Origin of the sequence: Paenibacillus sp. LBL (assembly GCF_029893715.1) — a bacterium.
Lineage (GTDB): Bacteria > Bacillota > Bacilli > Paenibacillales > Paenibacillaceae > Paenibacillus_AQ > Paenibacillus_AQ glucanolyticus.
Window position 1 is genome coordinate 57,672 of sequence record NZ_JARXYU010000014.1, and the last position, 57,671, is coordinate 115,342.

At 50.4% G+C, this 57,671-nt stretch carries 47 protein-coding genes (2 of these 47 cut by a window edge); 10 read left to right on the forward strand and 37 right to left on the reverse strand.

The window, feature by feature from the left end; translation table 11 throughout:
- Positions 1–117 carry the 3' portion of a DUF6979 family protein gene (locus tag M2277_RS23495; RefSeq protein ID WP_006208335.1) on the forward strand. The gene continues 291 nt to the left of window position 1, outside the view, so 117 of the gene's 408 nt are visible here — the last part of the coding sequence; its start codon lies off the left edge, out of view; the stop codon is at positions 115–117.
- A gap of 263 nt (positions 118–380) precedes the next feature.
- Here M2277_RS23495 and rlmD read toward each other — a convergent pair whose 3' ends face one another.
- From rlmD to M2277_RS23515, 4 genes are all read right to left on the reverse strand, one after another.
- Complete coding sequence (rlmD, locus tag M2277_RS23500) at positions 381–1,889, reverse strand: 23S rRNA (uracil(1939)-C(5))-methyltransferase RlmD (protein ID WP_006208334.1); 1,509 nt, start codon at positions 1,887–1,889, stop codon at positions 381–383.
- A 520-nt stretch (positions 1,890–2,409) separates the two neighbouring features.
- Complete coding sequence (locus M2277_RS23505; protein WP_006208333.1) at positions 2,410–3,291, reverse strand: diacylglycerol kinase; 882 nt, start codon at positions 3,289–3,291, stop codon at positions 2,410–2,412.
- Positions 3,292–3,309: 18 nt separating this feature from the next.
- Positions 3,310–4,074: a sirohydrochlorin chelatase gene (locus M2277_RS23510; protein WP_280755617.1), complete on the reverse strand. Its 765-nt coding sequence runs from the start codon at positions 4,072–4,074 to the stop codon at positions 3,310–3,312.
- Positions 4,075–4,078: 4 nt separating this feature from the next.
- Positions 4,079–4,369 (reverse strand): YerC/YecD family TrpR-related protein, encoded by a 291-nt coding sequence (locus tag M2277_RS23515; RefSeq protein ID WP_006208331.1) that lies wholly within the window; start codon positions 4,367–4,369, stop codon positions 4,079–4,081.
- 290 nt (positions 4,370–4,659) lie between these two features.
- Here M2277_RS23515 and M2277_RS23520 point away from each other — a divergent pair, with 290 nt between their 5' ends.
- Positions 4,660–5,280: a hypothetical protein gene (locus M2277_RS23520; RefSeq protein ID WP_006208330.1), complete on the forward strand. Its 621-nt coding sequence runs from the start codon at positions 4,660–4,662 to the stop codon at positions 5,278–5,280.
- Positions 5,281–5,494: 214 nt separating this feature from the next.
- On the opposite strand, the gene M2277_RS23525 is transcribed toward M2277_RS23520, so the two are convergent.
- The 7 genes from M2277_RS23525 to M2277_RS23555 form a co-directional block, all read right to left on the reverse strand.
- Positions 5,495–5,860, reverse strand: a complete 366-nt coding sequence (locus M2277_RS23525; RefSeq protein WP_036640922.1) for a YrhK family protein — start codon at positions 5,858–5,860, stop codon at positions 5,495–5,497.
- A 198-nt stretch (positions 5,861–6,058) separates the two neighbouring features.
- Positions 6,059–7,015, reverse strand: a complete 957-nt coding sequence (gene corA / locus M2277_RS23530; protein WP_006208328.1) for a magnesium/cobalt transporter CorA — start codon at positions 7,013–7,015, stop codon at positions 6,059–6,061.
- A gap of 115 nt (positions 7,016–7,130) precedes the next feature.
- The gene (locus M2277_RS23535; protein WP_006208327.1) at positions 7,131–8,120 is read right to left on the reverse strand and encodes an inorganic phosphate transporter; all 990 of its coding nucleotides are present in this window, start codon (positions 8,118–8,120) and stop codon (positions 7,131–7,133) included.
- A 14-nt stretch (positions 8,121–8,134) separates the two neighbouring features.
- A complete protein-coding gene (locus M2277_RS23540; RefSeq protein WP_006208326.1) occupies positions 8,135–8,749 on the reverse strand; it encodes a DUF47 domain-containing protein in 615 nt (204 codons plus the stop codon).
- A gap of 230 nt (positions 8,750–8,979) precedes the next feature.
- A complete protein-coding gene (locus M2277_RS23545) occupies positions 8,980–10,110 on the reverse strand; it encodes a DUF3048 domain-containing protein (RefSeq protein ID WP_280755618.1) in 1,131 nt (376 codons plus the stop codon).
- Between the two features lie 495 nt (positions 10,111–10,605).
- The gene (locus M2277_RS23550; protein WP_036640835.1) at positions 10,606–11,055 is read right to left on the reverse strand and encodes a hypothetical protein; all 450 of its coding nucleotides are present in this window, start codon (positions 11,053–11,055) and stop codon (positions 10,606–10,608) included.
- Positions 11,056–11,333: 278 nt separating this feature from the next.
- Positions 11,334–12,284, reverse strand: coding sequence for a hypothetical protein (locus M2277_RS23555; RefSeq protein ID WP_280755619.1), 951 nt, complete (start codon positions 12,282–12,284; stop codon positions 11,334–11,336).
- A gap of 725 nt (positions 12,285–13,009) precedes the next feature.
- Here M2277_RS23555 and M2277_RS23560 point away from each other — a divergent pair.
- The 3 genes from M2277_RS23560 to M2277_RS23570 all read left to right on the forward strand — a co-directional run bounded on the left by M2277_RS23560 (position 13,010) and on the right by M2277_RS23570 (position 16,209).
- Complete coding sequence (locus M2277_RS23560) at positions 13,010–13,546, forward strand: DoxX family protein (RefSeq protein ID WP_063478613.1); 537 nt, start codon at positions 13,010–13,012, stop codon at positions 13,544–13,546.
- A gap of 260 nt (positions 13,547–13,806) precedes the next feature.
- Positions 13,807–14,331 (forward strand): DoxX family protein, encoded by a 525-nt coding sequence (locus tag M2277_RS23565; RefSeq protein ID WP_280755620.1) that lies wholly within the window; start codon positions 13,807–13,809, stop codon positions 14,329–14,331.
- Positions 14,332–15,669: 1,338 nt separating this feature from the next.
- The gene (locus M2277_RS23570) at positions 15,670–16,209 is read left to right on the forward strand and encodes a DoxX family protein (RefSeq protein ID WP_006208320.1); all 540 of its coding nucleotides are present in this window, start codon (positions 15,670–15,672) and stop codon (positions 16,207–16,209) included.
- A gap of 980 nt (positions 16,210–17,189) precedes the next feature.
- Here the strand turns inward: M2277_RS23570 and M2277_RS23575 are convergent.
- The 3 genes from M2277_RS23575 to M2277_RS23585 form a co-directional block, all read right to left on the reverse strand.
- Positions 17,190–17,966, reverse strand: coding sequence for a DODA-type extradiol aromatic ring-opening family dioxygenase (locus M2277_RS23575; protein WP_280755621.1), 777 nt, complete (start codon positions 17,964–17,966; stop codon positions 17,190–17,192).
- Between the two features lie 77 nt (positions 17,967–18,043).
- Positions 18,044–18,871, reverse strand: a complete 828-nt coding sequence (locus M2277_RS23580; protein WP_280755622.1) for an alpha/beta hydrolase — start codon at positions 18,869–18,871, stop codon at positions 18,044–18,046.
- Positions 18,872–19,099: 228 nt separating this feature from the next.
- Positions 19,100–19,351 (reverse strand): hypothetical protein, encoded by a 252-nt coding sequence (locus M2277_RS23585; RefSeq protein WP_280755623.1) that lies wholly within the window; start codon positions 19,349–19,351, stop codon positions 19,100–19,102.
- A gap of 303 nt (positions 19,352–19,654) precedes the next feature.
- Here M2277_RS23585 and M2277_RS23590 point away from each other — a divergent pair, with 303 nt between their 5' ends.
- The 3 genes from M2277_RS23590 (at position 19,655) to M2277_RS23600 (ending at position 21,723) form a co-directional block, all read left to right on the forward strand.
- Positions 19,655–19,990, forward strand: a complete 336-nt coding sequence (locus M2277_RS23590) for a PadR family transcriptional regulator (RefSeq protein WP_280755624.1) — start codon at positions 19,655–19,657, stop codon at positions 19,988–19,990.
- Between the two features lie 2 nt (positions 19,991–19,992).
- On the forward strand, positions 19,993–20,655 hold the full coding sequence (locus M2277_RS23595; protein ID WP_280755625.1) for a DUF2269 family protein: 663 nt from the start codon (positions 19,993–19,995) through the stop codon (positions 20,653–20,655).
- Between the two features lie 126 nt (positions 20,656–20,781).
- A complete protein-coding gene (locus M2277_RS23600; RefSeq protein ID WP_280755626.1) occupies positions 20,782–21,723 on the forward strand; it encodes a hypothetical protein in 942 nt (313 codons plus the stop codon).
- A 154-nt stretch (positions 21,724–21,877) separates the two neighbouring features.
- Here M2277_RS23600 and ilvA read toward each other — a convergent pair whose 3' ends face one another.
- Positions 21,878–23,146 (reverse strand): threonine ammonia-lyase IlvA, encoded by a 1,269-nt coding sequence (gene ilvA / locus M2277_RS23605; protein ID WP_006208312.1) that lies wholly within the window; start codon positions 23,144–23,146, stop codon positions 21,878–21,880.
- A gap of 286 nt (positions 23,147–23,432) precedes the next feature.
- On the opposite strand from ilvA, the gene M2277_RS23610 reads away from it, so the two are divergent.
- A complete protein-coding gene (locus M2277_RS23610) occupies positions 23,433–24,140 on the forward strand; it encodes a hypothetical protein (protein WP_148248144.1) in 708 nt (235 codons plus the stop codon).
- Positions 24,141–24,286: 146 nt separating this feature from the next.
- Here the strand turns inward: M2277_RS23610 and M2277_RS23615 are convergent, their stop codons facing one another.
- The 12 genes from M2277_RS23615 to M2277_RS23670 form a co-directional block, all read right to left on the reverse strand.
- On the reverse strand, positions 24,287–26,215 hold the full coding sequence (locus tag M2277_RS23615) for a DUF2264 domain-containing protein (protein WP_280755627.1): 1,929 nt from the start codon (positions 26,213–26,215) through the stop codon (positions 24,287–24,289).
- Between the two features lie 272 nt (positions 26,216–26,487).
- Positions 26,488–27,624, reverse strand: a complete 1,137-nt coding sequence (locus tag M2277_RS23620; RefSeq protein ID WP_280755628.1) for a glycoside hydrolase family 88 protein — start codon at positions 27,622–27,624, stop codon at positions 26,488–26,490.
- Positions 27,625–27,642: 18 nt separating this feature from the next.
- Complete coding sequence (locus tag M2277_RS23625) at positions 27,643–29,613, reverse strand: heparinase II/III family protein (protein WP_280755629.1); 1,971 nt, start codon at positions 29,611–29,613, stop codon at positions 27,643–27,645.
- Between the two features lie 78 nt (positions 29,614–29,691).
- A complete protein-coding gene (locus tag M2277_RS23630) occupies positions 29,692–31,314 on the reverse strand; it encodes a response regulator transcription factor (protein WP_280755630.1) in 1,623 nt (540 codons plus the stop codon).
- On the reverse strand, positions 31,307–33,118 hold the full coding sequence (locus M2277_RS23635; RefSeq protein WP_280755631.1) for a sensor histidine kinase: 1,812 nt from the start codon (positions 33,116–33,118) through the stop codon (positions 31,307–31,309). Before M2277_RS23635 ends, M2277_RS23630 begins: the two co-directional genes overlap by 8 nt.
- 102 nt (positions 33,119–33,220) lie before the next feature.
- Positions 33,221–34,600, reverse strand: a complete 1,380-nt coding sequence (locus M2277_RS23640; protein ID WP_280755632.1) for an ABC transporter substrate-binding protein — start codon at positions 34,598–34,600, stop codon at positions 33,221–33,223.
- 66 nt (positions 34,601–34,666) lie between these two features.
- A complete protein-coding gene (locus M2277_RS23645; RefSeq protein WP_280755633.1) occupies positions 34,667–35,506 on the reverse strand; it encodes a carbohydrate ABC transporter permease in 840 nt (279 codons plus the stop codon).
- 14 nt (positions 35,507–35,520) lie between these two features.
- The gene (locus M2277_RS23650) at positions 35,521–36,468 is read right to left on the reverse strand and encodes a carbohydrate ABC transporter permease (RefSeq protein WP_006208303.1); all 948 of its coding nucleotides are present in this window, start codon (positions 36,466–36,468) and stop codon (positions 35,521–35,523) included.
- A 146-nt stretch (positions 36,469–36,614) separates the two neighbouring features.
- Positions 36,615–37,229: an alpha/beta hydrolase gene (locus M2277_RS23655; protein ID WP_036640861.1), complete on the reverse strand. Its 615-nt coding sequence runs from the start codon at positions 37,227–37,229 to the stop codon at positions 36,615–36,617.
- 385 nt (positions 37,230–37,614) lie between these two features.
- Positions 37,615–38,322: a PIG-L deacetylase family protein gene (locus M2277_RS23660; RefSeq protein ID WP_006208301.1), complete on the reverse strand. Its 708-nt coding sequence runs from the start codon at positions 38,320–38,322 to the stop codon at positions 37,615–37,617.
- Between the two features lie 39 nt (positions 38,323–38,361).
- The gene (locus M2277_RS23665) at positions 38,362–39,318 is read right to left on the reverse strand and encodes a GNAT family N-acetyltransferase (protein ID WP_280755634.1); all 957 of its coding nucleotides are present in this window, start codon (positions 39,316–39,318) and stop codon (positions 38,362–38,364) included.
- A gap of 174 nt (positions 39,319–39,492) precedes the next feature.
- Positions 39,493–40,635 (reverse strand): serine hydrolase domain-containing protein, encoded by a 1,143-nt coding sequence (locus M2277_RS23670; protein WP_280755635.1) that lies wholly within the window; start codon positions 40,633–40,635, stop codon positions 39,493–39,495.
- 477 nt (positions 40,636–41,112) lie between these two features.
- On the opposite strand from M2277_RS23670, the gene M2277_RS23675 reads away from it, so the two are divergent.
- On the forward strand, positions 41,113–43,254 hold the full coding sequence (locus tag M2277_RS23675) for an alpha-amylase family glycosyl hydrolase (RefSeq protein WP_152826760.1): 2,142 nt from the start codon (positions 41,113–41,115) through the stop codon (positions 43,252–43,254).
- A 415-nt stretch (positions 43,255–43,669) separates the two neighbouring features.
- Here the strand turns inward: M2277_RS23675 and M2277_RS23680 are convergent, their stop codons facing one another.
- The 10 genes from M2277_RS23680 to purL all read right to left on the reverse strand — a co-directional run.
- Entirely contained in the window at positions 43,670–45,706 is a 2,037-nt protein-coding gene (locus M2277_RS23680) for a methyl-accepting chemotaxis protein (RefSeq protein ID WP_280755636.1), read from the reverse strand.
- A gap of 117 nt (positions 45,707–45,823) precedes the next feature.
- Positions 45,824–46,666 carry a sugar ABC transporter permease gene (locus M2277_RS23685; protein ID WP_006208296.1) on the reverse strand — a complete coding sequence of 281 codons (843 nt, stop codon included), beginning with the start codon at positions 46,664–46,666 and terminating at the stop codon, positions 45,824–45,826.
- Positions 46,666–47,979 carry a sugar ABC transporter permease gene (locus M2277_RS23690; protein ID WP_006208295.1) on the reverse strand — a complete coding sequence of 438 codons (1,314 nt, stop codon included), beginning with the start codon at positions 47,977–47,979 and terminating at the stop codon, positions 46,666–46,668. The genes M2277_RS23685 and M2277_RS23690 overlap by 1 nt, the downstream gene beginning before the upstream one ends.
- A 97-nt stretch (positions 47,980–48,076) precedes the next feature.
- A complete protein-coding gene (locus M2277_RS23695; protein ID WP_006208294.1) occupies positions 48,077–49,387 on the reverse strand; it encodes a sugar ABC transporter substrate-binding protein in 1,311 nt (436 codons plus the stop codon).
- A 644-nt stretch (positions 49,388–50,031) separates the two neighbouring features.
- The gene (gene purD, locus M2277_RS23700) at positions 50,032–51,300 is read right to left on the reverse strand and encodes a phosphoribosylamine--glycine ligase (RefSeq protein ID WP_280755637.1); all 1,269 of its coding nucleotides are present in this window, start codon (positions 51,298–51,300) and stop codon (positions 50,032–50,034) included.
- Between the two features lie 290 nt (positions 51,301–51,590).
- Entirely contained in the window at positions 51,591–53,138 is a 1,548-nt protein-coding gene (gene purH / locus M2277_RS23705; RefSeq protein WP_148248157.1) for a bifunctional phosphoribosylaminoimidazolecarboxamide formyltransferase/IMP cyclohydrolase, read from the reverse strand.
- Between the two features lie 148 nt (positions 53,139–53,286).
- Positions 53,287–53,898 carry a phosphoribosylglycinamide formyltransferase gene (gene purN, locus M2277_RS23710; protein ID WP_280755638.1) on the reverse strand — a complete coding sequence of 204 codons (612 nt, stop codon included), beginning with the start codon at positions 53,896–53,898 and terminating at the stop codon, positions 53,287–53,289.
- Positions 53,898–54,938, reverse strand: coding sequence for a phosphoribosylformylglycinamidine cyclo-ligase (gene purM, locus M2277_RS23715; RefSeq protein WP_006208289.1), 1,041 nt, complete (start codon positions 54,936–54,938; stop codon positions 53,898–53,900). Before purM ends, purN begins: the two co-directional genes overlap by 1 nt.
- A 115-nt stretch (positions 54,939–55,053) precedes the next feature.
- On the reverse strand, positions 55,054–56,532 hold the full coding sequence (gene purF / locus M2277_RS23720) for an amidophosphoribosyltransferase (RefSeq protein WP_006208288.1): 1,479 nt from the start codon (positions 56,530–56,532) through the stop codon (positions 55,054–55,056).
- Positions 56,517–57,671 carry the 3' portion of a phosphoribosylformylglycinamidine synthase subunit PurL gene (purL, locus tag M2277_RS23725; protein ID WP_280755639.1) on the reverse strand. The gene runs 1,089 nt beyond the window's last position, so 1,155 of the gene's 2,244 nt are visible here — the last part of the coding sequence; the start codon falls outside the window, past its right edge — the gene reads right to left on this strand; it ends in the stop codon at positions 56,517–56,519. The genes purF and purL overlap by 16 nt, the downstream gene beginning before the upstream one ends.

Below are 57,671 nucleotides of genomic sequence, written 5' to 3' on the forward strand. Positions count from 1 at the left end.
TTGTGGCGAACTCTTATGAATGGAAATCCTAAGTCTCATAATTTTCAAATGGATGTTGTTTTGGCATTATGGAAAAATGATTTGATTGTTCCTTATAAATCTCTTGTCGCACTTTAGAATTTCAAAGTTGGCAATCAGAATTATTACCAATTGTTTCGTTTCTTCCTAACTGACTATCAATTAGAACATTATGCATATTGACGGTAATACTATCGAATACTAATTCTACCCTTATTTTTCATTTCATCACGCCCCTTGGGAATAGCCACGCCTGTAAAGGAGCCAAGACGAGTTCACGTCAACCTTTACAGGCCATCGTGATGAATTGCTAACTTGTTCGAGCATCGCATACCACTCATGTGAGGTGATAAAATCCTGCGTCAATCCCTCATCAACACCGCCACACTCTCCACATGCACTGTATGCGGAAACATATCCACCGGCGTAACCTCTACCGTGCGATATCCGCCATCCTTCAGCACCCGCAGATCCCTTGCCAACGTAGACGGATTACAGCTCACGTACACCACGCGCTCCGGCTTCATCTCAAGAATCGTCTCCAGCAAGCGAGGGTCGCACCCTTTACGCGGAGGATCAACCACGATGACATCGGCCTCGATGCCCTGCTCTTTCCAGCGCGGAATCACGTCTTCGGACGCGCCGACTTCAAACTCTACATGCTTCATACCGTTCAGTTCCGCATTCGCACGCGCATCCTCGATCGCTTCCTTCACGATTTCGACCCCATACACCTTCTTGGCATGTTGGGCCAAAAACAGGGATATCGTCCCAATGCCACAATAGGCGTCAATCACGGTCTCCGCTCCGGTTAATCCTGCATACTCCACCGTTTTACCGTACAGTACTTCTGTCTGGGCAGGGTTCACCTGATAGAAGGAACGCGCGGAAATGGCGAACTTCACATCGCCTATATAGTCATGGATGACCTCACGACCCCACAGGACGCGGGTCACATCCCCGAAAATAACGTTCGTTTTGCGTGTGTTAACATTTTGGCAAACACTCACAACAGCCGGGAGCTCCTCACGAATAGCAGAGATCCACTCGTTAACACATGGAATCCGCTCGCCATTGGTCACGAGTACAATCATCATCTCCCGGGTAGCAAAACCGATCTTCACCACGACATGGCGAAGCAAGCCCTGACCTGTCTCTTCATTGTAGGCGGTGATGCCTAGCTTCCGCCCAATGGCTTTGACGCGGCTGACGACCTCGTCGTTCTGTTCATGTTGGATTAGGCACGTTTCCATGTCGACGATCCGGTGGCTGCCGCGGGCGTAAAAGCCGCCGACCAAGCCACCTTCCGTTACACCGATAGGTACCTGGGACTTGTTGCGGTAGCGCCAAGGCTCGCTCATGCCGAGTGTCGGACGCACGAGGATTCCCTCTCGATCTGAATTGCCAGTATCTTGTCCATCTTCCACACGCGTCTCTCCAGCACCTGCCGCCTCACGCACCACCCGCAGCTTCCCGATCCGCTCCAGGTTGTCCACCACCAACTGGCGCTTCCACTCCAGCTGTCCGGCGTAACTCATATGCTGCAGCTGGCAGCCGCCGCATTGGTCGTAGATCGGGCACGGTGCCGCGATGCGGTTCGGGCTCTGCTCGACCAGTTCCAGCAGCTTGGCGTAGCCATACTGCTTCTTGGTCTTGAGCACCTTCACCCGGGCCTTCTCGCCCGGCAGGGCGCCCTGAACGAACAGGGTGTAGCCGTCGGCACGGCCGACCCCTTCCCCGTCATGGTTCATTCCTATAATATCGATCACGACCTCGTCGTTCTTGGCCACCGGCAGGTCGAGGAGGGCGGCCGAAGACACCGCCGGCTTGCCGCTGCGGCGCGTGTCGCTTCCCTTGCGGTTCTTCTTCATGATGTGCTGTTCACTTCTTTCCGTTCAACTTGTCTCTTGCTACTCTATATTCCCCATCGGATCATCATCCATTATAAAAGCGGATGCTCTCCGTTACTGTTCCTTCACTTAAACAACAAAAAGCTCCCCCAAGGGAGCTTATCGCACAAGCTCTCGTCCATCATTATACGGGAGCTTCCTATGTTATTCAATCCAAGAACCTGCAAATCCAATCATTTACTTACAACAGCCTGGAGTCTTAACGGCGACTCGCAGCCTGTTCCATCTCTTCCAATGGCCCATTGCCTCAATCGCCTGCCTATCCCTGATATCCTGGCTATTACACTGACTCAGACAAAACAACCATGGGTCATATACGCACTCGGCGCTATCTCTAGCCTTGGGTTATTGCTTAGTTAGCATTTCGGATCTGACTCCCAACTATCGGCCAGACCACCGTGTCTTATGCACTCGATGCTATCGCCCAACAGTCAGCTATCGCTCCCTACGCACACCAACGCCATTTCTCACAACCGCCATCTCACCCAAAAATCCTTAAATGCTGCGGCAGGACACGGAACGTGCCCGGCAGGACGCCACCGAACTCGCCGTCCAGGTTCAGCTGAACCGGTCCGGGAGAGACGACCTCCATATAGTCGGTGCGGAAATGCACGACCTTCTTGTCGTTGATATGCTCGCCGCGCAGGGCGAGGGTAGCGACGCGTACGAACTCCGCCAGATTGCACTTGCGCAGCGCAATGACGTCGAACAGACCGTCGTCAATGCTCGCGCCCGGCGCGATTTTGTCGAAGCCGCCGACCGAGTTGCTGTTGGCAATGAGGAATACCATGAATTCGTCATGGATCGCCTCATGACCGCTGGCGTTGATGATGAGCTCCTGCGGCGTAAGGCTGACCATTTTCTCGATCCCCTTCAAATAATACGCCAGCTGCCCGATCATCGTCTTCAGCTTGCTCGGCACCTCGTAGGTGAGCTCGGTCAGCGTACCACCGCCCGCTATATTAATGAAGTAGCGATCATTGGCTTTGCCCACGTCAATCGGACGTGTCTCGCCTCGAATCACCAGATCGCAGTACTCCTCCCAGTTCTTCGAGATGCCGAGTGCCCGTGCAAAATCATTCGTGGTCCCCATAGGGAATATGCCGAGCGGCGGAAGGTTATCCCTGCCAGCCATCCCGTTGATGACTTCATTGATCGTTCCGTCGCCTCCGGCGGCAATCACAAGATCGTACCCCCGCTCTACAGCATCTGCAGCTTCACGGGTAGCATCTCCCTCCCCCTTGGTAGCATGACTGGAGGTTTCAATGCCAGCACTGTCCAGACGGTCCAAAATATCAGCAAGCCGACGCTTCATCTCCTCCCGGCCGGAGGTTGGATTATAGATTAACCTTGCACTTCTCATTAACGATACGCCACCTACTTATGATTTCAAGGATTGAAGAAGAAGTTTGGCCTGCGACTCCATCCACTGCGGAAGCAGCGGGTGTGGAAGCAAAGTCCTGCCGGAATACCGGCACTCAAGCCCCTCGAGCCGATCGGGTATAACCTTCTCCGTAAAATACCCCTCACTCAAAAAAAGCGGAGCTACGATCACATCGCAGCCGCGCTCCATCCATGCTGTCACTTTGTCCCGCACATCGCCGGGACTGAGTAAGGCATAATCCGCGCTTGTACCGCTTACTTCGCTAACTCGCCGTGCCAATGAGTTAATACCCTTTTCCCAGCGGCGGCGAAACAGATCATGCCTGCTGCCGTGTCCGACAAGAAGAATGACCTCCTTCGCCGGATTCACGGACAGCTCTCTTACTTTATCCCATACCATTGCGGCAATCTCGGGGTCGTCATCCATCGGCGCACCGAAGTGAATCCGGGATCGTACCCTGAACGGCGCAAGGTTGGTTTCCATGTCCGGAACAGCCTTCGCTCCTATAGCATAAGCTATTTCGTCAACATGTGTGCTGCCGGACGAGACAAATAACGGAATGACCACGATGTCAGTGACACCCTGATCCTCCAAGGCCGTAATGCCGTCCTGAATCAGACGGCCTTCTACCAATTCCAGATAGGAAGATACGACCGGTATATCCATGCGGGACGCCAATTCGTGGACAGCTTCGTCCACCAGCGATACCCAGTTCTGTTCACGCGAACCATGACTAATAACCAGCACACCCGGCTTCGTCATGATTTTAACGCCCTAAACGCTCCAGCGTCATTTTATAACCGTCATTGCCGTAATTCAGGCAACGCTTCACACGCGAGATGGTTGCGGTGCTTGCTCCCGTTTCTGCTTCAATCTGGTTGTATGTGCAACCCTTGCCAAGCATACGCGCTACTTCGAGCCGTTGTGACAAGGACTGGATTTCGTTCACGGTGCAGAGATCATCGAAGAATACATAGCATTCTTCCACACTGCTCAGGGTTAATACAGCTTCGAATAATTGATCGATGCTTTTATCATTTAACTTCTTTAATTGCACTGGATGATCATCCCCTATTGTTACTGTGTATAACACTCGCACTCCCATTGTACCCGAGCGGATATAGTCTTTTCAAGCATTAACGATTTCACGCACTGCAGGACAACCATTACGAGAGGTCATTCACCCTGATGTACTCTCTTATTTTAACCTAACGAAGGACACGCCAAAACCTTCCTGGGCCATCGCCCGATTCCGCTCCTATCCCGAAAATAGGGGTATTCGCCTAAACCCATCGCCCGCCCGTATCATACAGTATAGTATCTTAACTCACAAAGGAAAGTGATATCATGACTGGTCATTCTCACTATTATCATCGCCGACCTTCCTCTTCTAAGCGCTCGCTAAGCGAATATGATTCACTGCCGCAGGAGCCAACGTCATACCCCGGTATTTCTCCATACAGCGATTTTCCAGAAGTCGGCGAATCCAATCTGTATCCATACGCTGACGCTCTTTCAAACGATACGCTGCCTGTACCGGGCATGGAGGCTTCGGCTTCGGCTCTAACACCATCCAGCAACTCTGGCGGCGGGGGTCTGGCAAGTCTCCTCGGCGGAGGCGGCAGCGGGAGTGGAGGCGGAATAAGCAAACTCCTTGGCGGCCTCGGGGTCAACAATCTGAGTGACGTCAAGGGCCTCATCGATCGGATGGGGGGCATCGACGGGCTGGTTAACAACATCGGCAAGGTACAGAAGGTCATGCAGGGCTTCCAGCAGCTTGCGCCCATGGTTTCCCTGCTTGCAGGCGCGTTCACGAAGAAGAAGGGCGGCCGCGGATCATCCACGGCATACACGGACCAGAACGACGACTACGAATACAGACCGCGGAAACGCCGGTCCTCGGGGGGCAGACGACATTCCGGCTCGCGCAAAAGCTCAGGATCACGCAAAGGCAGACGTCGTCGTTAATCTGAAGTGAAATCTCGGCATCAGCACCAGCACCGCGCATTTCAGCAAGACCACAGCCTCTGAACAGCTGAGACGATCTGCTCTGACCAACAGCGCAGCTGCGCCTTAGCGAACAACAGGCGGGATAAATAGTAAGCTCATACATGACGAAGTAGGCTCCGGTCTGTCAATTCCAGACTGGAGCCCTATCTTTTTTCCTAAAATATGATCCTATTCAGCGCGTCCAGTCCCCTTCGGGACCGGCTTCTTGCTGCTCGTCGCTCTCGAGTGACTTCAGGCGGAACCAATAAGAGCCGCGCAGACCGGAACGCAGCAGCATCGTAATGCTGCCCAGCAGATACAGCACCGTCGCAATCCGCTTCATCTGCGGATAGAACATCAGAATGCTGCCCGCAATGAACAGCAGCCCTGTCATAATTTCGCTGATGACCATGCCAACCTCGTAACGGTTCGTAACGGCCAGCTTACGCTTTCGTTTCCAGGCCGAGCGGAACATCCGGCGCAGGAGCCGGTTACGAACAGGCTCATCTTGGTGACGCGATGTACGCTTCTTGGGATGTGGTTTGAGCCCAGGCTTCATATGCAGTCCCCCCTCAGCAAGCTTATACCCCTTACGGAAGAACAAGAACCACAGCGATTCAGCATTGGCCTTTTTTATGTAGGACAACCCTTCCCGATAATCCGATCAACATTTACCTAACACTTGGAACGGCAGAGACACTGGAAGGAAGTCCGTCTGATTCAGAAGAGCTTAACGACTTCACGTCCACGAACCCTCTTATTTAAACCAGCCTCGCCGAATAAACCACGTCACCATGCCTCCGCCGAGCACAAACATCAGCAGAAGCACAAGGAAATATCCATAATGCCACCCAAGCTCCGGCATATTCTCAAAATTCATCCCGTAAATCCCGGCGATCAGGGTGAGCGGCATGAATATGGTCGTGATGACCGTGAGTGTTTTCATAATCGTGTTCATCCGGTTCGAATTCACCGATATGTAGCTGTCCCGAAGATCCGCCGTCATCTCGCGGTCCGCCTCAATCATGTCCGCCAGCTTCAGCAGGTGATCATAGATATCGGAAAAATAGGCATGGTGCGCGTGATGCTCCATATGCTGCGAATTCACGATCCGGTACAGCAGATCCCGCATCGGCACGACCGTCCGCCGCAGGCGCAGCAGTCTGGAACGAAGCGCAAACACCTGATTCATCAGGTCCTCAACGGAATCCTTCTCCCCTTGGCTTTCCAGCTCGGCCAGCTCATCCTCTATGGCAAACAGGCTTGGGAAATACTGATCCACCAGCTTATCCATAATGGTATACGCCGTAAAGCTTGGACCATCCTGACCGAGCGGTCCCTTGCCGGCGACTGAGGTCACCCGTTCCCAGGCATCATCCATTTCGGACAGCTCCTGCTGGTGGAAGGAGACCACAAACGCAGGGCCCAGAAACAGATCCACCTCCACCGCCTGCAGCGTATCCGGCTGAAGCGCATGCAGGACAAAAAACTTCGTTTGTTCGTAATAATCCAGCTTGGGCCGCTGCAGAATGTGCAGACAGTCCTCCACCGCCAGCGGATGAAAATGAAAATAACTCTCCAGCATCCGCGCTTCCTCCGGCGTGGGATTGCTGAAATCCGCCCAGATCCAGGCGTAGTCCTCCATCCGGATCTCTTCGAGTGAAAGCCCGGTGACCGTTTCATAGCTTGGCGTAATGCCTAATGTGCGAATCATGATAGCATTCTCCCCTTCCCTGCACCTGCTGTTTTCTTTAAACAAAAAAAGCCAATCGATTCCTGATTGGCCCCACAACTATCCATAATCTATGTGTAATGTAGCGTTAATTGGTTTAGAAAAGAATTTTAAATATGATGCCTGCCAGCACGGCCGTAATCGGAATGGTAATAAACCAGGTTACAATAATACGTCCTGCCAGCGACCATTTTACAGCGGAGAAGCGTTTTGCTGAACCTACCCCGAGTATGGCCGATGTGATCGCATGCGTCGTACTGATTGGCAAGTGAAGCAGCGTAGCTGAAAAGATAACGGAAGCTCCCGTGAAATCAGCAGCGAATCCGTTGATCGGCTCGATTTTGAAAATCTTCGTGCCCATGGTTTTGATGATCTTCCAGCCACCTACCGAGGTCCCAAGGGCCATCGCCGTAGCTGCAGAGAGTTTAACCCAGAATGGAACTTCCATCTCGGACAGCTGACCTGACGTAACCAGGGCAAAGGTGATAATCCCCATCGCCTTCTGTGCATCGTTGGTACCGTGCGTGAAGGATTGCAGTGCCGCGGTAAAAATCTGCATAGTACGGAAGCCTTTGTTCACCGTATGCGGACTGCGCTTCGCAAAGATGACTTTTAGCAGCTGCATCACCAGATAACCGATAACAAACGCGATAATGGGTGACAGGATGAGCGCAAGCACAATATCGGTAAATCCGCCATAATTCAGCTTATCACTACCCGCTCCAACGAATACCGCCCCTGCCAAAGCTCCGATCAGAGCATGGGAAGAAGATGACGGCAAACCAAACCACCAGGTGACCAGGTTCCAGATAATCGCTGACAGCAGGGTTGCAATCACAACCTGCAGACCGTTATCCAGTGCTGCGGGATCCGCCACGCTGCCCCCTATCGTCTTGGCAACGCCGGTAAACATCATCGCACCGACAAAGTTCATGCCGGCTGCAAGTAAAATTGCCGCACGCGGCTTCAAGGCCCGGGTTGATACCGATGTTGCTATGGCGTTCGCCGTATCGTGGAACCCGTTAATGAAGTCAAATGCAAGCGCCAAAAAAACAACAATTACTAGTACTACCATCGTTGTATCCATAGTTCAGGACTCCCTTACGAGTTGCGCATAATGATGGATTCCAGCATATTAGCCACGTCTTCGCAGGTGTCCGTGGTTGTCTCAAGTCGTTCGTAAATCTCTTTTTTCTTGATCAGCAGAATCGGGTCAGATACCGTAGCGAACAGATCCTTGATGCTGATACGCAGCAGTTCGTCGCCTTGGTTCTCCAGATCGTTCAGGCGAATCGTGTACTCACGAATAGCCAGAAGTTTTTTCTGGGAGAGCAAATGAATGGCTTTCTGGATTTCATAAGCCGATTGACGCAGAATTTCCGCAAACTGCACCATGTATTCATCAGGTTTACCCAACTGATACATATAGAATCGGGATGCCGTAGCCTCCAGTCCGTCCATCACATCGTCCAAGCTGGTTGTCAGGTCCATAATATCGTCGCGTTCGATTGGCGTGATAAACGTTTTGTTGAGCTCGGTGATAATTGTATGTGTATAGGTATCACACTGCGACTCATATCTCTTCATTTCGTTGGCGAATTCAAGCACATCCTGAAGATTGGAAACGTGCTGCGAAAAATAATCTGCGGCTTGTACCACCGTATCGGCCATATTCTCCAGCGTTTGGAAGAATATATCCTTCTTCTTCAATTTCATACTCTTAACCCCTTTTTTCGATAAATTGCCGCGAACGTCCTTAAAGATAAGACAACCTTGAATATCTTATCACATCCATGGCAGGGTGTGTATAGAAAAGTAACACTCAAAAATGTGAGAAAACAACAGCTGAGTTAATGTATGGATATCATTCCATTTCCCTTGCCTATTAACATCTCCGTAAGCGTGCAAATTATCCCAGAACCGTGTCGATTATCCGAACTTAGAACCTAAGGATTCGAGATCGTGACATGGCTTTCAAAAGAAGGCGCATTCGGCACAATGTTGAAATAAGTCGTTCCCGGAACCAGCGGCACTTCCTTGCCGTCCTTCACAAAACGGATCGCATCACCCGCAGCTCTTGCCCACTGGCCCGTAATGACCTCTCCACGCTGGAACAGCATCGCTTCACCGCCGGCTTCCACGTTCACGGCAAGTCTGCCCACATCATCCAGCACCTTATGGTCTGCCCCGAGGACAATTACATTCGCAGCCTCAAGCTGAACGTTATCGTTGAGATCCACGTGCGGAGATCCATTGACCGCCCGTTTGTACGTATTCGAGGAGCCGTCATACTGATAATCCACCACATAGCTGTCCAGTAAAAATTTGATTTCGACCTTCTCTGCGGGTTCGCCGGAAACCCCCTCCACGGGTTCAGTGCCCTCTGCCCCGTCGCCGCTTGCAGCGATTGTCTCCGGATAGAACGTATACTGCGGCACCTGCACATCGTTGCCGTAATTGAGCTTGGCCGCTCCTTCGCGGAGCTTCTCGTCGCTGGAATACAAATTATGCGGAGCTTTGCGGTCGTTGGCCCTCCAGAAATAGGCCCCTGCATTTCCGATCTCATCCATGTCCTGCTTGCGCTGCTGTTGAATGATCGTATAAGCTTCAGGGCTGCCTCCTGCATGCACAAGAACGCCGCCATAGCTCTCGCCCAGATTAATCAGATATGGGCGGATACTGCGAATCGGTCCGATCTTCTCGATCCCGGACTGGCTTTGAAAGATGCCGATCAGTCTCGTGATTCCTCCCTCCGCCAGAACTTCATATACCATATCCGCTTGTCCCAGACCCGACTGCGGCCTTGCGGCTGGTGCGTTATTGATCATAACGGCCAGCGGCCTCTGCGTCAGTGACGCTTCTAACGGCAATCCCGTCAGAGGTGCGTGATAAGGAGAAGACGTATTCTCCTGCGTTTCTTCTGCCGGCTGCTCCATTGGAGCCTCCACCTCCGGTGTCGGAGCAGGCTCCGCCTTCTTATCCCCATTGCATGCTGACAGCAGCAGTACAGCCGCAATCGACAACAAGCTTGTCCTCCATGCAAACCTCTTGAAAGACAAAGACCCTTTGCTAAACATATTGTTTCCCCCTATGAACGCTCCCGTTACTTATTACCCTAATATTCCAACCCTTTTACCCGAAATTTCCAACCGACGTTTCAACTTTAATTTACATTTAATCACAAAATCCGTGCTTTGTCTGTATAAAGAAGGGATACCATCGGCTCATGAATCTCCTTCACGGAGTTGGCTATTATTTTCGGATTACGAGGAATGGATTATCTAGCAAACAAGTATAAGTTCTTGACGTGAGCTATAAAAAAAGCCGCGGTATCCGCGACTTCTGATGCGTGCATTTATCCTCCCACGTATTAGCATTTTTTCATACTTAGTAAGGTGTTAGCTTCTTTTTTCAGTAATTTCTAAAATGACTTACTTCTCATTCATGCTGCACCTCAATGAGATAGTGAGAATATTAAACATGCCAGTATTAGACTGCAAGATGGTACAAACAGAATATGAAGCTTTAGACATTTAAGTGTACTTTAAGCCAATACTAATATAGAGAGAAAACTATTTAGTCATTAGCATATCGTCTATTAATTTTATCAGTGTGTCGCTTCTTGAACTTAAGATCTTATATTTTTTCTCATTATTACTAACTTCAACAACTACATAGCCTCTATCATTAATCACAATTGAATAATTGTTTGACTTATTAACTATTACGATATCATATGCATTTGTTTGACTTTGAATATTCGTCCCACCTAAAACTCTTCGGTACTTGGAGAGTTCTAATAAATGGATAAAATAATCTGCATCTTCTCCACTAATTTCAGTATTTAAAAACTTACTATCTTTAATTTCATCAAATCTTACATTAAAATTTATTTTCTCCACGTTTTTCAATTCAAACACGTCGTTCGCACTTTGTGGGCGAAAATAATAAATTGTCCCAATAATCAATATTATAAAGAGAAAAAATAGAAAGACCTTTATGTACTTTTTTTTAATAGTCATTATTCATTCTCCCTCCTTATAAAATAAACTAACTACATGAACATGTAGTTAGTTTATTTTATTGTTACTGTCTTGACAACTTTAGATATAGAACGTGCTATTACAACCTCTTGTATTTGATGTTAGCTAGCACTTTTAAACACTAGACCGTAATAATTCCACGTCAAGAGCCATTCTCTATATTGGGAAGTACTATCTCTAAACAGATAACAATAATGTGCTAAATTATTAAATTCAGGAGTCTTTTTATAAATCACATTTGATTGTGTCATCGTACTTTAACCATTGACAATCGTTATCCCTACCAATCTGTGCCAAGATTCTTCACCAATTGCCTTAGTCGTATAATCAGCTTGTGGATATTGGATGGAATAATAATTAATATTTTTATCTTCTGTTATATATGCTCTTATTCTATCTCCAGTTGTTCCGCCAATTTGGCTCGGAAAAGGGATAATACCACTGATTTGGGCTGGGATGTCAGTAACTTCCCAGAGTCCCGTTACGTTGTTAACAAGTGTTTTTACAGTATTGCTAAATACTTTGTTCCAAAAATCTCGTGCCTCTAGTTTCGAATTAAAATATTTATCACCTGTATTTGAAACATAGTTTCTGATCATTAACGTCTCAAGTTTGTATCTGTGTCCACCTTCTCCCCACCAATAAGTTGGTGATGTCCAACTATGACCTGGTGCCATTACAGAAACCTCATCTGCTGATGTATCAGAAACTAGCAAATTAGGAGAGTATAAGGTAACTGAAACATCCTTCAGGTTCCTCTCCTTAATCTCCTGCAAAAGTTTATCTAAATCACTCTTAATTTCTGTAGAAAGCCGGTTATCATTTTTCACTTCGTCAATATTATTAGAATTTATTGCAATTTCACCTACTGCTTGAAAAACACTTTGATCACCATGAACATCTAACACCATATTGTAAGGAAGATCCCCCCCATCCACAACTTCATATAATGTGTGCTCTTGTTGTTTACCCATTTGTTTAATTGTGTAGCTTTTTTCATTATTTTCTTTTTCTTTATTCAACGCCTGGTAAGAACTACCATGAGAAACTAATATCCCTTGGTGTTCTTCAAATACGGTTAATTCTATTGGGGGATCCTTGCTCAACGTCTGTTGATCATTGCTCCCATCATCCGCAAATGCTGATGAATTATTTAAAAAATTTATGCTTAATACAATAAGTAAAAAAAGAGTTATAAATTTTCGCATTGAATACATACCTCCAAGATTTTATTATTTTTGAAAGTAATATCCGATCTAGTAACGAAGTACTTCTCGACTCCATTCCATGGCCAAAATCATCCCGCTGTGTAATTGTGCATTCTGTTAAATTAGGGATCGCCTGAACTGCTCCCAACGATTCTTCTTACAATAATTATTAGTTGCAGCTTATTATTGTTAACAGAAATAATACTGTTACAATCGAGAAATAATTAATACCGGATTGTTCTTGAAATTTTTTAAAATCTTGGTGCTTTAAACTTACTCATTATATAAAACACCCAAAAACACAATAAGTTATGAATTATTTTTTATTTTTCTCAATTATTGGATGTTTCTATTTCAAACTTGACCGTAACTCATCATTTAATCTATACCACACTGTTCCACAAAACATTTATAAAGTACTCTCTCATGATCTCTAAATTCAGAAATCTTTAATTAGTTATGAATTATTTATTTTGTCGTCTACAGCTTGGCATGATTTATACTTTCCACACAGACTGTTATTTCATGTTTGTCATATTCTTACCCAGTGCTTATTCTGGAACGTTCACAACATTGTGATATTTATCACATATATTGTGAATATTTTCACTTATAATAAAGACATAGAGAAGGTGATCACTTCTAGACAACAAGAACCCACAACATCGACATCGGAAACACAGCAATCAACCAAAAATCAAAAACTCACTTAAGGAGTGGTTTATATGTTTAACAACTGGCTGAGAACAAACAAATTTGCAATGTGGCTGCTGACCATCATTCGGGTCTACCTCGGATACGAGTGGATGACGGCAGGCTGGGGTAAACTAACCGGCGGCTTTGATGCCGGAGGTTTCCTGCAAGGCGCGATTGCCAACGCAAGCGGCGATCACCCGGCAGTACAAGGCTGGTGGGCAGCGTTCCTCGAACATGCGGCACTGCCGGGCGTGAACCTGTTTAACTTCATCATCCCACTCGGTGAATTCCTGGTCGGTCTCGGACTGATCCTCGGTACCTTCACCACCTTCGCCGCACTGATGGGACTGGTCATGAACGCCGCGTTCCTCTTCTCGGGTACGGTAAGCACCAACGCCCAGATGCTGCTGCTTGAAGTACTGGTCATCGTAGCCGCTGCTAATGCCGGTAAAATCGGGTTTGACCGTTGGGTACTCCCTTACCTCCGTGGTGTGTGGGGCCGGATTACGCACCGCGCCAGCGAGCCTGAAACAACGACAACAAATTTTAAAAAGCGCACAGCTTAACATAGTCTGATTCAACAGAAAAGATGATGGGAACTTCGGTTCCCGTCATCTTTTTTTCATGCCAAGAGCCCAGGCCAAATCGCACCTTACGCGAATACTGTATTTAAATACAGTTTTTTGCAAATATGAATAATTTGTTTAGAGACGACATTAAATAGATCGTTGCTGTTTTTTTCGGTGATCATCGCTTCAACGAATTTCAAATTTGCAAAAATCTGAAAACAAAAAAGAGAATGATTATTCATGGAGGAGTGGTGCTGGTGTTTATTCAATGGTTGCAATCAAACAAAATCGCAATGTGGCTGCTAACGGTTATCCGTGTGTATGTCGGGTATAAGTGGTTGACGGCAGGCTGGGGCAAGTTAACGGGAGGTTTTGATGCAAGCGGATTTATGCAAGGGGCGATTGCCAAATCTACAGGAGAACAACCCGCGGTTCAAGATTGGTGGGCCGTATTCCTGAAGCATGCCGCACTGCCGGGCGTCAAATGGTTCAACATTATCGTTCCCCTTGGTGAATTTCTCGTTGGGCTCGGTCTGATCCTCGGCACGTTTACCGCGTTCGCGGCACTTATGGGACTTGTGATGAACTCAGCGTTCCTGTTCTCGGGCTCCATCAGTATCAATGGTCAGCTCCTGCTGCTGGAATTCCTCATTATTCTCGCTGCTGCCAACGGCGGCAAGATCGGTATTGACCGCTGGCTTATGCCATATCTCCAGGAGAAATTCACACGCCGGGTCAAAATCAGCAGCGATCCCTCCACTCTTCAGAAGCAAACAGTCTGAGTAGAAGGAGTCCCTATGGTGCACCAATGGCATTCAGCAGAACAGAATCAATAGATTACGTAATACCAGCTTAACTCCAGTTTTAATGTGGTTATCTTTTTCCTCGATCAGGTGGCGTTTGGCTTCCTCTGCTGTCTGAGTCGACTCATTCGATTAACTTTAAGTATATTGTCCGGGCTTTTCCCCTCTGTCGCTTACAGCAGTGAACCACTCTTTGCCAGCTTAAAACATGAATGTACTGCTCCTGCTAGGCTGGAAAATGCAGTCGTTCTGATCATTACGCCTACTCCTTAGCTTAAGTACCCGCTCTTTCTCTTACTTGGAGCCTGAGAGCTTGCTCCTGCTGTGTTGATACCCAATTATTCTGCTCATTAGTTTCAGGCACAGTACGGAACAGCTTTGTGCTCCACTCACACCAACGGGTGACTGCGGCATTCCATCCCGGTCATCCGTATCTTATTAGGCAATCCTTGCTCTCCGTACGACCCTTGATCTATATTTATACCGCATTCACATGTTAGACTATTTCTGCACATATGCACCCACAACTTACGACTTCCTGCTTACTCCTGCTAATGAGCGCACTCCTGCCACTGCCTAGCACACCAACTTCAAGCACCTTCACTTACGTTTGCTACATCTACACTTCATCCTATGTACGGTTGTCCCTAATCCTATTCCTCTACACTACCGCCTTACTCATCCGCACTCTTGCCACTGTCCTTTGCACACCAATTTCCTGCTCCCTTACCTTGCACATCACCTTCAAGTACTTTCTACATCTAACTTCATCCAACATACAACTCCCCTAATCATCTTCCTGTACACCGCTGCCCTATTCGCTCATGTACAATTCCTGACACTTCCCTAAGCACATCAACTCCCTGCTCCTTCGACTAGTTCCTACATTTGAACTTCATTCTGCTTACTGACCTCTACTCTACTCCTTCTATTCCACCACACTTCTGCACCGGCTCATGCTCCCTCCGACTACTGCCCTTTGCACACCAACATGCTGCATCTTCACTTACTTTCTACATCTGCTCTCCATCCTGGCATACTGCTGCTCTCCACTCCTACTCCTCTATCCTACTGCTCTTGAGTTCTCATACTCATACTCCTGCACATGCTTCCATTTCCCCAAGATGATTATTTTTTATGATATTAATCACAAATGTGATTTTTATCACATATATTGTGATTTATTTCACTTATAATAAAGACATGAAAGAGATGATCATCTTCCTAAATCAACACCAGTGCACAACTTCAACACATCCGAGAACCAGCAAGGAAGCTTTCATAAAAAAGAAATCATACTTTTAAGGAGTGGTTTATATGTTTAACAACTGGCTGAGAACAAACAAAATTGCAATGTGGCTGCTGACCTTCATTCGGGTCTACATCGGTTATGAGTGGATGGTCGCAGGCTGGGGGAAATTGACGGGCGGTTTTGAAGCAGGCGGGTTCCTGCAAGGCGCGATTGCCAAGGCAACCGGAGATCATCCAGCCGTGCAAGGCTGGTGGGCAGCATTCCTGGAACATGCAGCACTGCCAGGCGTGAAAATCTTCAACTTCATCATACCGATGGGCGAGTTCCTCGTAGGGGTCGGGCTGATCCTTGGTACCTTCACTACCTTCGCCGCACTGATGGGACTTGTCATGAATGCCGCGTTCCTCTTCTCGGGCACGGTGAGCACCAACGCCCAAATGTTACTGCTAGAGGTACTGATCATCGTCGCAGCAGCCAATGCCGGTAAAATCGGTCTCGACCGTTGGGTACTCCCTTACCTTCGCGGCCTGTGGAACAAAGTAACGCACAAAACAACCAAAGGCGACGGCAACAACCCTACACCGCTAAAAAAACAAACGGCTTAATATAGTAACCAACTAAAACTTAAAGGATCTAACCTATTGATTAACAGCCCGACTTGAGCAATCAAGCCGGGCTGTTTTTGTTCTGGCATGCGTTGGGGCATACATTTGAGCATTTGCATACGTTCGAGGTTTAGCATACGTTCGAGGTCTAGCATACGTTCGAGGTTTAGCATACGTTCGAGGTCTAGCATACATTCGAGGTTTAGCATACGTTCGAGTTTTGCATACGTTCAAGGTTTAGCATACGAGCTTGTACTTTCTTTCGAGCGTTACTTTATAAGGCACTGACTAGTTACTTCAATTTTAGCGGACTCAGCGGACCTTATTTTGACCAAAACCACCTTTTCTTTAACACTAACGGACCAGAGATCCGTTATTCATCGAATTAGCCCCTCATTTTACGTGATATCCGCAATTTAACGGATCGTGTGTCCGATAGATCACCCAATTGCGAGCAAAAAGCGATAATAACGGATCTGAGGTTCGATACAGCCCGGCCCGATCCTATCGTGTGTCCGATAGATCCCCCAATTGCGAGCAAAAAGCAATAATAGCGGATCTGAGGTCCGATACAGCCCGGCCCGATCCTATCGTGTGTCCGATAGATCCCCCAATTGCGAGCAAAAAGCAATAATAGCGGATCTGAGGTCTGATACAGCCCGACCCTATCGTGTGTCCGATAGATCCCCAATTGCGAGCAAAAAGCAATAATAGCGGATCTGAGGTCCGATACAGCCCGGCCCGATCCTATCGTGTGTCTGATAGATCCCCCAATTGCGAGCAAAAAGTAAAAATAGCGGATCTGAGGTCCGATACAGCCCGGCCCTGCCCGGCCGACCCTACCGAACGCTGCGTCCGGTGCAACATGAGAGGTTCTCCCCACGACATCTACCCGACTCGCACACATAGACATCTCCCAGCTCAGGCATCCCGCCAATACACAACAAAAGCCGAGCCTGTCATCCAGGCCCGGCTTCTCATTATTCGAATGACCAGCAGTTCAGACTCAAACTGCCATATTGGTAAGATTGAAACAATCGCTTCGCCTTGCGGCCATTATCCGCAGCCCCCATCGCATAGAACAGAGGAACAAAATGCTCCCGTCCATAGGAGGGTACCGCGTCGCTCGCGTGAGGCGCTTTTTTGTCGTACGCAAACAGATTGTGCAGATTCCATTCCGACAGCTGCTCTGCGATCCATTCATCGAACGCAGCCGCCCATGCATCCGGCTCATCACTCTTGTGCACCATCCGCAGATTATGCACCAAGCCGCCGCTGCCGATAATCAGTATGCCTTCCTCCCGCAGATCGGACAACATCCTACCGATGGAATATTGTTCGCGTGGCGAGCGCTTGGAGTCCACGGACAAGGCCACCACAGGAATATTCGCATCGGGATACATTTTGCGCAGAATGACCCATATGCCATGGTCCAGTCCACGGCCGGTTACGGCTTTGGCATGCAGATTGTTTGCCGAAAACCGTTCACGGATTTGAGCCGCCAGCTCCGCGCTTCCTTTGGCAGGATACGTGATCTGGTACATCTCCTCCGGAAATCCATAAAAATCATGCATCGTGCCATGCTCGGCGTCTTCAGTCAGCCGTTGATCCGGATCATCCCAATGAGCAGAAAATACCGCTATGCCTCTAGGTGTCGGCAGCTCCCGTCCCAATTGCTCCAGGAAGCGGGTGTACTCGTTGTCCTCCAGGGCCATCATCGGCGAACCGTGGGCAATAAATAAAGCAGGTAACGTCATCGATGCCACCTCCAGCTTCAAAATCAAGGGACAACTCTATTGTAACGTTAAACCGCCCAATATGCCAAATAACTCCCTTAAATACTCCAGTTCTGCCATTCTTGCTGAATATGCTCCTGCTCGTTCAGCCAATCCCGTGTCCGCTGGAGAAGCAGCTCCCGCTGTGGTCCCGCAGAGTAGGTGTGATCCGCCTGGAACACGATTTCCTTATCGCAGCGCCCTTCCGGACGCATCCAGAACACCTTCTGATACAGGAAAGCATAATCCACCGGGATGACTTCGTCCGAGGTGCCATGCACCACCAGCACATTGCCCGTAAACTTGATCGCTTCCTGGAATGGCTGCCCTTGAGCCAAGGAATCGAAAAATACCGGTGTAAACGAGTATCCCAAATAATCAGCGGAACCTGTCTTAACGGAGGTATCATAGACGTCGCGCCCGGTGATTTTGACGATGTCATTGAATGGATAACCTACCGCCGACCACAGAATCAAATTCTTCACCCGCCGGTCCCGAACGGCGGTTTGCAAGGCCACCGCGCCGCCCAAGCTGTGTCCGATGAGCGTGATGCGCGTAGGATCGACATCGGCACAGCTGAGGCCATAATCCAGAACGGAACGCGTCTGGGCAATCATTGAATCGAGGCCCTCGCTGCCATAATTCCCAGAGCTTTCACCGCATCCGATATAATCAAACCGGATCACCATATATCCGTCCTCGGCAAACTCGCGTGCCGTTTTGACAAACAACCGATCCACGCCGATCCGGCTTCCGACAAAGCCATGGCAGATAACGACGAGCGGAACCCGCTGGCATCTGCCACCTTCTGCCGCTTCTTTTAACGGATAATGTATCGCAGCTGTAAGCTCCTCTTGATTATGACGAATTGTAATTTGCCGCTCCATGCCGACTCCTCCTTGCGATAACGCGCCTTTATCATTAATATTAATAATTCCGATAAGATTAATATGAATTAATTAAACTTATCTTAGCATCGTGATCAGGGATTTGTCAACGCAATGGGAACGAGGCCGTTTACATCTATTGGATATGGAGCTTTAGCTAAGGAACATGGATTCAGCGATTCCGTTACCTGCTTGACTAAAGCCTACGCCAGAAGACGTAAATCCGCACTACTCATAGCTCTGACGAAACATGGCATGCGTCTCCTCACGTCCGCTCCAACCATTCATCCAGGTTTCCTCACTCGGTTCATTCCCCCATAAGGTGGAAGCCGAAGAATCCTGCTCATCGCTGCCGGAAGTGTATCCTTCTTCTAACTCACCTACCGTCTTTTCAGCTGAACTGTCGTCGACAACCCATTGCCCGTTAGCCGGTATAGATTCTCCCCCGCTTAATTCATCATCATATAAGTTAGCGCTCATCTGTGATTTCCTCCTTCTTGTCCCTGCACCTGCAGGGAGTCGTGTATAGATTCAGAATGCTTATTATTGTGAAATAGGAGGCGCGGAATTATACCCGTTTCATGAATACGACATGGATTGTTCATGCTACCTTGCATTGCAAGCATGCTGCTGATATGATATATTGCATAACAAGGTAGTTGGCAGATAGCACTTCTTATACAGGGTGCATAGGGTTTTGAGGTCTATCACATTCAGAATAATAATCTTATTTCGACCCAGTACCTTGCATAACAACATACCCAGAGGAGGATCATCGGATTCATGACCACCCAAAGTCAAATGCTCAAAGGCATTCTCGAAGGCTGCATTCTCTCGCTTATGGAGCATCGGGAGGTGTATGGATATGAGCTTGGCGCATTGCTGGAAGACAGCGGGCTTACATTTGTAAGCGAAGGCAGCATCTATCCTTTGCTCCTTCGCATGCAGAAAGAACAGCTTATTGAAGGAACCATCCGACCTGCGCCCGGAGCCGGCGGGCCACCCCGCAAATATTACAAACTCACCGACAAAGGCCGGAACATTCTACAACAATTCAAGGAACATTGGGGAACGCTTAAAGATAGCGTGGACCATATTTTAACCCGTGGAGGACAATAAAGATGAATACCAAACAGATGATCAAGGAAAACAACAGGCTCCAGGATGCCATGAAACCAGACAATCTGAGTTATTATCAGGACATGGTTGTATATATTCGCAGCAGCTCCGTCGAGGAATCAAAAGGCGAGGAATTGCTGCTTGAGATCGCCCAGCATCTGCTGGATGCCCAGGCCAAAGGCAAAACAGCCGAGGAGGTATTCGGCAGCGATCCCGAATCCTACTGCAAGGAACTGGTCGAGCAGTTGCCCAAAATGAAAGGCTTAAACCGTCTGCAATACCATCTCATGATTCCGTGGATCGCCTTAACGTGGTTTTTCTTCGTTCAGGCCCTGGTCGGATTTATAACAACGTGGACAGGCGGACCGGTAGAACGCATGACGCAGGTGCGAATTTCAACCCTGGTGCTGATTGCCGGGGGCTCTTATGTGTTAATCCACGCATTGATGAGATGGATGAAGAATGATACCTTTCAGCCCGATGAAGCTCGGCGCAAGATCAACGTGCGCAGCATGGGGATTTATATGGCCATCACGGTGTTGATTCTTATAACTGGTGTGTGGCTGGGACGGCTGCTGCCGGTACTCACGATTGCGCCATGGATCAGTCTCGTGCTGTTCCTGATCGGGATCGCAGGGACAAAATTTCTTTTTTCGAGCAAATGATACAAACTCGTCATGAATTCGATACAGAAGCATAACAAAATCTTTAATATTTTTTAGTACATTGTAAACTACGGCTCTGAAGAAGATGATAGGATAAGGGTAATGTGTGGTAAGGGAGGAATATATATGTCAAAATCCAAAAAATCCGCGATTGCTGCCATCCTTGCACTTATTCTGTCCATCCAGACCGGTGTCATCGCAAGCGCAGCACCCGCTTCTGAACCTCTAGCTGATTCCAGCGCAGCTTCAAGTAAACCCACGGCCTTCGGCAATGCGGTGTACAACAAAGCCAATAAACTGCTGAAGGATTCAGACGTGGCTTACGCCAAGTCTTATATCACCAAGCATATCGGAAGTGTGACCAAGTATCAGGCCACCATGCTGATACTCAAGCTGGAGAACGCAATGAACGACGCGCTCCCTGCAAAAACCGATAAAGTGTACACAATCGGCATTCAGGATAAGCTGATGAATCTCTACAAGTACGGGGAGCCGATTAACACCACCATCAGCAAAGCCAAAGACGAAACGCTGCGGAAGGTGCTCATTAACCTGCGCGACAGCGGCTACCGATTGTACACAACCGAAGGCGTGATATTCCCGATTATAGATTATAAAACGCTGGAGCCTTACAAACCCTACATCAACAAGGATGTTCAGGCATACATCGATATTATGGTCGTAGAATCCGAGAAGCCTGCGGTCAGTGATGCGGCATTGGTTATCTCTTGGTCCGAAGTGATCGACCGGGGGCTTTCACTGGAAGCCTTTCTCACGGCTTATCCCAAATCCAACCGGGCTGCTGACATGAAGCTGAAGCTTCGTTTTACCGAACTAAGTCTGTTTTATGGGTATAACAATACACCGCTTTTTAAATACGAGGACAACCTCTTGGATCCGGAAGTGCGGCAAGCCTTCGATAAAGCCCTGAAGAACAGCGACGCGGTATCCAAAAGCGCCCTTCTCAAAAAACTGAAAGCCTGGTCCGATGTGCTTGAGAGCAACAAGGACAAGCTGACACAGGAAGTGGAACAATACCGTGCCAAGGCGGTTCCGGTCATTGACTAAAAACAGTTGATGGTGAGCATGCAAATGCAGTGGCCTCTATTCACCAGGGCAAGCATCCAATTAAATTTAACTATGTTAAAAAAGCCGGACTCCCGATGGTAACAGGGGTTCCGGCCTTTTTTTATCACACCTGGTTGCTGCCTGACTCTGAAGTTTAAATCAGCAGATTAAACAGGTTCATGTTCTTGTTCAGCTCTGTATAATCCAATCCCTTGCGCTGCATTCGCTCAACTAGCGGACCGTAATCCTCCGGTCTCAGAAGCTCGATGCCCACGAGGGCTGGCCCATCTTCCTTGTTATGCTTCTTGGTATATTCAAAGCGGGCGATATCGTCATCCGGACCAAGCACTTCTTCCAGAAACTCGCGGAGCGCACCTGCACGCTGCGGGAAGTTAATCATGAAGTAATGCTTCAATCCTTCGTATATCAAGGAACGCTCCTTGATTTCCTGCATCCGGTCAATATCGTTATTGCCCCCGCTGATGATGCATACCACCGTTTTTCCCTTAATGCGGTCCCGGTTCATATCCAGCGCAGCAACGGCCAGCGAGCCCGCAGGCTCAACAACGATGGCATTCTCGTTATACAGCTCAAGGATGGTAGTACAGGCTTTTCCTTCCGGGACAGTCACAATGTCATCAACCAGCTCGTTGCAGATATCGTAGGTCAGCTGCCCGACACGCTTCACCGCAGCGCCATCCACAAACTTGTCGATCTCGTTCATGGTGACGACCTCGCCCTGCTTCTTGGACTCGATCATGGATGCTGCGCCGAGCGGTTCAACGCCAATGACTTGCGTCGTTGGGCTTACGGTTTTGACATAAGTTGCAACCCCTGCAGCAAGACCGCCGCCGCCAATCGTTACAAATATATAATCCGCTGGCGTATCGAGCTCCTCCATTACCTCCATGCCGATCGTACCGTTGCCCGCGATAATCTTCGCTTCATCAAACGGATGGATGAAGGTCATGCCGAATTCATCGCAAGCCTTGATCGCTTCGGCATAAGCATCGTCGAAGGTATCGCCTGTCAGGATGACCTCCACGCTGCCCCCGCCAAAACGCTTCACCTGCTTCACCTTCTGATTCGGGGTCGTGCTTGGCATATAAATCTTGCCTTTAATATTCAGCGCATTACAGGAAAAAGCCACCCCTTGCGCGTGGTTTCCAGCACTCGCACACACGATGCCCTCGCTTCGTTCCTCTTCGGTCAAGCTGCGAATCATGTTGTAAGCGCCTCGGATCTTGAAGGATCGAACTACCTGCAAGTCTTCGCGCTTCAAGTACACTTCGCAGTCATATTTGGCTGACAGCACAGCATCCCGCTGCAGCGGTGTCCGCACGATCACTTCGCGAAGCACGTGGTGTGCGCGTACGATGTCCTCCATGCTGACTGTTCGTTTTGTCGTATACGTCTCTTCCATTCTCTAAGATCACACTCCCACTTCGCTGCCAGGTTTGCGCATATCCCTCCGCTACCCTTCGTTACGTATTTCTATCATTGTATCACTTTTCATGAAAATATCCCGCCCTTTTCTGACATGCTTTCGGAAAAAAGGCATTTTCACAACAAGTATAAGCCGGTGCACAGCCGGTACCCTGGATAGGTCCATGAAGGATCGGACCTTCCCTTTCAAGAGGTTGACTTCCTTCTGACACTTTACTACTATAAAGTATGAAAGTTAACCTAAATTTTGGGAGGGGTTTTAAATGAGGAAGAAAGTATTGTATGGGTTATTGGCGGGTACGCTCACGCTGGGGATCGGTACAGGCGCTATGGCGTCGTCAGCTTTGGAGCCAATCAAAGCCTATTTGAACAGCCAGATTTCCCTGAAGTTAAACGGTACGGTGGTAACGCCAAAAGACGCAAACGGCAAAACCGTGCTGCCGATCACCTATAACGGCACGACGTACTTGCCTGTGCGAGCTGTAGGCGATCTGATGGATATCGACATTCGTTATGATAGCGCAACTTCTTCAGTACTGATTGGCGGCAATCAGGGATCCCCATCCGAAACCTCCAGTCCGTTATCATTAAGCTCACTCGGAGCCTCCGTATTGGGGACATCGGCCTGGCACACCAAAGATTCCAGCGATACGGTCTACAAAGGCAAGGATTATAAAGACGTTTATTTACATACCAATTCGGCCAAACAAGGCAACAGCTTCCAGATCATGACGGGTAAAAAATATGCCAAACTGCATCTCGAGCTGGCCGTGACTGGCGGTGCGCAAGAAATCGTAATTATGGACCACAACAACTCAACGCTCAAAAAGGTGTCCCTGACTGCTGAAGATGGCCTGGTCGGCGTAGACGTCGATGTATCGGCTGCCGATTTTATTTTTGTGGAGATCGTTGATGAAGGTCCGGGCACTTCCCTGTTTGTTCCTCTGACCAGTTCCTATTTGACAAAATAAGTCCTTGCGATGATTCGTGCGGGCGGAAGGCCATGATATTGAAAGCCGGGGGTTAATGCCCCCGGCTTTCGCGTGTCTATCTGTATGATCTATTTTAATTCTGACAAACACTGCTTCATACCTGTTCGGGTGAGACCACCTGCTTGTTAGTCCATCGGAATCACGATCACGTTCCCCGTCTGCGTGGTGATTGTAATCTGACGCTGCAAGATCTCCACGCCCAGCCTTTCTTTCACGTCTTCCATTTCCATGGAAGGCTCCTCAATGGCGGGAGTGCCGGGACCGCTCGGATCACCATATACGGCAGAAATCAGCCAATGCGTCCCGGGGTCCATCGCCGCCCTTAACGTAGGAATGACGGTCCGGGGATGCAAAAAATTCGTATTCGACTGCGGATAGATGAGCTCTGCCATATCGTAACCGAGCATGCCGTAGATGGCGCTGGTGCCGAAAGTACCGGAAGCCGAAGCTGCTCCATCTCCCGCACGGGAGCTGCTCAGAGATCCTAAACCTAACGCAAACCCACCTTCCGCAGCATCCAGTGTCCTGCCCGTGCTGATCCGGTGAATACGGATATGCCAGGGCAGGCCTGCAGCAATCCACGTCTGAACCTCCACGTCTCTCCACGGCTTCCACTTCGCATATAATACATGCTCCTGTATCCGCGTCTCCTTGCACAAGCGTTTCACCCTGAACAGATGATCACCCTCGCTAAGGGCCAGCATGGAATCAAAAGCCCCCTGGGATAATCCCCATTCGGCTCTTGGCACACTGAACGCAAAGGCGGTAGAGTAAACAAACTTCTCATATTTGGCGGATGTATGTGTATGCTCGTTCGTAGAGGGATGACCCGTATTAAAAGCTGCCACGTGACCAGCCTTCTCCTCACGGCAAATGACCAGATGTGCCGGCTCCTGCACCGACATGCTTCCTGTGCCTGTCCTTGTTCCTGTCCCTATCCCCGTCTCTGTCTTCGTCATCTCCAGCTCCTCGGCCAACCAGAAAGGATGCTCCTCTGGCAAGGCCAGAATTAGAAACGTCTTCAATGACCAATACACGGAGCCTGGCGAATTATAATTCTCGGACATGATCTGATTCGGGTAGGCATAACCCACCGTTAATACACCGTCCCGGTCAAAAATAGGCTGCTGAAACCACCATCTGAGATTTCGCAGGACAAGTCCCTTCAGCGCTCCCGGACTCAGCCCTTCCAGTCCGGCATAGGCAGCAGCCGACCAGAAGGCCGACTGGGCGAATCGGTAAGTCAGGCTGCGTCCGTATGGAATAGCCGCCCCATCGGGGGTAAACCAGTGGACAAAATCACGGGCAAACACCGCCGCCCGCTCCCGATAACTCTGGGCACGTTCAGAATCCTCATCCCCCATCAGCTCTGCATATACTAGGCCGTAGAAATGAAAGGCATACGGCACGTAATAATCGCAGTGTCCGCCAACTCCATCGCTATACCAGCCAGCACCCAGATAGAAATCCTCAATCCGTTGAAGGTTTTTCTCCAACAGAACTGCATCGTAAGGCAGTCCAGTCTTATGGAAGCCAACGTTCACCAGCACATGGAAGAACAGCCAATTGCAATCATGACAAGGATGATGGTTGATCTGATCCAGCCACTGATAGAGATTCGACTTCTCTCTATCGCTCAGCGGCTGCCAAATCCGGTCCGGAACTAGGGCAAAGGCTAATCCGAATACCGCCATCTCCACCAGACGCTGATCATAGTCGCGTACCTCCCCCCAATACTCCGCATGTCCCGGATCGGTTCCCGAACGTATCCCTTGAAGACAGAGCTCCCATAGTTCTTCGTGTGAGCCGCCCGCGATGGCCGGAACGAGTCCCCACAGTATCCGCGAGAAGCCTTCCATCTCTGCGATATTGGCGTAGGCATCCTTACTTGAGCTGCCAAGGATTAATCTGGAATGCCCCGCACTGTAACACCCTTTCAAAGGCTCCAATAGCTGCGAGAGCGCCTCCTGCACATCCAGTCTTGTCTTCAGCTTATTCAGGGAAACCGGATGTGTAAAGCCACCCCCGGGATTTCCAACAGCCTCTATGCTCATCTTATATACTCACTCCATTTCCAGGGGTTCTCTGCTCTTATCTTCCGGGCCGGCCTCTATCTGAAACGTCTGCTTTCCCTATCTCCTCATCTCGATCCTCTGTCTGATCTGCCTGCTTTCCCTATCTCCTCATCTCGATCCTCTGTCTGATCTGCCTGCTTTCCCTATCTCTTCTGATCTTCCTCGGTTTCTTCATGTTTCCGTAAAGCTGGTATTTCCTCTACAACTTCCTTCATTTGTTCTTAATACCGAGACTGCCCCCTCATTCTCCATTACTCCCAATAAAATGGACCCTTCTCTCGCAACCGCGCGAGACCTTCCACAAAGAAAAAGTCACCGTAAATGAGAGGCACGTCGACATTCTGAGCTTGCGGGTAGTGGCTTGTGCCGTGCAGAATCAAGCCCTCCTCTTCATCGTTGTCCCAAGTGCCGTAATTTCGGTACAGCGATTCCAGAATCCGGATCGCAGGCTTCCGGTATAAGGCAGCTTGCCCTTGATCTACCTTGTCGGCCAGAAGCAGCAGTCCGCTTGCCGCACAGGCACCGGCGGAAGAATCCCGGTATATGCGTGCCTCGTCCGGTGCGCGGAAATCCCAGAACGGCACATGATCTTCCGGCAGGTTCGCAAGAAAGAAATGCGCGACCGTTTTGGCTGTATCGAGGTAAACCTGCTTACCTGTATGATGGTAGGCAAGCGTCAAGCCGTAAATCGCCCATGCCGTCCCTCTGGACCAGGCGGATTCCGGCGCATAGCCCTGACCTCCGATGCCTTCGATGCGCTCACCGGATACCGGATCGTAACGAACGATATGATACACGGACCCGTCAGGACGGACAAAGTCCCTGAGTACCGTATCCATATGTGCTTCGGCAATATGACGATAGCGCGGATCGCCGCTGACCTCGGATGCCTGGAACAGCAGCGCCGTATTCATGGAGCAGTCGATAATGGCAAGACCTGCATTGTCCTCTCCTTCCGACCACGGATTCCAGGCTCGAATATACCGACCGTTCAAATTGAAGCGTGCAGCCAGGTAATTGGCTGCCTTCAGCGCCCGGATCTTCGACTCTTCATTGCCGGTAAGCTTGTAAGAGGCCATGCTGGTCAGCATCCACATAAAGCCGAGATCGTGATCCAGACGCACATACTCGTTCAGCACATCGTCCAGACGGAGCTCGCATTGCTCGGCTAAACTTCGTAATGCCGCATCGCCGCTGTCATTGTACAGAAGCCACAGCATCCCCGGCCAGAAGCCGGCCGTCCACCAATGCGGCGCCTCCAGTTGATAAACCCCGTTCTGGCTGGCATGCGGAAAGCCCGCCCCGATCCGCACTGCATTTCGCTGCGTTTTTACAAGCGCCTTCTCCCAGGCCTCCGTCAACCAATCTAATGCCGTTTCTGTTCCCATGCCTCTTCACTCCTCGATTCATATGAATTGAAATCCAAGCCCTATATTCACGCACAAGCCCGGGTCCTTCACGTTAAAATCAATGGCATACCAAGCCGCATCCTTGCCATCATGATCACGGAACGTATAAGCTTTCAGCTCAGGCTCCATCAGCTCGGGATCGTAATGGATCGCCAGACTCGGTCTGTCGTCCATGGAAAGATCCGGCTCCCGGGTACATTCCGAATCTTGAACGGCTGTCCGCTTCCAGGTTCGTTCATCTGCTGCTAGTCCTTCCGCAGCCTCTTCTTTCCTCTGAACCTGTTCCTGCTCCCTAATCTCCCCCTGCTCATCAGCACCCGCTGCCCGCAGCACAACCATCCAGCACTCATTCAGCTGCTTCAGTTCGGGCTGTACCCTTGTCACAATTCGCTCTACCAGGCTGCCCGGCGGCGAATGAAAATTAAAACGGTCACGCAGCGTTAATACCGGTCTCTCCTCCTGCTTGTTCCACTCCAAGGACCTAACGAATTCCCGAAGCACCGGAGCGCAGTAGGCCGAGGTCAGCTCAAGCGTGAGTTCATCCCTCTCTTCTCCGGTGGCAGCTTCCAATACAATTGCTTCGCTGTCCGCGCCCTCGCACTGGACATGCCCATCAATAATTGGCACGGAATGGCCCTGTGAGCCGTTGCAATCATAATCGTATCGTCCATCGCCGAAATAATCCGCCGTGTACTCGCCGCAGCCGAGATCCGAGCACCACACCTCTCCCGCACCATACAGAATAAAATGACCAAGATCATTATGGTTGTGAGGCTCGTCATTCCTGCCGCCCTTGGCCGCAAATGCATAGAGCTCCTCTCCATCCGAGACTCTGGAGATCAGCCACCGGGCATCCGGCAAGTAATAGCTTGCCTCCCCCCATTCGCTTCCCGGCTTCCCGGGGTCCCTCCAGATCAGATTGCGCAGAGCCGGAGCCCAGCGGCTGCAATGATCGTCACCGTACGCGGACCGAAGGGAAGGAGGCGGTGTCTCGAAGTCTTCATATAATCCAGCCAAATAATGAGACAAGCCGATATGTACGGCGCTTTCCGGCTGCGAGTCGGAGAAGTTGACAACCGCCCTCCCGCCCAAAAAAGAGCGTTGCTGGAACAAGGCGATGCGGCTCACCTTCTCATCACGGAACCAATCCATTGCGCCTTGGCTGCGCTTAAGCAGCAAATCGGCATAATACACAAAATAACCGAACCCATAGTTCCAGTATCCCAGCCCCTCCAGACAAGCTCCGTCAGCACCAAAGCCTTGCAGATAATAAGCCATGCAGCGCTCCGTCTTCAACAAAATCTCCTCCAGCTCACCCGTATCTTCCATCATCAGAAGGGCAGCAGAGCCGATGGAGCCCGCACAGACGGCAGACCAATTGTGCGTTGCGGTCTCCCATCCAAACTCATGGCTGAGAAATGGGGTGAACAGGCGCCTTGCAACCTCGTCCTCCATCCGCGAGATCAGCAGCGGCGCCAAGCGATCCTGCAGCAGCAAGCGGATTTCGCTGAGGGTAAACCCTGTCTCTGCACTGAACAGGTCGATCGTGCTTCGAATATTAGCGGAGGACTCACCGTTCAGATGGGCCGGCAAACACCAGGTATACTCATCGCAGATTGTCCAGATCATCTCCTGAAGTGCCAGCAGATACTCCTCCTTGCCTGGCTCAAGCAGGGTCAGAAGAGCCCACGTATTCAGTCGCCGTCTTCGCTCGAAGTAGACCTTCTCGTATTCCAGTCTCGTTCCCTGCCGGGCGAACCGCGCGAATAAATCATAGGTCAGCTGCGAGATCGGTTCCGCCAGCAGCCGTTCCCCTTCCCGCCGAATCTGGGCAATGTCCTCCTCGTAAGCCCCGCTGCTCTGGATATCTTCCCAGAAAGACCTCTGGTCTCCATTCGGATAATACAATCGTAGATCCACCGAAGCCCAGCGGGTCACGGCCGGTTTTAGCTCCTGCTCCCTGCTCATCAAGTAAACCCCCATTGCTCTTTTCTTGTTAAAATATTGGCTTCGCGTAAGATGTTAATCTGATTACTATCTAAACCATCAACCACTCCGATACTCTATGGGCGTTACGCCCGCATACGCCTTAAATATTTTGCTGAAATAACTTACATTGTCATAGGCCAGGCTTTCGCAGATCTCCCCAACCGTGCGGTCCGTCTGTCTCAGCTGATCCTTGGCGCGCTCCATCTTCATCCGGGTTACGTATTCGATAAAGGTAATGCCGGTTTCTTTCTTAAACAAACGGCTGAAATAACTCGGGTTCAGATGCAGGCTGCCCGCTACCTCATCCAGCGTGATCCTCCGGTCCAGCCGGAGGGACACATATTTGCAGGCATCCGCTACCTCTGATCTTCGGCTGCCTCCAAATCCTCCGCCCAGTGCCTGTGCCGTGGATTCCAAATGCGCGTATAACCACGACCGCAGCTCGTTCAAGGAATCCATGTCCATAATCTCCTTATGCAGCGCATCTGCCGTATAATCGGGGGAAAGCGATTGCAGAAGATGGAGCCGCAGCTTCATATCCAGCAGGAGCTTCAAGACCCAGTCCTTCACCAATTCCGGCGCAAACCGGTTTTCTTGAATCCAGGCAATCCATCGATCCGCCGTATCGCGGACTGCATCGAACGCATCCTTGCTAAGCAGTGATTCCCGCAGCTCCGAGCTGGCCTGTTCATAATGGACGAAGGGATCGGATGCTCGGCCAAGTCCCGGCTTTTCCTGTCTTCCCAGAGATCTGGATACCTCCCCCGGTTCCAGATAAAATCGCTGATGCTCGCAAGCCAGCAGTTCGTTCAGCCCAAGCTTTAGCCCCTCCGGACTTGCGCACCCACTGCCAACCAGAAACGACATTCGAATTCGAAGCACGCGTGTGAGTGTAGCCCGGACTCCTTGAAGGCATGCGGCGACTTCATCATATATGTTGTTTTTTAATCCGGGAGCATAGGAGAACAAGAGCAATGAAGTCTTTGCATCATATCCGACATGCACCGCATCCGGATTCAGGTCGTCCAGCACCTCGCGCAGCACGTTGGAGAGTGCAAAATGCAGCGTCTGGTTGGAGGCGAAGCGATGCTTGATATCCCGTGCGTCCTCCAGGTATCCGATAACGGGAAGACAATGATGGCCAGGCCGCAGCACGCCGTACTCCGACAGCTCATGCTCCCATTTTTCCGGAGACAGCAGGGGCTGGTGGATGAAATTTTTAAAACTCTGCTCCTTGCGCAGCTCCCGGGATTCGTCCACAAGATGAATCATGCGAGACCGCTCCCAGCCCTTCTGGACCTCCTCGTCCATCGCCTGCTTGAATCTTCTCAGCAGCTGTGCCAGCTCCTCGGGGTCCAGCGTGTCCTTAAGCAGATAATCCTGCACGTTCAGGCGCATGGCCTGCTGGGCATATTGGAACTCATTATGACAAGAGAGAATGGCAATTCGGACATCGGCCTTGACCTCTTTTATGCGTGCAGACAGCTCAAGTCCGTTCATCTTGGGCATACCGATATCGGTGATCAGAATGTCCGGGGGTTGAGTCCTGGCATGCTCCCAGGCACTCATTCCATTCTCATAACTTCCCATCAGGTTCAGACCCAGCTCATTCCATGATATCGTCTCGGATAATAACTCGATGACCGGATAATCATCGTCTACCAGCATCACGTTATACATCGGCATTCCCTCTTTCCGGTATATGCATTTCGATCACCGTTCCCTGACCCGGCTCGCTGTAAACATGGCACTGAAAAGCCTCGCCAAACACCATTCTCATCCGCTCCATCACATTTTGCAGACCTATCCGGGAGAAACTCCCGCTGCCTGCTTCATCTTGTATCGAGGCGTTTGCTGCTCCTTGTCTTATTTTCCGGATGATGGACTCCCTTGTCGCGACCTCCATGCCGATCCCGTTATCCTTCACCTTCAATATAATATGCCTGCCTTCCATAACCGCTGTTATGGCAATCGTTCCCGCATGCTGATTAAACCCATGGATCAGCGCATTCTCCACAATCGGCTGCAGGAAGAAGCGCGGCACCTTAAACAGGAACGCTTCTGCGGCAATATCCAATTCCAGCCGGACGTCCTCCTTCTGCCTGAGATTCATCAGGGCCACGTAATGCGAGATCAGATCGATCTCCTCGTGAAGATAAATTTCATCCTCTTCCCGGCTGATTGTCATGCGCAGCAACATCGATAAGGAGCCGATCATCTTGGCGCTGTCCGGGTCTCCCCGCTTCATAACCTTCATCCGGATGGAGTTCAGGACGTTGAACAGGAAATGGGGGTGAATCTGGGCCTGGAGCATCCTCAGCTCCGCCTTTCTTTTGCGGGTCTGGTTATCCGATATTTCGGCAATCATCAGCTTGAACCGGTCCAGCATGTCATCGAATAGATGCCCCAAACGGCCGATCTCATCATTGCCTTCGATGTTCGACCGCACCTCCAAATTGCCGCGCTGCACACTCGTCACTACCTTGCCGAGCCGAACAAGCGGCTTCGTAAAGGTCCGGACCAGTGCAATCAGCAGCAGCAAGAAGACCAGGAAAGAGCCCATCTGAAACAGAAACACCCTGCTGAAAATGGCATTGATGTTCACGATTGCCGATTTGTACGGCTGCATCATTACAAGCCGCCATCCGGCAGATGGAATGTCCTGCTGCACCATCAAATATTTCTCTCCGTCCATCGTAACGATGGAGTATGGCTCAGCCGTTCCGGTCTCGCTCAGGTAGGCAAATGGGGTGCCGATGCTGTCCGGATGAGTGCTCGACACAATGTTCCCCTGCCCATCAATCATCAGCACATCGCTGCCTTCGGACAGAGAGTTAAAGATCCTGCTGATTTGATCCTCGGTAAAAGTCACGATGACATAACCGTAAACCTCCGAATCCAGAAGCCGAAGGGTGCGCACCACGGACACCTGATTCGGATGATCGATCCGATCGGAACGGAACACCGTGGGCTCCGGCCCTGTCCACAGCGACTCCAGTCCCCGCAGCTGCTCGACCTGCCTGAACCAGGACTGCCGCCTGTAATCCAGCGGATTGTAATCGCTTACGGAATAATTCATATAATAAGCTCCGTTTGTCAGCAGTACGGTAACATAACTGTGCTCGCCCACCACCGTCAAGCTGTCCAGAAGCTCCAGCACGCGATGCGATTCAACGAATCGGCGGTACGGGTCTTCTTCCTCATTGCCGGAAGCTACCTGCTTGAAATAGGAATTCAAGGTAGAATTCACCTGGATGTAGTTGGCGATATTGAGCTTGCTCAGGAGCAGGTTCGTGACGGACCCGCGAACCAGCTGCAGCGCATCATTGGCATTGGATACTGCCTGCTGCCGCAGAGCTTCCTTCGTTAAGGAATTGTACAGAATCAAGCTGACAATTGCCGGAACGATAATGCACATGACGGACGCCAGAATCAGCTTATGACGAATGGAGCTGGGCACATATCTTTTGAGCCGTTCAAGCATATCCTTCACCTCAGCCCGGAGTGTTCCTTACCTATACGCTTCGAGATACGATGGCAAAAAAGGGACGAAGGCTCGCCCCTTTTTTTCGTTTATTATACCAGATCATTTTTTGTTGGAATCGATAATTTTGTTCACACGCTCCTGGGTGCTCTTAAGGGTCTGATCTATATCCTGATTGCCGAGGATCAGCTTCTCATACTCCTCATTCACCGCCTCGTACACTTCGGCCTGATAGGAGGAAGGCGGAACGATGGCCGAGGCTTTCGAGATAACAAGTGTGTCGACAAGCGATTTTTTATCTACCTTTTCCGGACTTTTGGTGCCTGCCAGGATGGTGTCGATGATTCCCTCCACCTGCTCGCTCTTCACCTGCTGCCAGGCAGGAATGTTCTTGCCCTGTACGATCTGACCTTCCGTTGTGTACCAGCGGACAAACTTGTAAGCCTCTTCCTTGTGCTTCGATTTGGCAGCAACGGCCACATAGTCCGTAGAGACTGATGTCAGTCCGATCGGGTCACTCTCTTTGTTTTTGGGATACGGGGCGACAGCCACTTGGAAATCCAGCGGCACCTTGTCGGTTCCGCCGATCTCGGTATTCATCCAGCTTCCAATCGTGATCATGCTTGCCGACTGGTTAAAGAACTGTGTCCGGTAATTCAGCTTCTGAGAGATAATGTCGGTATAGGGAACAGAAGACTGATCCTCCTTCTCCATCTTCACTCTCAGCTCCAGCGTCTCCCGAAATGTAGGGTTATCCAGATTGGAAGACCCATCCGTCTTCAGGAAGTCGGCATCCTGCGGCTGGTTAGCCATCTTCAGCTTCAGGAATTCCATCCAGCCACCCCCTTGCGGGCCGTGAAAATATGTGCCATAGCGCTTGCTTGCCCCTTCGCCCTGAGTCAGCTGCTTCGCATAGTCCGCATAGTCGTCCCAGGTCCAATCCGTCGGAACGGGAAGGCCCGCCTCCTCCAGGTGGTCCTTATTCAGCAGCACATACCAGGGGTTGAATTTTCCGGGAAGCGCATACACTTTTCCATCCAGATGGGTATCCACTTTATAGTCAGTCTCCACGGTGTAGCCGTCCTTGGCGATGTATTCGTCCAGCGGTTCGGCCATGCCGAGCGCAACCCGCTGGGCATACCCTGCCGGATCGCTGAACATGAGAATATCCATTTGCGCCGAGGACGCGGCTTCAAGGTCCATCTTCTTCATCGCTTCCTGGCTGTCTCCCTTCTCGCTTAACTGAACCAGCTCAATGGTCACACCGGGTGTTGCATCCTCGTAAGCTTGAATCGTTTTGCTCCAATTGTAGGCTTCCTCCGTACCGTGCGTATACAGCCTCAGATTGACCGTCTCTCCACCCTCGGCGGCGCCTTCTCCTGCCGTACCGCTCGGTTCCTTCGTACCTCCGCCGCAGCCGGACAGCAGACTGAATGCCATCGTCCCTGCAAGTATCCCTGCCCAACATTTCTTGTTCATCATCGTTATCGAGCCCTCCCCAATCATATCATTCTAATAGAAGCGCGATTCTCCGGGATGTCCTTGTGCCTATCCCTTGACCCCGCCCAGTGCAATTCCTTCGATGACACTCTTCTGACCTATGATAAAAACAATCAGCAGCGGGAATATGGCCGACACGGCCGCCGCCATAATCAGCGAATAAAACTCACCGCTTAAAGACGTAAATTTCTGCATCGCCAGCGGAATCGTAAACAGCCGATCCGTTCGAAGAAAGATGAGCGGATTCTGATAGTCATTCCATGTCCAGATAAAACGCAGAATCGCATAGGTAGCCACAGCGGGCTTTACCAGCGGCAGCGCAATGGACCAGAATATCCGCGGATGGCTCGCACCGTCGATTTTGGCGGATTCGATGAATTCCTGGTGCACCCCCATGAAGAATTGCCGCAGCATAAACGTCCCCAGCACGCTGAAACTCCCAAGCATAATGAGGCCGAGATGATTATCAAACAGCCCGATGTTACGGTACAGGATAAACTGCGGGATCAGAATGGCCTGACCCGGGATCATGTAGGTCACAAGCACAATGATGAACAGCCAATTCCCGGCGGCAAACTGGATTTTGGAGAACCCATAGGCTGCCAGCGCGGATACCATTGCCGAGATGAGGGTTGTGAGCATGCTAACCTTGATCGAGTTCCAATAGTAGAGATAGAAGGGATAATCACCGAACCATACCTCCCTGTAATTCTGGATCGCGTTCCATTCCCGCGGAATCCATTGAATCGGATACACGAACACATCTCTTTCCACCTTAAAGGATGTGACCAGCATCCATATGAACGGAAGGAGGAACAGCATACTCACAACGAACATCACGATGGTTACGAAGAGCCTGCGCCAGTCAACGCCAGCTTGTGTCTGCATATAACGCCCTCCTCCTAGTAGTTGACCCACTTCTTCTGAGCTGCCCACTGCCCCAGTGTAATCAGCATGACGAACCCGAACAGTACCGCGGCAATGGATGATGCATAACCTACCTTCAGGTTAACAAACGCCGTATCGTACAAATACCAGACCATCATCGTCGTAGAACCGATCGGTCCGCCTTGTGTCATGACGGCGATGATGTCGAACACCTTGAATGTAGAGATAACCCCCGTGACCAGCAGAAAAAAAGACGTCGGTGACAGCAAGGGAAGCGTAATGCGCCTGAACTTGGTCCAGCCGTTTGCTCCATCGATATCCGCTGCTTCGTACAGATCCTTCGGTATAGACTGCAGCCCGGCAATATAGATGATCAGATTGAAGCCGATGGATATCCAAATCGATATCAGCATAATGGAGATCAGGGCAAAATTCGGATCTGCAATCCATTTGGGCGGATTGGAAATTCCGATTGTCCGGAGGATTTCGTTAATAGGCCCGTAGGACGGCTGGAACAGTACCTGCCATACGACAGCAACCGCAACGATGTTGGATATGTAGGGCATGAAGTAGGCTACTTTAAAGTATCCCTTCATATAGACAAACCGGTCGATCAATATAGCCAGCAGCATCGATATCATCATGTAGATCGGAACCGTCAGAAGAAAAATCAGGTTGTTCCGCACGGACTTGAGAAAGATGTCGTCCTCCAGCAAATGTCGGAAATTCTGAAACCCGACCCACTGGATTCCGTCCCAGCCCTGCACAAAGTTCCAATCGGCGAATCCCAGCACGAGCGTAGCCAATATCGGAAACAGCACCAAAATGATGACGCCAAACAGCATCGGGCTTACAAATAAAATCCCCCATAGATTCTCCCCCCGCCGCAAGGAGCCCCGGGGCTTGGGCCTGCCGGTCATCTGCCGACCAGGCTTCTTCACTGTCTCCATCGTCTGTGACATGTCTGACCACCTCGTTTATCTTGGATGGCTTAAGTATAAAAAAAATACCGTCAAGTCGTTGACGGTATTTTGATCATATTCACTTTCATTTTTACCTTCTATAGGTAAGAAATGTTTAGCACTTGCACATCATGGCATCCAAGGTATTACTGGAACTTCTCCTTAAACCAGGAAGCTGCCATGCCAACCTCTGCACGGCTGAGCTGATGCCCTCCGTTCTCCCAGTGCAGCTTGACATCCGCGCCAGCCTCGCTCAGGAGTGCATTCAGATCCTCGCTCTCCTGCGGAGTGCACATCGGATCGCGCCGGCCAGCCGCGATGAAGACCGGAACGCCAGTCAGATCAGGCAGGGCCTTATCCCGCAACGGAACCATCGGATGGTGGAGTACAGCTCCTTGCAGCGCATCTCCTTCGTGAAACAGCAGGCTCGCGGCGATATTGGCCCCGTTCGAATAACCAACCGCTACGATGCGGCTGCGGTCAAAACCGTACTCGGCTGCTGCCCAGTTTAAGAACTCATTCAGATCCTGCGTACGCTTCACCAGATCCTCTACATCAAACACGCCTTCGGCCAGACGTCGGAAGAACCGGGGCATGCCGTTCTCCAGCACGTTCCCGCGGACGCCTAGCACATTCGAAGCTGGCGAGATCATCTCGGCCAGCGGCAGCAAATCCTCCTCATTGCCTCCGGTGCCGTGCAGCAGTAGCAAGGTCGGTGCCTCGGAAGATGTTCCCTGGCGATAAATATGTGTATGTTCCATATGGATTCCGTCTCCTTTTCGTTAATTTAAATAATCTAATCAGAAAACAGTCTGCAATTCCATCAAAGTCTGCCCTGATATCCAGCTTATATATCTTTAATTTAAGATTCTTCAAATACATCATACCATGGAATTCAAAAAATGCAACATCGCTTCTTCTGCATCCCGCCCGGTTTCTACGCGCATGAAAAGAGAGGAAGCCTCCAATATGGAAGTCTTCCTCTCTCATGTATATTCTCTATATGATTCCGTACGTGTTCCCCCGTAACATCACTCATTATATCAAAAGATGTTTATAATGTCAGTGTATGTTTTGGGATTTCTCACAATTTTTTTGCGATTTCATTAGGTATTATTCCAGATGACTGGAGGTGAAACCATATATTTAGAAAAACTGTAATCGTTTGGTCAATACGCCTCTCGGAACCGCAAAAGCCTGTGCCCGCTTGAAGTTCATCGGCGCTCCCCGTACAATCGTGAGTGCCTTATAATATTCGATGAACGGGAAGCCATAGGTTTCCCCGCGTGCGTAAGCATATACATTCATGGCTCTTACCCAAGTTTCATAGGCTTCTTCCGGAATATCGATAAATACCTCGGGATGAAAATCATACGGATCCTCCCAATTGTCCGCATAGTATAAATGCTGGGCATAATGGGATGGAAGCTCTCGCTCAATGGTCTTCAGCCCCGCATAGAATCGCGCATCCTCCACGATATAGTGTGTATTGGCATGATCCTTATGAATGCTCTCCTTCCAGTGGGTGATTATAATGTCCGGCTTCACTTCCCGTATGACATCGGCTACCTGATACTTCACTTCCTCGTCCAGCGGAAGCTCCGCATCCTTATAAGCAAGAAATCGGACATCCGCGCCAACAATTTCGGCGAATTGATGAGCTTCGTCAATCTTCTGCTTCGCGTAATCCTCCGGCGTCATCCGAGGATGCCCCTTCTCCCCCGGCGTTAAATGAAGAAACGTTGCTCGTTGCCCGGCCTGCGTGTATTTTGCTATGACCGCTCCTGCCGTAAGATCCATATCCCCCGCATGTCCGCCAATCGCCAAAATGTGATGCTGCTTTGCTTCCGTCAATTTGATCTCTCCTTTGTAGAAAAAGTCGTAGAATCTATTTTATTGAAGCGGCTTGCTCATAATATCGAACCGGCGCGTCACGTGAAACCCGGCTTTTCGGTATAAATGTCCTGCGGGGCTTTGCTCGCCCGTCCAGAGGAACCACGCACCATGCAGCCCCTGAGCCCGCATAAGGGCGAGACAGTCATACAGCAGAATTTTTCCCAAGCCCTTCCCTTGCATCGACGGGTCCACTCCAAACGGGCCAAATCGTTCAGCAACGCCCTCGTATCCGCCATGCAGGCAAAATCCAACCAGCTTCCCCTGCTCGCGCGCAATCAGGATCTGATCCGTTCTTAATTGCTGCAGCAATCCCTCACGAATCGCCCGGCCCCAATCAGGGTTAAACACGTCCGTTGCAAAATCAATCAGCTCCACCAGATCGCCGTCCTGAGCCAGCTGAAAGGTAAAGCCCTCCTGCTCGCGCTGCTGCTTCAGCTCCGCAACTTCAAGCGGCATATGGAAATCAACCAGGGAGTGATCCATTGCAACCGCCGTGTAATTCCGGGTAAAACTGCTGGCTTGCAGCCATCCAAGGCCCTCAGGATACCGCTCGCCATCGATACCCGGGACCATATAATTCGGGGCATAAGAGGAGAAAAAAACTGTACGGCGTCCATGGCGTCGAAGGAAATCCTCACCTTCCTGAAGCAGCCGCGCCCCAACGCCCTGTCTTCGCAGCGACGGATCGGTATAAAAGAAGGTAATCCAGCCCCGATCCGGCTCCAACTCGGTTCCGATCATCGGGAGTCTCCGGCGCACCGCATACAGGACGCCTACAATCCGATGTTCCAGCTCGGCCACCCGCAGGCCCTGCGGATCAAAGTTCGGGTCCAGCAGCACCAAGTTTCGAAAGCGAAGACGGGTGATGGGATCTCCCGGCACACAGGCATTCCATAAGGTTGTGATGCCTTCTTCATCTCCAGGCCGATAAGACCTGTAGGTTAGGGTCGTCATAGCGTGTTCCCTCCTCAATTTCTCGTTATAGGTCCCGTTCCGGTTAACGTGAAGTAAAACGGGGACCGGATAATCCAATCTTTTGTTCGCGGAATTTGGATATATATTCCCCAGGCTAATCAAACTTTGGCAGCTGTCCATAAGGTGTTATTATTATCCTTCATTTACCGCTGATTACTTAGCCACGGCTCCTGTCAAGGCATTGTGGACCTGGGCACGCAGCTGAGCCACGCTTGTGCTCCTCCCTCCGTATACACGGTTGGTGAGCAGAACGACCGCGAGATCAAACTCGGGATCGATCCACAGGCTGGTACCGGTAAATCCGGTATGTCCATAACAGCCAGGACTCATCCAATCCCCGGAAGCATCCATCTTATCCCCTTTCAGAACCCAGCCCAAACCGCGGTTCGATCCTTGAATATGCCCTGTATGGGTACGTACAGCGGTACCAGCCGCAGCTTGAGATAAAATCCGTGATACATGGCCTGTCACCTCCGTATGCGGGGCTGCCGGGATTGTCCCCTGTCCAAGCCACATACGGGCGTACAACAGCAGATCGCCTGCGGTCGCAAACAATCCGGCATGGCCGCATATGCCGCCCAAGGCCCGGGCCTTCTCATCATGTACGATTCCGCATAGATGACCTTGTACGGTCTCATCATATTCCGTTGCAGCATAGCGTTCGGTCTGTTCCGGATCAGGCGTCAATGTCGCATGACGCATATTCAGCGGATCGAAAACCCGCTGTTTTGCCGCCTGATCTAGTGGCATACCCAGCACCTTCTCAATGATGCGCCCCAGGGTGAGATATCCGAGATCACTGTAAATCACTTCAGTATTCTGTTTGGCAGCGAGCGGCGATGCAAGAACAGCATCCCACATCTGCTCTCTGCTCCAGCCCTGGGCATGCAGGTTCATATCGGCCTGAAGCCCGGAAGTATGTGTCAGCAGCTGCCCTACCGTAATCCCTTCTTTACCGGCCAAACCGAATGAAGGCAGAATATCACTCACTTTTGTAGTCAAGATTAGAACGCCATCATCGATCAGTTGCAGAATTAACGGGAGTGTGACTACCACCTTGGTCAAGGATGCGCAATCATATAACGTCTCCTCACGGGTAGACACAGACTGACCCTGCATCGGCTTCGGATTGGCATAACCTGCTGCGTAGTACCAGTCCCTGTCTTGGTGGAGAACGCCGAGCACCGCGCCGGGTGTCGTACTTGCAGCAATCTCACGCTCTACGGCAGCGCATGCCGCTCTCAATCCTCTAATGCCCAATCTTAGCTTCGCTGCGCCAGTTTCCACATTCATCATCGAGTCCTCCCCCTCCATTACGACAAAATCCATTGAACAACGAGCTATAATCAAAACAACCGAACGAAAGATATCCAACTCTAAAATCTATACTATTGACATACAAACAGAAGCGGAGAGGCCTTTATAAATGTAAACGTTTCCTAAATCTTATTATAGAGCTTGTAAAATTTTGTTTCAATATTAAATATAAATTATAAAATTTAATTTCATGGTGGATCATTAAATATTTCCATTGAATTGGATATTAAATATTGACACTTGAATCCGCTTTCAATTACAATAATTTTGAAATCAAACACTCGCATAATTTAAGGGCCATGCATTCCGTAACCGCACACCGGTATGGAACAACCCCGGTTTCTCTTCAGGAGATGCCGGGGTTTTTTGTTGCCCGATTTTGTTGGAGGTGATGCTGAAGCAGCCAGTTAGCAAGATGAACCAAGATTTCATTCTCAATTACATAGGAGGTATACAATGAAGAAGTTTTACAAACTGACCACCGCGTTAGCCCTTAGCTTATCCCTTACCTTGAGCCTGTTTGGCCCAGCATACGCGGCCCCGGATACCTCGGTATCCAACAAGCAGAATTTCAGTACGGATGTCATCTATCAGATTTTTACTGACCGTTTCTCCGACGGCAATGCTTCCAACAACCCGACCGGGTCTGCCTTTGACGGTACTTGCACCAACCTTAGACTTTACTGCGGCGGTGACTGGCAAGGAATCATTAACAAGATCAACGACGGCTATCTTACCGGAATGGGCGTTACCGCCATCTGGATCTCCCAGCCGGTTGAGAATATCTACAGCGTCATCAATTATTCCGGTGTTAACAACACCGCTTATCACGGCTATTGGGCCCGAGATTTCAAGAAGACCAACCCGGCTTACGGCACGATTGCCGATTTCCAGAATCTTATCACTGCCGCTCATGCCAAGAACATTAAAGTCATCATTGACTTTGCTCCTAACCATACATCTCCCGCCTCCTCTGACCAGCCTTCATTCGCAGAGAACGGCAAGCTGTACAACAATGGCACCCTGCTCGGGGGATACACAGGCGATACGCAAAATCTGTTCCACCATAACGGAGGCACCGATTTCTCCACGACAGAGAACGGGATTTACAAAAACCTGTATGACCTTGCTGACCTGAACCATAACAACAGCACGGTGGACACCTATCTGAAGGACGCCGTCAAAATGTGGCTCGATCTTGGCATTGACGGCATTCGGATGGACGCCGTGAAGCACATGCCGTTTGGCTGGCAGAAGAGTTTCATGGCCACCGTCAACAACTACAAGCCGGTCTTCACCTTCGGCGAATGGTTCCTGGGCGTGAATGAAGTAAGCGCCGAAAACCACAAATTCGCTAACGAATCCGGCATGAGCCTGCTTGATTTCCGATTCGCCCAGAAGGTTCGTCAGGTATTCAGAGACAACACGGACAATATGTACGGTCTGAAGTCCATGCTGGAGGGTTCAGCGACCGATTATGCCCAAGTGGAGGATCAGGTAACGTTCATCGACAACCATGACATGGAGCGTTTCCACGACAGCAATGCCAACCGACGGAAGCTGGAGCAAGCCCTGGCCTTCACACTCACTTCCCGTGGCGTGCCAGCCATCTATTACGGAACTGAACAATATATGGCCGGCGGGAACGATCCCAACAACCGGGCACGGATCCCTTCTTTCTCCACAACGACTACAGCTTACCAAGTGATTCAAAAGCTTGCGCCTCTGCGTAAATCAAACCCGGCTATCGCTTATGGAACAACGCAGGAGCGTTGGATCAACAACGATGTGCTGATCTATGAACGCAAATTCGGCAACAGCGTAGCTGTCATCGCTGTGAACCGTAACGTGAACACGCCAGCCTCGATTACAGGATTGGCCACCTCGCTTCCTGCCGGGAACTACGCGGATGTATTGGGCGGACTCCTGAACGGTAATTCACTTACCGTCAGCTCCGGCGGGGCTGCTTCCAACTTCACGCTGGCAGCAGGCGGCACGGCAGTATGGCAGTACACTACAGCGACTACCGCTCCAACCATAGGACATGTAGGACCGATGATGGCAAAACCGGGCGCAACCGTCACCATTGACGGCCGCGGCTTCGGCGCAAGCAAGGGTACCGTGTACTTCGGAACGACAGCCGTTACAGGCGCCAACATTACAGCTTGGGAAGATACGCAGATCAAAGTGAAAATCCCAGCGGTTGCCGGTGGCGTATATAACATCAAAATCGCAAACAGCGGTGGCGCTTCAAGTAATGTGTATGACAACTTCGAAGTACTGACCGGAGATCAGGTCAGCGTCCGCTTTGTGATCAACAATGCAACAACCGCTCTCGGGCAGAACGTGTACCTCTCAGGCAGCGTAAGCGAGCTCGGCAACTGGGACCCAGCCAAGGCCATCGGCCCGCTGTACAACCAGGTCATCTACCAGTACCCAACCTGGTATTATGACGTCAGCGTGCCTGCCGGCAAAACCATTGAATTCAAATTCTTGAAGAAACAAGGCTCAACGGTAACATGGGAGGGCGGAAGCAATCACAGCTTCACCGCTCCAGCCAGCGGCACGGCAACGGTCAACGTGAACTGGCAGCCGTAAGCCCCTAATGGGCTAGGCTATTTTCGCAGACTCCATATCAAGCCCACCGGCTCCGGGATTATTCCCGGAGCCGGTCTTCGTGCAGCTAACGACGCGCATCGCGGACAACAAAAATGAGCCGATGAGGGTATTGCCCTTCATCGGCTCGATATTATTACCCTCTATATCCACACCCCGAGAGTAAATTGCTTTTATTGCAATGAGGGTGCAGCGAAATGCATACACAGAGGCGAGGCTTCAACGGAGCAGGCGGAATCATGCTGGAGAAACGAAGTGGTCCCCTTTATCCCCGGAATTCATCATTAGATATGATCTCAATAGAATTCCGGGGATAACAGGGATCGGAAGCATGATCCGTATGCAAAGTGCTGCACGGCCTTCACATCATGCAATGCACATGGTTAACCAAAGCTATTTACGTCCTGAACTTCACCAAGGACTGCCGCAAGCTCTCCGACAGCTCCTCCAATCGCGAGGACAGAACAACCAGCTTCTCGCTTACCTTGAACTGCTCGGATGACATCGAAGCGACCTCCTCTGTGGCGGCACTGGTCTCTTGTACGATCGAGCTTGCCTCCGAGATGGAGTCGGTCAAAGTGAGCTGGGATTCGATCAGGCCCTCTATGGCATGAGTCGATTCGCTAATCTCGGTTAAGAGGGTATCCATCTCGTGCCGCACATTATCGAATACCCCCTGCGCTTCTTGTACCGAATGCAGCTGTTCGTCAAAGAGCGGCGATGCCGACGTTAACGCGTCGACGGAGCCCTGCACTTCCGTCCGTATATCCAGGATCATGGCGCCCACCGTCTGGATCGATTCCTTGGAACGGTCCGCCAAGCTTCTCACCTCATTAGCTACGACCATGAAGCCGCTGCCTGCTGCCCCGGCCCGGGCTGCTTCAATGGTAGCGTTAATGGACAACACGTTGGTCTGATGTGTAATCTCCGACATCAGTTCCAATATTCTGTGAATCGACGAGGTATTATCCTTCAGCTTCTCCGCATTCTGAACGATGGCCCGGTTCACCTGATTGATCCGCGTGGATTTCTCTACCAGACTGTCCATATGCAGTGCACCTTCTCCCGTCACCCGAAGTACGCGATCCGCTGCGGCCTCGATCACTTGATTGGAATCTGAAACCTTGCTCATCTGGACCCCGATGTTCTCGGCCAGCTGATTCTCCCGTTCGGCTTCCATGGCGAGACTTCCGCTGCCCTGCGCAATCTGCTCCATCGCTGCCGCAATTTCGCCAGCTGTGAGTGAGGTTCCTCTTGACGCTTCTGCCAGTTCCTCCGCGGTAGCCAGCACTTCCTTCGCGGAAGCATTCGTCTGGTCAACCAGGGCTGAGATTTGCCCCATCATCTGGTTGAAGCTGTGGCCGAGGCGGCCAATCTCATCCACACGCTGAAAATCTGTCCGAACCCTCAGATTTCCCTGCTCCCCCTCTTCCATCAAACTGCACATCTGATTCAGTGGACGGCCGATAGTGCGCATCATATAGTATCCGATCAGCACTGCAACCAGAATCGCAGCTGCAATAACAACAAGCGTTACGGTCAGCAGCTTGTCTGTAGCCTTCACGAAATCACTGACAGGAGCAAAGCCAACCATGTACCAAGGAGCCGTCTTCAGAGGCGTATAAACGACCATCTGCTCATTCGAAGTATAATAGGTCCCTCCTTCCGCAGCACCTTCAGGAACCGTAATGGTGGACGGCTGCATTAGTTGCGCCGGATCCATATCGTGTACGATTCGGTTATCTGCGGCAACAATTCGCATTTGCCCGTTATGCCCTATTTTTAAATTTGCCAGCACATCTCCCACGGCCTGATCCTTAATATCCATCAGGAGGATGTACTGCGCATTTGGATTTTTGAGGTTTTTCAGCAATCTCCCCATTGTCATGGTGGGGCTTTTCTCATTCTCCATAAATCCTTTGGTTTCCGTAGGGAACCATACCGGCTCGCCATCAGCTTGAATGATCTGGTCGATTTTGGATTTGATGCTGTCCGCAGAAGACAATCCCAACAAACCTGTAGAATTATAGGAGCCTTGTGCACTTAGACTGGGTGCCACCAGGCGCATGCCCTGCATACGACCATCCGAAGAGGCCGTCCCGTTAAGTTTCTCACGGATACGGTTCTCGGCCTCTGTTTTCTCCCGAATACCGATGTCTGAAGAACTGACCGTAACCAGATCCTCACGAAGCACCGTATCCAGCGCCCATTGACGGGAAGTGGCTTCATACTGGGACAGCAGAAAATCCAGCTTGTCCGCCGCCTGCATCATCTGACCCGATGTCGCTTCAGACACCTGATCCATAACTGTATCCTTGGATATGAAATACGATAACAACCCCAAGGCCGAAGATAACAGCACAATTGTTGCAAAAAAGATAACAAACAGCTTCATTCCGACTGCCCTAAATTGAAAGCGCCTTGCCATGTTCATATGTATGTACCCCCTGCGTAGCATTCATAAAATACGAAAAGACACAGCAAGCGGTTACCGGCTGTGTCTCTTCGCTGTTCTGTCTATCTTTAGGTCTGATGATGAGTCCGTTGCATGTTACCCTTTGCTTGCACCTGCCGTCATACCGTCCACCAGCAAACGCTGCAGGAAGATAAACAGAATGGTGATCGGCAGCGCGATAAGCACTGAGGCTGCTGCGAACAGAGTAAAGTTACTGTCCTGGGTGGAGTTGACGAGATCCCACAGACCAACGGCAAGCGTCCAGTTTTCTTTAGTCCGGAGCACAAGTCTGGCAAAGATAAAGTCTACCCACGGTCCAACAAACATCGTCAAGCCCATATACGTAATCATTGGCTTCGATAACGGCAGAATGATTCTGCGGAAAATCTGGAAGTTGGTTGCTCCGTCGATTTTCGCCGCTTCATCCAAGCTTCGCGGTATCGTATCCAGGAAGCCCTTCATGATCAGCGTTCCGCCCAGAGGCGCCCCTGCGGCATACACAATAATCATAGCTGCATGTGTATTCAGCAGATCCAGAGAGTTCAGCAAAATGTACAGTGCGATCATACTCATGAAGCCGGGGAACATCCCCAGCACAAGAATGGTCGATAGTGCATTTTGCCGACCCTTAAACCGGAAGCGGGATACGGCATAACTTGTAAGCAATACAAGAATGGTCCCGATAATCATGGAGAATACCGCTATTTTCAATGTGTTCATATACCATGTACCAAACAGGAAGCTTTGGGATGTGAACAACTCTTTATAGTGACTAAGTGTAAATGATTCTGGAATCAGAGTCTTGCTGTACAATGACTTTCCGGGACGGAAAGAAGCCAGAACAATCCAGAGCGCCGGGTAAATACAGCCGATCGCGATGATAACAAGAGTAATATAACTTGCCGTCAGGCGAATTGCATTTCTCGTTTTAATTCCCATTATTGGATCATATCCTCCTCTTTAAATGATCTGGTTCGGCGATAATTGTAAATCGAGAAGGACGCAATAATCATGAAGATGATAATACCGATTGCCGATGCCATACTGTATCTCTGCTGATCCAAAGTCAGCTTGTAGAGCCAGGTAACCAGCAGGTCCGTAGCTCCCGCGTACTGATAATCTCCCACAACCGGGTTACCGTTCGTCAGGAGGAAGATCAGGTTGAAGTTGTTGATATTACCGGCGAATTGCGTAATCAGAACCGGTGCGGTTGAGAACATGATCATCGGCAGGGTGATGATTTTAAACTTCTGGAACCCGGTTGCCCCATCCACGTCCGCGGCTTCGTAGAGATCCTTCGGAATCGTAGTCAGGACACTCATGACCAGGAGCATGGATACAGGTATACCTACCCACATGTTTACGATAATAACGGTGAATTTTGCCCAGATCGGATCTGTCAGCCAAGGCAGGCCTTCCAAACCGAAATATCTTAAGTATTGGTTGATCGGTCCGAACTGCCCGTTAAACATATTACGCATAACGAGCAATGAAATCAGCTGCGGAATTGCATATGGAATGATCAGAATAACGCGCCATACGCCTTTGAAGCGAATTCCTTTTTGCTGAATAAGCAGTGCAACGAGCACCCCGCCAAAATACGTGGTTACCGTTGCAAGCACTGCCCAAATGATCGTCCAGGTCAGGACGCCGAAAAAGGTATGGCTCCACGATTTCAATGCAATCAGATTCGTAAAGGTTTGGAAACCAACCCAGTCTACCAGATTTGCCGGTGGCAGGTTGTTCGGAGCAGAATAGTTCGTGAACGCCAGCAAGACCATGAAGATAATCGGCATGACAGTAAAGAATAAAATACCGATGGCAGGCAAGGTCAGGAATGATTGGGCGAATTTCCACTCAAAAATATAATAAAGGGTCTGTCTGAAATTGTTGGGTTTCACACCCTTTTCCCTTTGTTTTCCAGCATTATATGCGTTTCTGATATTGGCATAGTAGCCAAGCAGAAAAATCGCAAACAAAATCAAAGTGATAAGACCTTCAATCAACAGGTTGATGGAATGGTCTCCGGCAACCATCTGGGTTAAGCCGTTCACCTTCTCTAAATGACTTCCCTGTTCCCCTAACGATATCATTCCCCAGATAGCATCACCCAGGTTGTTTATGAAGTAGTACAGACTGAATACACCTACGATAAGTAAAAGAACGCCTTTGATCCATTGCCGGTTGTAAAGCTGACCCAGACCCATACAGATGGCTGATAATATAGCCGCTGTCATACGATGTTGACGCATGCTCCCTCCATTCTCCTCTCCATATAATCGAGGAATCACCCGCCGGTTGTTCGGCGGGTGAACTTCTTCATCTTTCTCGTATTATATAAGAACGCTATTACTTAGCAGCTCCACCACTGTTAAGATCTTTAACTTGACTCACAGCTTTATCCAGTGTTTCTTTAACGTCTTTGTTGTTATCCCAAATCTCAGCCAGTGCAGCGCCTACAGGAGACCATACGTTAGCCATTTCAGGAACGGATGGCATCGGCTGGGAAGATTTGAACTGCTCCGTGAATGCCGAAACATACTCGTCATTCTTGATTTGATCGTCTTCTTGAGCTTCATTGTTTGTTGGAACCGATCCAACCAATGCGCTCAGCTGCAATTGAGCTTCCTTGGAAGTTGCAAAGTCAGCGAACAGACGAGCCGCTTGCGGATATTTCGAGAATGAGCTTACGTACCATGCTTTGATACCGGAGAACGATACGGCAGGCTGTCCGCCAATCGTTGGGATTGGAGCAACGCCGAGTTTGTCGCCAAGCGCTTCTTTGTATCCGCCAAGTTCCCAAGGTCCGTTGATGTCCATAGCCAGGTCGCCGGCTGTGAACAATCCGCGCTTGATATCCGGTGTAATGTCGCCAGATTTAACGGGAAGAATTTCTTTCAGGCTAGCGTATACTTCCATACTCTTAACCGCGCCGTCATTGTTAAGACCGATATCGTTGACATCTGCACCGCCGTTACCGAAGATGTATCCGCCGTTGGAAGCAAGGAACGGATATGCAAAGTACAGGTTGCCCGTTTCGAACATAAATCCGTATTTGTTCTTGGATTTGTCGGTGAACGTTTTGCTGAATTCGATAACTTCTTCCATCGATGTTGGAACTTCTTTTACCAAGTCCTTGTTGTAGTACATCAGGTAAGTTTCAGCAGCGCGCGGGTATCCGTACAGAACGCCGTCATAGCTTACACCTTGGATGGCAGCTTCCGTGTTGCTGCTCTTTGTTTTTTCTTCGTAAAAGTCATTTGGCAGAACCAGGTTTGTAGCTACTGCTTTACCCAGGTTATCGTGAGGGAACAATACTACGTCAGCACCCAATCCGGATGGACCGTCTTGTGCAAGCTTGGTTACTTGATCGGTTGGAGACAATTCTTCGATGGTCACTTCAACGCCGTATTTCTCGGTAAATTCTTTAGCCACCGCGTCCGTGTAGGCTCTTTCGTCCCGGCTTTCCCATACGATCAATTTAGCGCCTTCTTCTGGCTTAAGTTCCTGTGCTTCTGTATTTTCAGCCGGCGTTTCCTGTGCTGGTGGATTCTCAGCAGGTGCCTCTGTAGCAGGAGCAGCTGTGTTTCCTCCACATGCTGTAATGGAGAACGCCAACGTGAAGGTTGCAGCTAGCGTGAGTAACTTCTTCATCTTCATTCCATGATTACCCCTCTCAAATAAATGATCAGAAAATGTTGGAAATCTGCGCAAACGATTTCAGAAAATTTTCAGTGTCTCTTTTTTTATGTAGCATCTGGCGAGATACTTTGGAAAAATCCCGTTGAGAAAGCGCTTCATTCACTGAAAACATCATACAACATTTAATATCGAATGTAAAAACGTTTGCACAGATCATTTTTCCTCGAAATAGGCATTTAATCCTATATTATCTTCCATTATCGCTGTGTTTCGTAAGTTATCATAAAAATAGTTGTGCATTCGCTGTGCAATCCTGTAGTTATGCTCGCTAATTAAGACAAGAATTCGCAATAAATGATGATCAATTGAACAAACGTTTGCACACTAATGCGATAGGCGTTAATGAGGCTCCACATACATCTATTGCTTGCGAAAAAGACCGTTCCTCCAGCATTTATGCTCTCACAGTTACGGAACGGAAGGAGCGCCGATCGTGATCTAAAAAAGATCCAAGGCAGTTCTTCAGTTTCCTTTAAATGATCATACAAAACAGAAGGACTACCGATCCCGATCTAAAAAAAGATCGGCGGCAGCCCTTCAAATTTTTCTGATAGCTGTTCTTGTTCGTTAATGAATACTTCTGCTATTTAGCATTTCCGTTATCATCTGAGTGCCTTGAGTGCAATATCCGTCCGGTTAAACTTGCCTTCAAACGTGATGCCTTCTGCCCGTTCATATGCCTTTGCCCGTGCAGAAGCGATATCTGCGCCTAAACCGACAACACCGAGTACGCGTCCGCCGTTCGTTCTCCACGTTCCTTCCGCGTCGCGTGCGGTTCCCGCATGGAATACTATGGTGCTGTCCTGCTCGTCCTCCAGACCCGTGATAGCAATCCCTTTCGGATACGATGCCGGATAGCCGCCAGAGGCCAGGATAACGCATACCGCCGCTTCATCGCTCCACTCCAGCTCCAGATCAGCCAAGGTGCCATTTACAGCAGACAGGAACACCTCCAGAAGATCCGTCTTCAGGCGCGGTAATACCACCTGCGTCTCTGGATCACCAAATCTGGCGTTAAATTCAATCGTCTTCGGCCTGCCGTCCGGTGAGATCATCAATCCGGCAAACAGAACCCCGCGGAACGGTCGCCCTTCAGCTACCATCGCCTTTGCTGTCGGCTTGATAATCGTTTCAATGGCCTCTTCAATAATGGATGGCTGAATATGAGGCAATGGCGAATAGGTTCCCATTCCTCCTGTATTCGGTCCCCGATCATCATCGTAGGCCGGCTTGTGATCCTGGGCTGCCGACATCGGCTTCACGGTCTCACCGTCGACAAAGGCCAGAATCGACATTTCCTGGCCTTCCAGAAACTCCTCAATGACGACCCGGCTTCCGGCGTCGCCGAATACCTTCGATTGCATGATGTCGCTGAGCGCCTGCTCTGCTTCTTCCAGCGTGCGTGCAACGGTAACACCCTTGCCTGCTGCCAGCCCGTCCGCTTTCACAACGATTGGCGCGCGTTGCTGGCGCAAATAAGCAAGTGCAGCTTCGTAATCGTCAAACTTCGCATAAGCCGCTGTCGGAATACTGTACTTGTGGAGCAAATCCTTCATGAAGGTTTTGCTTCCTTCAATCTCGGCAGCATTTTTACGTGGACCAAAGACAGGAATGCCTGTCTCATCGAACGCATCGACAATGCCGTCTGCCAGCGGATCATCCGGACCAACGACGATAAGTCCCACCTGCTTCTCTACCGCAAATGCAGCCAGCTTCTCAAACTCCGATACCGCGATGGGCACGCACTCAGCCAGCTGCCCGATTCCGGCATTGCCAGGTGCACAGTATATCGTGCCAGCCTTCGGACTCTTCGACAGTGCCCATACGATGGCATGCTCTCTGCCACCGCCTCCGATCACCAATATATCCATGGATCTTCCCTCCCGATTCATCTCAGGTATTCACATCGTTTCATTGCATGAATGATTCATAGTGCAAAATCAAATGTACCATGACGGCCGCCTGCTCGGGCTCCAAGTCCCGAAAAGGGACTTGTGCTACCTCTTCGGCAGCCTGGCTCAACGCCCAACGTCCACTTCATCCCCTAAACTTAAAGGCGGCGCCCGCTAAGCGCAGCGTCGCCTCAGTCTGTGTTGGGATTAAGGGGTCCCTTGAACTGCACCGGATGGCTGCAACAAGAGAGACTTTGTTGCCATCCTCATTAGTGTTTGAAATGTCTCACGCCGGTGAAGACCATGGCGATGCCGTGTTCATTGGCTGCCTTGATGGATTCCTCATCCTTAATGGAGCCGCCCGGCTGGATGATCGCCGTAATGCCGGCTTTCGCTGCAAGCTCAACCGTATCTCCCATCGGGAAGAATGCATCGGATGCCAGTATAGCCCCCTTCGCTTTCTCGCCGGCTTGCTCAACCGCAATGCGTGCCGAGCCGACGCGGTTCATCTGACCTGCGCCAACGCCAACGGTCATGTTGTCCGCAGCCAATACAATCGCATTGGATTTCACATGCTTGACAACCTTCCATCCGAAGAGCAGCTGCTTCAGCTCCTCTTCAGTAGGCTCACGGTCCGTCACGACCTTCAGATCGGCAACATCCAGAGAATGCACGTCGCTTTCCTGGACGATCATGCCGCCTTCAATCGTCGTTACGGCAAGCGTGCTCTGACGCTCCTTGGCAGAACCGAACTCGCCCATCTTCAGCAGACGGATGTTCTTCTTCTTTGTCAGAATTTCCAGCGCCTCCGGCGTGAAGTCCGGTGCAAGGATGATTTCGAGGAAGATCTCCTTCAGCAGATCAGCTGTCGGAGCGTCAATTGTCCGGTTCGCTGCCACAATCCCGCCGAAGATGGAGGTTGGATCGGCGCTATACGCTTTTTGATAAGCCTCCAATACGTTGGTGCCAATGCCAACACCGCAAGGATTCATATGCTTCACGGCCACTACCGTCGGCTCGTCAAACTCCTTCACGATCTGCAAAGCCGCATTCGCGTCGTTAATATTGTTATAGGACAGCTCCTTGCCGTGCAGCTGTTCCGCTGTCGTCAAGGTACCCGCCGGAGCCAGCGGTTTACGATAGAAGGCCGCCTTCTGATGCGGGTTCTCGCCGTAACGAAGATCCTGGATTTTCTCATACGTCACGCTGAAGCGCTCAGGAAGCGGATCGCCCATCACATTCGACAAATAGTCGGAAATGAGTGTATCGTAAGCCGCTGTATGGCGGAATACCTTGGCTGCCAGACGTTTGCGGGTTTCCAACGTGGTGTCGCCACCACCGCGGATTTCCTCGATCACACTGCCATAATCCGCCGCATCGACAACCACGCTTACAAAAGCATGGTTTTTTGCCGCAGAACGCAGCATGGTTGGACCGCCAATGTCGATATTTTCGATGGCATCTTCATACTCGACATCCGGCTTCGCAATCGTTTCCTGGAATGGATACAGATTAACGACAACCATATCGATATAATCGAGACCAAGCTCCTGCATTTGGCGCTGATGCTCCTCGCTGTCGCGAATAGCAAGCAAACCGCTGTGTACCGCAGGATGAAGGGTTTTTACACGTCCGTCCAGAATCTCCGGGAATCCCGTCACATCCGAAATACCGATAACAGGTACTCCTTCCTGTGCAAGAAGATTCTTGGTTCCCCCAGTCGAGATGATCTCTACACCCAATGAAGACAACTCACGGCAAAATTCCACGATGCCGGTTTTATCCGAAACGCTGACCAAAGCTCTTTTGATACCCACGTCCATACCCCCTATATTGAATGAAAATCATAATAGCCTGTCTTGATTCCTTAGATGCTGTCGAACATCCATAATTGCAAATTATTTCCCGAGAAATATCGAACATGTCGATTCGCCGCAAGACCTTGTCCGCTATTATTACAAAAGGCTATTCCGCAATCGTCACATTCCGCCCATTCAGCGAAATCCGCCTCTGAGCAAACCAGGATACGACCTCCGAGTACAGCCTCTGCTCCACATGATGAATGCGCTCCGCCAACACTTCCGCGGTATCGCCTTTCTTGATCTCAACGGCCTTCTGGGCAATAACGGGCCCGGTATCCATGCCGCCATCCACGAAATGAACGGTAACTCCGGTCATTTTCACACCATAGGCAAGCGCTTGTCCAATCGCGTCTTTACCGGGAAAAGCAGGCAGCAGGGAAGGGTGAATGTTGATGATTCGGCCGCTGTAAAACTCCACAAAAGACGGACTTAATAATCGCATATATCCTGCAAGTACAATCAATTCGACACCGCGCTGCTGAAGCTCTGCTGCAATATTCCGTTCATACTCTTCCTTTGAGGCATACTCCTTCGGCTCGAATACAAAGGTATCCACATTCGCCGCTGCCGCCAGCTCCACCACGGGAGCCTGCGGCTTGTCGCATACCAGAAGGCAGATATCGCCGCCCAAGGCACCGCTTAACTGCGCATCCACCAATGCCTGAAAATTGCTGCCCTTTCCGGAAGCAAAAACGGCTATGCGAAACGGACTCATTACACCTCAGCTCCCGTGAAGGTTACGATACGCTCGCCTTCCGTCACTCGGCCGATCACGTAAGCCTCTTCGCCAGCGGAACGAAGGAATTGAAGCGTCGCGTCAGCATCCTGTTCCTTAACGACAAGAACCATGCCGATTCCCATATTAAATGTCGTAAACATATCCTTGTTCGAAATCTTGCCTTTCTCCTGCATCAGCTTAAAGATCGGCAGAATCGGCCAAGCGCCGTATTCGATGTCGACATTGACGCCATCCGGCAGCATGCGCGGAATATTCTCGATGAATCCGCCGCCCGTAATGTGCGCCATGCCCTTCACTTCAATCTCCTTCAACAAACCAAGCAGCGGCTTCACATATATCTTGGTTGGCACCAGCAGCACGTCGCCAAGGCGTCCTCCCAATTCGTGAATCTCTTGCTGCAGCGAATAGCCCGCATCCTCCAGAAGCAGCTTGCGTACAAGCGAGAAGCCGTTGCTGTGTACGCCGCTAGAAGCCAGTCCAATCACCGTGTCACCCGCTGCGATATTCGACCCGTTGATCATTTTGCTTTTGTCGACAATCCCGACGGTAAAGCCTGCAATGTCATACTCGCCTTCACTGTACATCCCCGGCATTTCCGCGGTTTCGCCGCCGATCAGCGAACAGCCGGCCTGGTTGCAGCCGTCCGCAATTCCTTTGACAATGGATTCAATCTTGGATGGAATGACCTTGTCACACGCCAAATAGTCGAGAAAAAAGAGCGGTTCTGCGCCTTGCACCACAATATCGTTCACACACATCGCCACCGCATCGATACCGATGGTATCGTGTTGATCCATCGCAAATGCGAGCTTCAGCTTTGTGCCGACGCCATCCGTGCCTGAGACGAGTACCGGCTCTTCATATTGGTCTTTATTCAGCTTGAACAGTGCGCCAAAACCACCCAGATCTGTCATGACCTCCGGTCGGAAAGTCGTTTTGACATGCTTTTTCATCCGCTCTACCGCTTCGTTGCCTGCTGCGATATCCACGCCTGCTTGTTTGTAAGTATCAGACACGCGCTCAACACTCCTTTTTCGTTATGACGAAAGTATCCGTTCACACAACATTTATGGCCTTAATCAATAATCAGCTTAAAGGGTATTCCCAAGAAAACGGCTGTCCACCGCAAATCTAGCAGCTGCAGCCCATTTTCTCTTCCCCGTTAAAATCAATCTGCGTCGGGTAATCATTGTCAAAACACGCCATACACAAGCCGCCCTTATGGCTGTGTTCATCATAACCGCCAATAGCAGATATGAGTCCATCCGGGCTCAAGAACGACAGGGAGTCCGCATTGATCTCACGGCAAATCTCCTCGACGCTTTTTTCAGATGCAATCAGTTCTCTGCGATCCGGTGTATCGATGCCATAGAAGCAAGGATTCTTGAATGGCGGCGACGTAATTCGCACATGCACTTCGGTAGCGCCTGCCTCGCGAAGCAGGTTGACGATCCGGCGGGACGTCGTACCGCGCACGATGGAGTCATCAATCATCACTACGCGTTTGCCTTCCACCACGCGCCGTACAGCGCTCAGCTTCATCTTCACGCCCTGTTCGCGCAGCTCCTGGCTCGGCTGGATGAACGTACGTCCGGTGTACTTATTCTTGATCAATCCGAGCTCATACGGAATGCCCGTCTGTTCGGCATAACCAATCGCAGCTGAAATGCTGGAGTCTGGCACGCCTGTGACCACATCCGCATCCACGAACGATTCCAACGCCATCTTGCTGCCCATCCGTTTACGGGCCGAATGCAGATTTGAACCGTTCAGATCGCTGTCCGGACGGGAGAAATAGATGTATTCCATTGCGCATAGCGCTTTGCGGCCGGCTTCCGTGTAACGCTCTTCACGCAGACCGTTTCTATCCAGAATAAGAAGCTCCCCTGGAGCGACATCACGTATCGCTTCCGCCCCGATCACTTCAAGCGCGCACGTCTCGGACGTGAAGATATACGCATCGCCAAGACGTCCCATCGTCAGCGGACGGAGTCCGTTCGGGTCCGAAGCGACAAGCAGCTTGTCGTTTGTCATGAGCAGGAAGGCGAATCCGCCGACCAGTCGCTTCAATGCATCCTTGGCTGCCTCGACAAAATCCTTGGGCGATCGTGCAATCAGATGCGCAATAACTTCCGTGTCACTCGTCGTCTGAAAAATGGAGCCCTCCATCTCCAGCTCACGCCGAAGCTTCGGCTCATTCACGATGTTGCCGTTCGTGGCAATCGCCAGATTGCCCTCACGGTATTTGAAGACAAGCGGCTGCGCATTCGTCAGCCGACTGTCGCCGCTGGTCGAATAACGGACATGCCCGATCGACATCCCGCCCTTCAGCGATTCCAGCTTATCCTTGTCGAACACTTCCTTCACAAGCCCCATGCCGCGGTGATAATTGAAGTTCTCACCATCGGCCACGCAGATCCCTGCGCTTTCCTCCCCTCGATGCTGGAGGGCGTGAAGCCCGTAATAGGAAAGGGAGGCGGCATCGGGATGCCCAAACACCCCGAATACGCCGCACTCTTCTTTTAATGTATCAAATATATCGCTCTGACCTGTTCCCTCATTGTAGTAATCCCCTGTCCACAGTCCTTCGGGCATCAGTTCATGAGACATGGAATGGCATCCTCCCAGACGGATTTCAAAGCCTCCACGGATTCTTCCAGCGCAGAAGCACCGTTAATGTTAATGCTAAGCTTGCTTCCGCCAACGAAACCAAGTGCCGTAAATGGTACGCCGGCTTCTTGCAGAAGCTTCTCAAGCGCGTTCTTATGATCAGCGGATACCGACAGCACGATCCGGGATTGGCTCTCGCTAAACAGCGCCACATCGCTGCGAAGCTCGGTCGACCATTCGACCGTTGCACCGACATTGCCGCTGATGCAGCTCTCGGCGAGTGCTGCTGCAAGGCCGCCCTCCGACACGTCATGCGCGGATTGAACCAGACCGGATTGGATCGCCTTCAGTACGCCGTCAAGCAGTTTCTTCTCGGTACCGAGGTCAAGCTCCGGCGGTCTGCCTTCCGACACCCCATGAACGACCGCTTGGAACTCACTGCCGCCCAGTTCTGCAAGGGTATCGCCCAGCAGATAAATCACATCGCCTTCCGCCTTGAAAGCTTGTGTCGTAATATGATCCGTATCATGGATCAGACCGACCATGCCGACAACCGGCGTCGGATAAATCGCGCCCTTCGTGTTCTCGTTATAGAGGCTGACATTGCCGCCAATGACCGGAGTTCCGAGCTCGCGACAAGCCTCGGCCATGCCGTCAACGGCTTTTTCCATCTGCCAGAATATTTCCGGCTTCTCCGGGCTGCCGAAGTTCAGGTTATCCGTAATGGCAAGCGGCTCTGCGCCAGAGCATACGATATTGCGCGCAGCTTCGCTGACCGCAATTCTGCCGCCCCGCTCGGGATCGAGATAGACATAACGGCCGTTGCAGTCCGTTGTCATCGCCAGCGCTTTGCGTGTTCCATGAACCGTCACGACAGCGGCATCCGAACCCGGACGAACCGCCGTGCTGGTACGAACCATGTAGTCATATTGATTGTATACCCATGCTTTGCTTGCAAGGCTTGGTGAGCCCAGCACCTTCTTAAGGGCACCGCCCAAATCCTTCACTTCTTCATAACGAAGTGTATCCACGGCCGCTTGCTCTTTATAGTAAGCCGGTTCCTGGGATGGTTTATCATAGATCGGACACTCGTCAACAAGTGCTTTCACCGGCATATCGCCCACCACTTCATCATGATG

Bases quoted from the DNA above. Each gene is read 5' to 3' on its own strand.
- rlmD (WP_006208334.1), bottom strand. From the start codon at position 1,889: ATGAAGAAGAACCGCAAGGGAAGCGACACGCGCCGCAGCGGCAAGCCG.
- M2277_RS23505 (WP_006208333.1), bottom strand. From the start codon at position 3,291: ATGAGAAGTGCAAGGTTAATCTATAATCCAACCTCCGGCCGGGAGGAG.
- M2277_RS23510 (WP_280755617.1), bottom strand. From the start codon at position 4,074: ATGACGAAGCCGGGTGTGCTGGTTATTAGTCATGGTTCGCGTGAACAG.
- M2277_RS23520 (WP_006208330.1), top strand. From the start codon at position 4,660: ATGACTGGTCATTCTCACTATTATCATCGCCGACCTTCCTCTTCTAAG.
- M2277_RS23525 (WP_036640922.1), bottom strand. From the start codon at position 5,860: ATGAAGCCTGGGCTCAAACCACATCCCAAGAAGCGTACATCGCGTCAC.
- corA (WP_006208328.1), bottom strand. From the start codon at position 7,015: ATGATTCGCACATTAGGCATTACGCCAAGCTATGAAACGGTCACCGGG.
- M2277_RS23535 (WP_006208327.1), bottom strand. From the start codon at position 8,120: ATGGATACAACGATGGTAGTACTAGTAATTGTTGTTTTTTTGGCGCTT.
- M2277_RS23540 (WP_006208326.1), bottom strand. From the start codon at position 8,749: ATGAAATTGAAGAAGAAGGATATATTCTTCCAAACGCTGGAGAATATG.
- M2277_RS23545 (WP_280755618.1), bottom strand. From the start codon at position 10,110: ATGTTTAGCAAAGGGTCTTTGTCTTTCAAGAGGTTTGCATGGAGGACA.
- M2277_RS23550 (WP_036640835.1), bottom strand. From the start codon at position 11,055: ATGACTATTAAAAAAAAGTACATAAAGGTCTTTCTATTTTTTCTCTTT.
- M2277_RS23555 (WP_280755619.1), bottom strand. From the start codon at position 12,284: ATGCGAAAATTTATAACTCTTTTTTTACTTATTGTATTAAGCATAAAT.
- M2277_RS23560 (WP_063478613.1), top strand. From the start codon at position 13,010: ATGTTTAACAACTGGCTGAGAACAAACAAATTTGCAATGTGGCTGCTG.
- M2277_RS23570 (WP_006208320.1), top strand. From the start codon at position 15,670: ATGTTTAACAACTGGCTGAGAACAAACAAAATTGCAATGTGGCTGCTG.
- M2277_RS23575 (WP_280755621.1), bottom strand. From the start codon at position 17,966: ATGACGTTACCTGCTTTATTTATTGCCCACGGTTCGCCGATGATGGCC.
- M2277_RS23580 (WP_280755622.1), bottom strand. From the start codon at position 18,871: ATGGAGCGGCAAATTACAATTCGTCATAATCAAGAGGAGCTTACAGCT.
- M2277_RS23585 (WP_280755623.1), bottom strand. From the start codon at position 19,351: ATGAGCGCTAACTTATATGATGATGAATTAAGCGGGGGAGAATCTATA.
- M2277_RS23590 (WP_280755624.1), top strand. From the start codon at position 19,655: ATGACCACCCAAAGTCAAATGCTCAAAGGCATTCTCGAAGGCTGCATT.
- M2277_RS23595 (WP_280755625.1), top strand. From the start codon at position 19,993: ATGAATACCAAACAGATGATCAAGGAAAACAACAGGCTCCAGGATGCC.
- M2277_RS23600 (WP_280755626.1), top strand. From the start codon at position 20,782: ATGTCAAAATCCAAAAAATCCGCGATTGCTGCCATCCTTGCACTTATT.
- ilvA (WP_006208312.1), bottom strand. From the start codon at position 23,146: ATGGAAGAGACGTATACGACAAAACGAACAGTCAGCATGGAGGACATC.
- M2277_RS23610 (WP_148248144.1), top strand. From the start codon at position 23,433: ATGAGGAAGAAAGTATTGTATGGGTTATTGGCGGGTACGCTCACGCTG.
- M2277_RS23615 (WP_280755627.1), bottom strand. From the start codon at position 26,215: ATGAGCATAGAGGCTGTTGGAAATCCCGGGGGTGGCTTTACACATCCG.
- M2277_RS23620 (WP_280755628.1), bottom strand. From the start codon at position 27,624: ATGGGAACAGAAACGGCATTAGATTGGTTGACGGAGGCCTGGGAGAAG.
- M2277_RS23625 (WP_280755629.1), bottom strand. From the start codon at position 29,613: ATGAGCAGGGAGCAGGAGCTAAAACCGGCCGTGACCCGCTGGGCTTCG.
- M2277_RS23630 (WP_280755630.1), bottom strand. From the start codon at position 31,314: ATGTATAACGTGATGCTGGTAGACGATGATTATCCGGTCATCGAGTTA.
- M2277_RS23635 (WP_280755631.1), bottom strand. From the start codon at position 33,118: ATGCTTGAACGGCTCAAAAGATATGTGCCCAGCTCCATTCGTCATAAG.
- M2277_RS23640 (WP_280755632.1), bottom strand. From the start codon at position 34,600: ATGATGAACAAGAAATGTTGGGCAGGGATACTTGCAGGGACGATGGCA.
- M2277_RS23645 (WP_280755633.1), bottom strand. From the start codon at position 35,506: ATGCAGACACAAGCTGGCGTTGACTGGCGCAGGCTCTTCGTAACCATC.
- M2277_RS23650 (WP_006208303.1), bottom strand. From the start codon at position 36,468: ATGTCACAGACGATGGAGACAGTGAAGAAGCCTGGTCGGCAGATGACC.
- M2277_RS23655 (WP_036640861.1), bottom strand. From the start codon at position 37,229: ATGGAACATACACATATTTATCGCCAGGGAACATCTTCCGAGGCACCG.
- M2277_RS23665 (WP_280755634.1), bottom strand. From the start codon at position 39,318: ATGACGACCCTAACCTACAGGTCTTATCGGCCTGGAGATGAAGAAGGC.
- M2277_RS23670 (WP_280755635.1), bottom strand. From the start codon at position 40,635: ATGATGAATGTGGAAACTGGCGCAGCGAAGCTAAGATTGGGCATTAGA.
- M2277_RS23675 (WP_152826760.1), top strand. From the start codon at position 41,113: ATGAAGAAGTTTTACAAACTGACCACCGCGTTAGCCCTTAGCTTATCC.
- M2277_RS23680 (WP_280755636.1), bottom strand. From the start codon at position 45,706: ATGAACATGGCAAGGCGCTTTCAATTTAGGGCAGTCGGAATGAAGCTG.
- M2277_RS23685 (WP_006208296.1), bottom strand. From the start codon at position 46,666: ATGGGAATTAAAACGAGAAATGCAATTCGCCTGACGGCAAGTTATATT.
- M2277_RS23690 (WP_006208295.1), bottom strand. From the start codon at position 47,979: ATGCGTCAACATCGTATGACAGCGGCTATATTATCAGCCATCTGTATG.
- M2277_RS23695 (WP_006208294.1), bottom strand. From the start codon at position 49,387: ATGAAGATGAAGAAGTTACTCACGCTAGCTGCAACCTTCACGTTGGCG.
- purD (WP_280755637.1), bottom strand. From the start codon at position 51,300: ATGGATATATTGGTGATCGGAGGCGGTGGCAGAGAGCATGCCATCGTA.
- purN (WP_280755638.1), bottom strand. From the start codon at position 53,898: ATGAGTCCGTTTCGCATAGCCGTTTTTGCTTCCGGAAAGGGCAGCAAT.
- purF (WP_006208288.1), bottom strand. From the start codon at position 56,532: ATGTCTCATGAACTGATGCCCGAAGGACTGTGGACAGGGGATTACTAC.